The organism is Enterococcus lemanii, from assembly GCF_016909125.1.
Lineage (GTDB): Bacteria > Bacillota > Bacilli > Lactobacillales > Enterococcaceae > Enterococcus_I > Enterococcus_I lemanii.
In genome coordinates, this window is sequence record NZ_JAFBFD010000016.1 from 1 (window position 1) to 56,246 (window position 56,246).

Sequence of the window (56,246 nt, forward strand, 5' to 3'; positions counted from 1 at the left end):
ACCTAAGTTTTTCGTATTTTTTCCTTTCGGCTTTGAAGGCGTCAATTTGCGAGGACGCATCCGAGTCTTCATTGGTAAATCAATGTTTCGAAGGGGAAGATCACCGCTGTCTATAATTTTATAAACGGTTCGTGTACAAGGAACACGTTCAGCGGGATGGTTCTTTTTGTAAAAATGAACGAACGTATCCACACTAAAAATTCGTTCAATCTTTTTGACTTTTAAGGCAGCGACCAGTTCATCAAAAAAACGTGCGGAATATTTTTCAATCCCTTTTGCCTTTGAATGCAATCGATTTTCTTTGTACACACGAGCACCAGAGTCACCAATATAACAATCGTAATATTGATGTTTATAATCCATTTGGCGCGTTCTTCCTCTACGTAACTCACGAGAGATGGTCGATTGATTGACGCCTAAACGCAGCCCCATTTCTTTTTGGGTGTAAGTTCCTAATCGGGTCATTTCTTCTAGTTTCCCACGTTGCACGTCGGATAAATGTTTATATTCTCGTTTTTTTGTGGTAAAATTGTCTTTGGTCATGTCGATACACTCCTATACTTTGGTTTAGACGCTAATAAGTATAACGTATCGACATGACTTTTTTCTATTTATTTTGTATGCACTTCATTTTACAACTTACCTTATGAATATTTGGCAATTATTCAGTAGACATTCTTTAACATAAACAAAAGGAAGTAGAGCAAAAAAAGGACGATAACAGCTGTCATCGTCCTTTTTAAATATTTATTATTCAGCAACGGTTACTTCACCAGTAACTTTTGCTCCTTTGTCATCTTTATCTAAGTTTGCAGACTCTTTGTATTCTTCTTTAGTGAAAGTGATGTTACCATCAACTTGTGTACCAATTAAAGAAAAACCATTTGCATTTACTTCGATATCGCCTTTAATTGTTCCGTAGAAAACAGTGAAGTTTTCAGAGTTTACTACAATTTTTGGTACCGTTAAAGTGAATTGATCTAAGATGTTGTATTTGTCATCTTGTGTGTGTAAAGCTAATTTACGGTAGATTGGTTGAGCGGAATCATCTTTGTCATGGAATTCGCCATCAACAACTAAATCTTTGTCAAGAGTGATGTCTGCTGTTGCTGCAGCAATCCAAGTACCATCTGCGCTTAAAGATTTAACTAAATCTTCAGGGTTTGCTGTAACAGAAGCTGAAGCTACTGCATCTTTTGAATCTTCTGTTTTTTCTGATGCGACTGTTGAAGAAGCGGGTGTTGATGAATCTTCTTTTGGTTTATCTGGGCTACAAGCGGCTAATAAACCACTAGATAATAATACTGTTGTTGCTAATGTAACTAATTTTGTTTTTTTCATGTGAATCCCCCACATTTCATTTTTTTGTTTTATTTTACCCAAAAAGTACTCAGACTCTTTGTGAAAAATCAAACGGTAAGAAAAAGGTGTAAATCCTTTTACGTGCTATATTTTACACGCAAATCCAAAAAAAGTCTAATTAATTTGTGATATTTAAAAAAAAGCTATAAAAATCGTAGACGAATCTGTGAATAGAACAAATATTATCACAAACTTTAGTCTAAACTAAAGCCTTCTTTAACCTGAAAAAATCGAGCGAAACATAAAGGTCGCTCGATTTTTTTATTGTTTTTATTGAAGTAAATTAGCCATTTGGTAAAAACCAGGTGTTTGCTTAGCCAAAAAATCGGCAGCTTTAATGGCACCATTAGCAAAAATACGACGTGACAAAGCAGTATGTTTAAATTCAATGATCTCGTCTTCACCCGCAAATAAAATGGTGTGTTCACCAGGAATCGTGCCCCCACGAACCGCATGGATACCTATTTCATTTAATGGGTTGGTATTTTCTGTCCCACTTCGGCCATAAATATATTCTTTTTTTGTTGTTAAAACGTCATTGATTGAATCGGCAAGTAAAAGAGCCGTTCCACTTGGGGCATCTTTTTTACGGCTGTGGTGCTTTTCAATCACTTCAATTTGAAAATCGTCTTCTAAAAGAGGCGTAACTTTTTGAAGTGCTTGAATTAATGCATTGATTCCTAAAGAAAAGTTAGCAGAATAAAAAACGGGAATATCCTGGCTAGCTAGGGTTATTTCCTTATATAACGTTTCGGAAATTCCGGTAGTCGCAATGACAAGTGGGTATTTTTTTTCAAGACAAAAGTCAATCACTTTTTGAGTCAAAGAATGATGAGAAAAATCAATGACGACATCAATTTTTTCTTGAATTTGTTGTAAATCTTGGTAAATCGGAAAAGAAGCGTTTGCGTCGTTTGCACGATCAAATCCCGCAACTAATTCAAGGGTAGCATGATTGTTTAAGGCAAGTTGAATTTCTTTTCCCATATGACCATTCGCACCAATTAATAAAACATTCGTCATGGAATTCCTCCTTAAATTAACCCATAGGCATGCATTTCTTTACGAAGTCTTTCAACCGTTTCGTCTTCTGGCGGACCTAAAGGCAAGCGGTAATGTGCCTCAATCCCTTTAAGTAACTCGACGCCTTTTTTCACTGGAACGGGATTAACTTCAGAAAAAATCACATCAATTAGAGGCATTTGCTTGAGTTGAATTTTTTTCGCTTGTTCGAGTTCGCCATTTAAATAATGATGCACCATTGCAGAGGTATCTTTAGGCGTAATATTTGCAATCGTTGAAATAACGCCGCTACCACCAACCGATAAAACGGGTACTACTTGATCGTCATTTCCTGAATAAAGGGCAAAATTATCATCCACAAGTCGCGCGATCTCCACAATTTGTGAGATATCACTACTTGCTTCTTTAATTCCTTGGACGTTTGGAATCTCTTTTAAAGCTTTAACTAAACTAGGTGTTAAATTCAAGTTTGTTCGAGAAGCAACCGAGTATAAAATCACTGGCGTCTTTACTTGACTACAAATCGCTTCGTAATGAGCGATTAAGCTTTTTTTGGTCGCTTTATTATAGTAAGGAGTCACAATCAATAAGGCATCTGCTCCTAATTTTTCTGCCTCAACAGCAAGATAGATTCCATGCTTTGTATCATTTGAACCGGTACCAGCAATGACAGGAATTCGACCATTGACTTGTTTGATAACTGTTTCAATAACGGCCAAGTGTTCTTCGTCAATCAAAGTAGAAGCCTCTCCCGTTGTCCCACAAGCGATAATTGCATCCGTTCCTTCTGATACGTGCCATTCTGTTAGTTCTTTTAATTGATCAAAATTAACTGTTCCATCTTCATTCATCGGTGTGACTAATGCGACACCAGATCCTTCAAAAATTGCCATAAAAACACGTCCCTTCAGATTTCTATGTCAATAAATAAAAACACTTGCTAAATCATCTAAATTAACATAGATTATTAGAATAATATACTATAATATTAAGATAATTCAAGAGAATTCTAATATTTTGGTGATAAAACGATGAAAAGAGGAGTCAATATGGTAAAAACAATTCAAAATAACCATCTGTTTTGGGATGGGTGTGATACGACCGCTTTAGCAAAGGAGTATGGAACACCATTATACGTTTATTCTGAAACAGCCATTGTTAACGAATGTCGCGAATTACGCGAGCATTTTATTAATAAATATGAAAAAGTGCGTGTCGCCTATGCTTCCAAAGCGATGAATATTTTAGCTATTTTAAAAATAATTGAACGTGAAGGCTTGTGCCTAGATGTGGTGAGTGGGGGAGAATTATATACCGCAATGGTTGCTAATTTTCCAGCTGAAAAAATCGAATTTAATGGTAATAATAAATCGTTAGAAGAACTAGCAATGGCACTTGATTACGGTGTAGGCCGCATTATTGTTGATAGTTTACAAGAATTGGATTGGTTAATTCAGCTTTGCCAAGAAAAAAAGACGACCGCTAAAATCTTGTTCCGCATCACACCAGAAGTCCAAGTAGCGACTCATGCTTTTATATCGACTGGACAAACCGATTCGAAATTTGGGATTCCATTAAAACCTGAAATCTTATTCCCTTTAATTGAAAAAGCCATTCAAGCACCAGAAATTCAATTTTATGGCTTGCATTTTCACATTGGTAGCCAGTTAAAAGAAAACGAAACCCATCTAACGGCAGCTCAAACAGCACTGAATTATGTCCTTGAAATTAAAGAGCGTTTCCAGTATGAAGTACTTGAACTGAATTACGGTGGCGGTTTTGGTGTCCGTTATTTGTCTGAAGACACGCGGCCATCCTATGCTTATTTTTTAGATCCGTTAATGGCATTAACGCAAAAATTTTGTCAAACACATGGGTTGCAAATGCCTACGATTGTCATTGAACCTGGGCGTAGTATTGTAGCTGAAGCGGGGATTACATTGCATGAAATTGGCAGCATAAAAGAAATCCCGAATGTCCGTAAATACGTTGCCATTGATGGTGGGATGACGGATAATATTCGCCCAGGACTTTACGAAGCCCAGTACTCAGGGATGCTAGCCAATAAAGCCGAAGAAGAAAAAACTGAAAAAGTAACCATTGCAGGTAAGGCATGTGAAAGTACGGATATTTTAATTAAAGATATATTCTTGCCACCTGTTAAAACAGGAGATATTTTTGCCACTTTTTCAACGGGCGCCTACGGTTATGCAATGGCAAGTAATTACAATAAAATTCCCATTCCAGCCGTCGTCATAGCAAAAGAAGGACAAGCAAGTTTAGTTGTTAAAAGACAAACGTATCAACAAATAATACAAAACGAACAAATACCTGATTATTTAGCTTGATTTAGGTAAGAAGTTACTTATCCTTTCCAGCTGATGGTAAAATATTGGCTTAACGAATCACTTGACAACAAAATGAATTCTCGTTAAAATACCAGTTGTTAACATATTTGTTTCATGTGACTAGATTATACTAGGCATGGAAAATTCTAAAAAAAAGGGGTGAACTGTACCCTCATTTAGAATTTTCCATGCTTTTTTTGTTTTTGTAGGCCGCAAAAGCAAGGGGACATGGACCACTATTTCTCGAGAAAAGGAATGCATTCGATGAAAATCAAGAAAATTTTAAATCAAAACGCCGTATTAGTTGATGCTCACGGGGAAGAAAAAGTCGCGATTGGTAAAGGGATTGGCTTTGAAAAAAAGCGCAATGATCCGTTGTTTGCTCGTGAAATTGAGCGTTTGTTTGTGATGGAAGCAGAAGGGCAATTGAAACTACAATCGCTGTTAAATCAAATTGATGAGAAGTTTTTATTTGCTGCTGAAAAAATCGTTGAACGAGCAGAGACGGTTTTAATGGAAAAGCTAAATGCACATGTTTTGATCTCATTAACGGATCACTTAGCCTTTTCAGCGGAAAATATTCAAAATGGCATCCTGATTCGCAATCAGTTACTACCAGAAATTGAAGTATTGTACCGTGAAGAATTCACCGTTGCACAATGGGCGGTTGATTATTTAGTTCAAACGTTAGGGGTACCTTATACTTATGATGAAGCAGGTTACATTGCGATTCATTTGCATAGTGCGCGTCAAGGTGAACGGGACAAACACCAGAGTATTCGGGAAGTAACGATTGTTTCAGAAATTGTTCAATTAATTGAAGAAGAATTACAGCTTGACTTACATGCAAAAGAAATGGTTTTAAACTACACGCGTTTAGTCAATCATTTGCGTTTATTACTTCAACGGCACCATCAACAACGTTATGCGACGCTCGATGAAGAAATTGTTGAGATGGTCAAAACAAAATATCCAGAGAGCTTTTTTATTGCAAAGAAGATCCGTGTTTTATTATTAAAAAATTATCAATTATCAACAACAACAGAAGAATTAGGCTATTTAGCCATTCATATTGAACGCTTACGTCTAATTCAAGCAGATAAAAAATAGGAGGAAATCAAAAAATGAAAGCATATATGCAAAGAATGGGTCGTTCTTTAATGCTACCGGTGGCAATAATCTTTTAGCGGCCTTTTTAATTAAAGCAGGCGGTACGATTTTAGATAATCTTGGGGTATTATTTGCGGTAGGGCTAGCCATCGGTATGTCTAAAGACAAAGACGGTTCAGCGGCTTTAGCTGGCTTAATTGCCTTTTTAACACCGATTACATTAGTGAGTACGTCAGCGGTGAAATTATTTACCGGCTTGGATGAAGTAAACGTCGCTTTTGATGCAATCAACTTTAAAAACGTCTTTATCGGAATTTTAGCTGGTTTAGTGGCAGCGGCGATGTACAATCGTTTTTCTCAAGTGAAGTTACCGATGGCGTTATCCTTTTTTAGTGGCAAACGCGCGGTACCAATCATTACCGCAGCCGTTATGTCAGCGATTAGTGCGTTATTAATTTTTGTTTGGCCACCCGTTTATACGGCTTTAGTGACTTTTGGTGAAATGATTTCAGGCTTAGGGCCAGTTGGCGCGGGGCTGTATGGCTTCTTTAACCGACTATTAATTCCAACCGGGTTACACCATGCGTTAAATAATGTCTTTTGGTTTAACTTAGCTGGAATTGATGACATTGGTAAATTCTGGTCTTCTGAAGGAATTAAAGGAGTAACTGGGATGTACCAAGCCGGCTTTTTCCCAGTAATGATGTTTGGTTTACCAGCGGGTGCTTTAGCCATTTATCAATGTGCACGTCCTGAAAAGAAAAAAGAAGTGGCTTCTTTAATGATTGCGGCCGGTTTTGCTTCTTTCTTTACCGGGGTAACCGAACCACTTGAATTTTCATTCATGTTTGTGGCGTGGCCTTTATATGTAGTACACGCGATTTTAACCGGGATTTCAATGTTTATTGCAGCGACCTTCCAATGGACAGCTGGTTTTAACTTTAGTGCCGGACTAGTTGACTTCTTCTTAAGTTTACGTGTACCGATTGCAAATAAACCTTATATGTTATTGGTATTAGGCTTAGTAATGGCTGTTATTTACTACTTTACGTTCTTATTTGTCATTAAAAAATTCAATTTAATGACACCAGGTCGCGAAGAAACGAGTGAAGAAGAAGGCTCAACACCGATTGCCGTTAGTGGTGGGGATAAATTTGAAGCAATGGCTAGCCGCATTTATCAAGCACTAGGTGGGGCAGAAAATGTGGTCGCGATTGACAATTGTACGACTCGTTTGCGTTTACAAGTAAAAGATACGGCCAAAGTCGATCAAGCCAAAATTAAAGCAACGGGTGTTCCAGGCGTAAAAGTAATTGATGCGAAAAACATTCAAGTAATCGTTGGGACTGAAGTTCAGTTTGTGGCGGATGCGATGAATCGCTTGCACGGTGGTCAACCAGCAGCGACCGCTCATTCAACCAAAGCAGCAACACCTCAAGCCGTAAAAAAAGAACAAGCCGTTTACGCTGTAGCAACGGGTGAATTAATCCCAATTTCAGCTGTATCTGATGAAGTCTTCTCACAAAAAATGATGGGGGATGGTTATGCAGTTATTCCAACAAATGGTCAAATTTTTACGCCCGTTGACGGAAAAGTTTTAAATATCTTCCCAACAAAACATGCTTTAGGCATTCAAATGAGTAATGGCATTGAAGTTCTTTTACACATGGGCATTGATACGGTGAGCTTAAAAGGTGCGCCATTCACTCTTTATGTAGAAGAAGGGCAAACAATTCAACGGGGTCAATTAATTGCGGACGTTGATTTAGAAGCGCTAAAAGAAAGTAACTGTCCGACAGATATGATTGTCGTCTTTACCAACTCTGATCACGTAGCGAACTTTACACTAAATCCAGGCACGGTGAAAGCCAATGCGCTTTCTGGTGAAGTGACTAGTAAATAATAAAAAATAAGACGGTTCCAGTCGCGGAATCGTCTTATTTTTAATGTTTTTAAAAAGTTAAGCTAACATCTTCTGCCTTTTGAACTGCTTCAGCAATGATTTCATCTCTTCTTTCAGGATGATGATCCGCACCTTCAATGAAGATTTGTTGAACACTTTCAATACCGACAAAGTTTAAAATGCCTTTTACGTATTGAGAAGAGAATTCTTGTCCACCATAAACGCCACCGTTGGCTTGAATGTGGAGCGCTTTTTTACCAGAAGTTAAAGGAACGGGACCTGCTTCAGTGTATTTGAACGTTTTGCCTGCTACGTTAATCGTATCAATCCAAGCTTTCAGGCGCGTTGGAATGTTTAAGTTCCATAAGCCATTTCCAATCACAATTTTATCAGCCGCTAGAAATTGTTCCGTTGATTCGTTAAAACGAGCAATTTTCTTTTGTTGGCTAGGAGTTAAAGCACTGAAGTCTTTGCCACCTTGTAAGTCATTCCAACCCGTTAAGACATCTAAATCGATTTCAGGGAATTCTTCATTATATAAATCTAAAACAAGGATTTCATCTTCCGGGTGACTCTTTTGGTAGCTATCTAAAAAAGCATAAAAAACTTTCATTGATTTTGAATCTTCACCGGTTAAAGGGTGTGCTTTAACTGCTAATAATGTTGCCATAAGGGATTCTCCTTTATAAATAAGTTATTTTGTCAAAAGTCAGTATATAAAAAAAGAAACGGAACTTCAACAAATTAGCTTACAGTGAAGTTTCGTTTCTATTTTAGTTTGCTAGCGCTTAGGAAGCCATACTCATTGTACGTAGTGCTTTCATTCCGCCAGTGACAACCGTTGTTTGAAAACCATGTTTAGCTAAAAAGTGCGCGATGGTTTGAGCGCGACGACCGGCATGACTTAAGATATAGTAATGCGTATCTAAATCTAATTCGTTTAAACGGTTAGGAACACTTGTTAAAGGCATTGAGATTGCCCCTTCAAAATGATCTTCAAGGTAAGCTTCTTTGTCGCGGATATCTAAGATCGTGATTTTTTGATTTTTCGTTTCGGATAAAAAAGTTTGAATATTTACTGCATTCATGATTAAAATCTCCTTATTTCTTTGATGTCATTTGTTTCATTGGCATTTTATAAGCAAAATCAGATGTTTTCAACTATTTAACCTTCGAATGAAAACATAATTAAGTATATTTTACTTAATTTTAACAATTTAAATGGCTAAGTTTGTTGTTTTTGCCTTACAAAATCTAATATCGGCTAGTTTTTGCTTCTTTTTAAAGTTTGGCGAAAATTTGCGGTTTATTTAGGAAAAGAAACTTGCAATTCTAGGTAGAATCAAGTAAAGTATGTATGTGCAAAAAGCACGACCCGTTACTTGGTTTAGCGAATCACCAACGTTATACTCAGTGACTGGGGAATATATAGGAAGAGGTGGAGACACATGGCAATTTCAAAAGAACGTAAAAACGAAATCATGAACCAATTTGCTCGTCACGAAGGAGATACTGGTTCACCAGAAGTTCAAATCGCTGTTTTAACAGAAGAAATCAACACATTGAACGCTCATATCCGCGAACACAAAAAAGATCACCATTCATACCGTGGATTAATGAAAAAAATTGGTCACCGTCGTAACTTGTTAGCTTACTTACGTAACAAAGACGTGATTCGTTACCGTGACTTAATCCAAGCTTTAGGCTTGCGTCGTTAATCATCTTAAAAAGTAAAAGTGAGGTTCCTATGAATCTCACTTTTTTACTATGCAACGGCTAGAACGAACAAAAATAAAAAATATAAAAGCTGTCAGCATGTGTCCTGGTTTACTACTAACCAAAAGAAAGTAGAGAAAATTTCTCTTTTTTCTTTTGTTTAGTAGCAGCCACTGCTTGCAGCGAAAGAGGAGATTTATTTATGACAAAACAAGTATTTTCAACCACTTGGGGCGGACGTCCACTTTCTGTTGAAGTTGGACAGTTAGCCAAACAAGCAAACGGAGCGGTATTAGTCCGTTACGGGGACACGGTTGTTTTAACCGCGGTTGTTGCCTCAAAAGAAGCAAAAGACACCGATTTTTTCCCATTAACGATTAACTATGAAGAAAAAATGTACGCCGTTGGTAAAATTCCTGGTGGGTTTATCAAACGTGAAGGTCGTCCAAGTCTAGATGCGACGTTAACGGCACGTTTAATTGACCGTCCAATTCGTCCAATGTTTGCGGAAGGCTTCCGTAATGAAGTGCAAGTAACTAATATCGTGATGAGTGTTGAACAAGACTGCTCACCAGCAATGGCTGCAATGTTAGGTTCATCATTGGCTTTATCTATTTCAGATATTCCATTTGACGGCCCAATCGCAGGCGTTGAAGTAGGGTACGTTGATGGCGAATATGTGTTAAACCCAACTGTTGAACAACAAGAAAAAACGGCGATTGAATTATCCGTTGCGGGTACAAAAACAGCAATTAACATGGTTGAATCAGGTGCCAAAGAAGTTTCTGAAGAAGACATGCTAGGTGCTTTATTATTTGGTCACCAAGCAATTCAAGAAATGGTTGCTTTCCAAGAAGAAGTCGTTGCAGCAGTCGGCAAAGAAAAAATGGAAATTACTTTACTTCAAATTGATGAAGATTTGCGTAAAGAAGTTTATGCAGCTTACTATGAAACAATGAAAAAAGCAGTCTTAACAGAAGAAAAATTAGCTCGTGAAGACGAAATTGATCAAGTAAAAACTACTGTAAAAGAAGTTTACGCTCAAAAAGCTGCTGAACTTCCAGAAGAAGAAGCCGCACATTTAACAAAAGAAATTAAACAATTAGCGGAAGACTTAGAAAAAGATGTCGTACGTGAATTAATCACGATTGATAAAATTCGTCCGGATGGTCGTAAAATCGATGAAATTCGCTCTCTAGCTTCAGAAGTTGGTTTATTGCCACGTGTCCATGGTTCTGGTTTATTCACGCGTGGTCAAACCCAAGCATTATCGACTTGTACGTTAGCACCATTAGGCGAACACCAAATTATTGATGGTTTAGGAATTGAAGAGTCAAAACGTTTCATCCACCATTATAATTTCCCACAATTCTCAGTGGGTTCAACGGGGCGTTCGGGCGCTCCTGGTCGTCGTGAAATTGGTCATGGTGCTCTAGGTGAACGTGCGATGGCACAAGTGATTCCTTCAGAAGCAGACTTCCCATACACCATTCGAATTGTATCAGAAGTATTAGAATCAAATGGTTCTTCTTCTCAAGCAAGTATTTGTGGAGGAATCTTAGCGTTAATGGATGCTGGGGTGCCAATTAAAGCACCAGTCGCTGGGATTGCGATGGGGCTTGTGTCAGACGGTGAAAACTATACCATCTTAACCGATATTCAAGGCTTAGAAGACCACTTAGGCGACATGGACTTTAAAGTTGCTGGAACGAAAGACGGCATTACCGCTTTACAAATGGATATTAAAATCCAAGGAATCACCGAACAAATTTTACGTGAAGCGTTAGACCAAGCGAAAAAAGCGCGGATGGAAATCTTAGAAGAGTTAATTTCAACCATTGCAGAACCTCGTAAAGAGTTAAGCCCATATGCACCGAAAATCGAAATGATTCAAATCGATCCAGATAAAATCAAAGTGGTTATCGGTAAAGGTGGCGAAACGATTAACTCAATCATTGATGAAACGGGCGTGAAGATTGATATTGATCAAGATGGCAATGTATCAATCGCGTCATCCGATGCAGAAATGATTCAAAAAGCGATTAAAATTATTGAAGAATTGACCAAAGAAGTCAAAGTCGGCGAAGTTTACTTAGGAAAAGTTGTGCGCGTTGAAAAATTTGGTGCGTTTGTAAACTTAATTAAAGGCAAAGATGGTTTGGTTCACATTTCGCAATTAGCTCACGAACGCGTGAACAATGTCGAAGATGTCGTGAAAGAAGGCGATGAAATCTTAGTAAAAGTAACAGAGATTGACCGTCAAGGCCGCATCAACTTGTCTAGAAAAGCGATGTTAGATGAGCCGAAAAAAGACTAACGAACAATCATCATAAATTACAATTTTAGTAGCTCCTTGAAGAGAAATTCTTCGAGGAGCTTTTTTGAATAATTTTCGCTGTTCTCTTTGAAGAGGCATTCGACACTTTTTATGGTGTTAATTGAAGCGAGACAAGGGCTTACTCACTCTAAATTAAAAAATTATCATTATGTTGAAATTTTGTTAAAAAAAGCTAGAAAACACCCGATTTTAATAAGTGAAAGGGCTTTTTAACGAATGGCCCTTTTTAAAAAAAGAAAATTGTTAAGAATACGGGAGGTTGTCTTGTGAGAGGAAAGAAAGTTTTATCGACAGTGATTGGTTGTGGTTTAGGGTTAGGTATTTTATTTGCGAGTGGGATTCAAACGGTGAGTGATGCTCATCAAGTAGAAACACACACGGTTGCGACACGTTGGTTACCAGATACGAAAACAAGTATCAAAGTTTCGTCTTCCTCTTCTAGTAGTCAAGGAACGACTTCAACAGCAACAGTTAAAAATCAAATTACGATTGCCGGTAAAGTGATTCCTTTAATCGATAGTCAAGGAACAGCGAGTGCGCCAAGTGGCAACCGCGCGGGTTACTGGGCGGGGAATGGAAGTACAACCGATAGTTTGACAACGCATATTATCGGCCACAATCCGGGAGCCTTTGCGAATGTTTTAAGTTTGAAAAACGGCTCTGTGATAAAAGTGACAGACCGCAATGGCAAGAGCCGAAATTATACGGTTTATCAAATTTTAACGGTAAATGCGAGTGGTTACGGCAAAGATGGCAAGGACTATTGGGGAACAATCTTTGGTCAAAAAGGCGAATCGATTAGTTTACAAGCATGTATTGACAGCAAGTGGAACATGGTTGTTTTAGCAAAATAAGAGCACAAAGCGACAAAAAAGAGTAACATTTCTTTTTTGTCGCTTTTTTTTGAATTTTTTGTGAAGACCAACTTCTCTTTGAATGAGTATGCTAAGATAAAGAAAAGCTAAAATGAAGGGGAAATCCGTGATGTTAATGAAATTAAGAAAGAAAGCGCAAGAATGGATGCGCGGACGTTATGGCCATTTTGATGCACTTAATAAGACGTTATTGGTAATCAGTTTATTGTTATTGTTTTTCGCTAATTTTACAGCGAGTGTTGCTTGGCCGATGCGCCTACTTGCTTATGGTCTTTTTCTTTTGACGTATTATCGTATTTTTTCAAAAAGAATCTACATACGCTCAAATGAAAATCAAAAATTTTTACGCTGGAAAAATCGTTGGTTAAAAAAAGGCCAACAAGTAAAAAGTCAATTTAAACAAAGAAAAACCCATACCTTTTTCCATTGTCCAGAATGTAAACAAGCTCTGCGTGCACCCAAAGGACGGGGGCAAATCAAAATCACTTGTTCAAAATGCCAACACGTGTTTTTCAAGAAAGTTTAATTGAACCATCGAGGAAACCTGTTAAGATGATTCTAAAGGACTGTTGAAATGAATCTAGAAATTAAAAAGGGAGTGTTTGAATGGAGCAACCGATTGATTTATTGTTTACTTTAGACGAAGGATATCTAGAGCCGATGCAAGTGGCGTTAACATCGATTTACACTCATCATGCAAAGCAACCTTTTCGTATTTGGGTGATTCACGAAACGATTCGCGAAGAAAAACAAACGCAACTCCATGCTTTCGTCGAAAAGTTTGGTTGGCAATTGCAATTTTTAGAAGTAGATGGTGCTATTTTTGAAGGTGCACCAACCGTTGAACGTTATCCAAGAGAAATGTATTTTCGTTTGTTAGCTGGTCAAATCTTGCCAACGAGTATAACAAAAGTGTTGTATTTAGACCCAGATATTTTAGTCATTAATTCACTGCAACCATTGTGGGAAACCAGTTTAGAGGGGTATCTACTAGCTGCTGCGACCCATAGAAGAATCATCGATCTCACGACAAAGTTTAACCAAATTCGATTAGATACCGATCATGATTATTATAATTCAGGCGTGTTACTGATCAACTTGGAGAAAGCGCGCGAACTCGTTTCTTGGTCAGAAATACAGCAGACAATCGAAAAATACAACAAATTATTAATGTTGCCTGACCAAGACGTTTTGAATCATTTGTATGGAAAGTATACACTGGAAGTCCCCGAAGAAATATGGAATTACGACGCACGTTTATACACAAGTTATTTAGCAAGAAGCTTAGGAGAATACAATAGCCATTGGATTGCTCAAAACACAGCTATTTTACATTTTTGCGGCAAGCCTAAGCCATGGGATGCAAAAAACGATACTCGATTCACGGCCTTGTACTTAGATTATCAAAAATTAACGCGAAAATTCATGCCTCGACTTGAGCTAAAAAACCGGCCCTCGACAATTTGATTGTCTGACGGGTCGGTTTTTTTATGAGTGGACAAAATAAGCTAAGATTCGTTCACCATTACTAGGATCGTTTTTTGTCGTATTACTAAAGCCAAAAGACTGATAAAAAGGAAAAATTTTGACATTTTCTTCATGGGCATCTAAATAATGTCTACCGATTCAATAAAAAACATTGAAACAGCGGTATTTGAGCTCGATATTTTATATAACAAGTGCAAGACTTTTAACGGTGGAACACGGAAAACCATGCACTTTTATCAATATTGGAGGATGCTAATGTATAAACCACAAATTTAAACGCAACTTTTACGAATGGATTGGGTGCCTCACTAATTCAAAAAAATAAGGCTTCAGTGAATAAGAAACCGTTATGCAAATTCAAGAAAATCATTATTTGGCAATTATTCAGTAAGCATTAAATAAATGATTTTTAAAGAATTATTTTCAAGTAAGTAATTTAGAACGATTTTAAAGAATTGACGCTCATAACCTTTCCCTTGATAATTGGCATCAATCATAAAGCAATCGAGCCAAATCGTTTGTTTTTCAAAATCATGTGCCCCAATCATGGCAAAGCCAACCATCTGCTGATCAACGTATAGCCCTAGCGGGACCCATTGATAATCGCGTTCGTCATTTGGCTCAAGTAAGGAAAGCGTATTTGGTTCGATGAACGATTCTTGATTTGGCGCAACTTTTAACCCAATAGCTTAACGCCAGTTTTCTTTTGTAATTGGCTTTAAATGGTAATGCATGTGGGTACCTCCTTGCACTTCAAAGTTATTTTAACTGAAATCCAAACAATTCACTAAAAAAAATATTTTTTCGAACGCATGATTTGAGTTTCATTCTCAATTAGTCTACAATGAGTGAGAATGAATAAAAAACAATGGGGGTATCAGCATGTCTGTTTTAGAAATTAAAAACTTACACGTTTCAATTGAAGATAAAGAAATCTTAAAAGGAGTCAATTTGACTTTAAACACAAACGAAATCCATGCCATCATGGGACCAAACGGAACGGGGAAATCAACCTTGTCAGCAGCAATTATGGGGAACCCGAACTTTGAAGTGACAGAAGGAGAAGTCTTATTAGACGGCGTGAACGTTTTAGAATTAGAAGTCGACGAACGTGCCCGTTTAGGATTATTTTTAGCGATGCAATACCCAAGTGAAATTGCAGGAATTACGAACGCTGAATTTATGCGAGCAGCGATGAATGCGAAACGTGACGAAAACGACAAAATTTCAGTGATGAACTTTATTAAAAAATTAGATGAAAAAATGGCGCTTTTAAATATGCCGGAAGAAATGGCAGAGCGTTATTTAAATGAAGGTTTCTCTGGTGGGGAGAAAAAACGAAACGAAATCCTACAATTATTAATGTTAGAACCAACTTTTGCAATTTTAGACGAAATTGACTCTGGTCTTGACATTGATGCGCTAAAAGTGGTGGCAAAAGGTGTGAACGAAATGCGCAGTGAGAACTTTGGCGCGTTAATCATTACGCACTATCAACGCTTATTAAACTACATTACACCTGACTACGTGCATATTATGATGGAAGGCCGTGTCGTGATGAGCGGTGGCGCTGATTTAGCGAAACGTTTAGAAGCAGAAGGTTATGCAGGTATTAGTAAAGAATTAGGTATCGACTACAAAGAAGAAGAAGCTTAAAAGGAGGTTATCATTGATGAAAAAAAATTTACAAGACTATTTAGGCGCTGTAAAAGTTTTTTCTGCCATCAAAGAAGAACCGACTTGGATGTTAGAATTACGCGAAAAAGCTTTACAAAAAGCCGAAGAATTAGATTTTCCAGTAATTGAACGAGTAAAATACGAGCGTTGGCCACTGTTTAATATTAGCGAAGCCGCACTCGATGGGGAAACAGCGGAAATCAATTCTGTCCCTGCCTTTGATGAAATGCACAAACACCCATTACTTGTTCAACAAGATGATGTAACGATTTTTGAACAATTGCCGATTTCATTATCGATGCAAGGGGTCATTTTTACCGACTTGTTTACGGCGATGTTAAATCACTCTGATTTAGTGGAAGAGTATTTAATGAAAAAAGCCGTTCCGATGGATGAAGATAAATTAACCGCTGCGCACTTAGCGTTTTTAAATAGTGGTATGTTCTTATACGTGCCCAAAAATGTCGTAGTAGAAAATCCTTTTGAAGCGATTTTCCGTCACAATCAAGCGTTGAATCATCATTTCTTTAAACACATTTTAATTGTCGCCGAAGAAAATAGTGCGTTTAGTTATTTAGAACGTTTTATCTCTGAAGGGGAAACAACTGAAAAATTATCAGCGAATATAGTCGTTGAAGTAATCGCAAAACCAGGTGCACAAGTAAAATACGCAGCCATCGACCAACTAGGTGACGCAGTAGCAACTTATATGAATCGCCGTGGGTACTTAATGAAAGACGCGTCGATTGATTGGGCACTTGGTGTAATGAATGAAGGAAACGTGATTGCCGACTTTGATTCCGATTTAGTTGGTACCGGTTCGCATGCTGAAGTGAAAGTTGTTGCCATTAGTGCCGGCCGTCAAGTTCAAGGAATTGATACCCGTGTGACGAATAAAGCTGCTCATTCGATTGGTCATATTTTACAGCATGGCGTAATTCTTGAAAAAGGGACCTTAACTTTTAACGGCATTGGTCACATCTTAAAAGGAGCAAAAGGGGCCGATGCACAACAAGAAAGTCGCGTCCTAATGCTATCAGATCAAGCTCGTGGCGATGCGAATCCGATTTTATTAATCGATGAAAATGAAGTGACTGCCGGACACGCAGCCAGTGTCGGTCGCGTTGATCCAGAAGAAATGTATTACTTAATGAGTCGTGGGTTAAGAAAAGAAGAAGCGGAACGTCTTGTGATTCGTGGTTTCTTAGGCTCTGTTTTAACCGCGATTCCAGTCAAACGTGTGCAACAAGAACTAGTGGATGTGATTGAAGGGAAGTTGAATGCTTAATGAATAACCAGACGCGTCGTCAAGATTTTCCGATTTTAGATCAGATTGTAAATGATGAGCCACTCGTTTATTTGGATAATGCAGCAACCACACAAAAACCAACCGTTGTTTTACAAGCAATGGACGACTATTACCAACAAAATAATGCGAACGTGCATCGTGGCGTTCATACACTTGCCGAACGAGCAACCGCTCAATACGAAGCGGCTCGTGAGACCACTCGTGCGTTTATTAATGCCAAAGAAACCGCTGAAGTCCTCTTTACGCGCGGGGCAACGACTAGTTTAAACTGGGTCGCACAAAGTTTAGGTGACTTAAGCGTGCAACCAGGCGATGAGATTGTGATTTCTTATATGGAACACCATGCCAATATTGTACCTTGGCAACAATTAGCCAAACGCAAGCAAGCCACCTTAAAATACATTGCCCTAACCGCCGATGGGGAACTTGACCTTGTCGATGCAAAAAAACAAATTACTGAAAAAACCGCCATCGTTGCGTTAACCCATGTTTCAAACGTGCTCGGCGTCGTGAATCCAATTAAAGATTTAAGTGCCTATGCGCATGAAAAAGGAGCCGTGATGGTGGTTGATGGCGCCCAAGCAGTGCCACATATGAAAGTCGACGTCCAAGACTTAGATTGTGATTTTTACGCCTTTAGCGGCCACAAAATGTGTGGACCAACAGGCATTGGCGTTTTATATGGCAAACGTGCCTGGTTAGAAAAGATGGAACCTGTTGAATTTGGTGGTGAAATGATCGGATTTGTGCACTTGCAAGAAAGCACTTGGGCATCACTGCCTTGGAAATTTGAAGCAGGCACACCAAATATGGCCGGCGCAATTGGCTTAGCTGCCGCCATCGATTACTTAGAAGCGATTGGTTTAGAAGAAATTCATGCGTACGAAACCGAATTAATGGCCTACTTGTTACCGAAAATGGCTGCCATTGAAGGCTTAACCATTTACGGACCAAAAGACCCAAGTAAACGCGCAGGGGTCGTTGCTTTTAACCTTGATGGGATTCACCCACATGATGTTGCGACCGCCTTAGATATGGAAGGTGTCGCTGTTCGTGCCGGCCATCATTGCGCGCAACCCTTATTAAAATATTTAGACGTTGCGGCAACCGCACGCGCAAGTTTTTATCTTTATAATACAAAAGAAGACGCGGACCGCCTCATTGCCGCGCTCTTAGCAACAAAGGAGTTTTTCAATCATGGCCCTCTCTAGATTAGACCAATTATACCGTCAAGTCATTTTAGATCATTCTAGCCATCCGCATCACCATGGCAATTTAGCAGATAGTAGCCAAAAAGTTGAATTACACAATCCAACTTGTGGCGATGTGGTAACGGTTGAAGTCAAATTAAAAGACGAAATCATCGAAGACATCGCTTTTTCTGGCCATGGTTGTTCCATTAGTACAGCAAGTGCGTCCATGATGACCGATGCTGTTATCGGTAAAACATTAGCCGAAGCCAGCCAACTATCTGAATTATTTTCAGATTTAGTGCAAGGAAAAGACGTCGATGCCACCGCGCTTGAAGATGGGGCGATGCTAAGCGGTGTCGCAAAATTCCCTGCACGCATCAAATGTGCAACTTTAGCTTGGAAAGCATTAGATCAAATTATTGCTCATCCCGATGTCAAAGAATATAAAGAAGAAATTGAAGAATAGGAGTGAGAAAACATGAGTGGAGTACCAGAGTTAGAAGAATACCAATATGGCTTCCATGATGATGTTGAGCCAATTTTTAGTACAGGAGTCGGCCTAACCGAAGAAGTCGTTCGTGAAATCTCACGAGTAAAAAATGAACCAGAGTGGATGCTTGATTTTCGTTTGAAATCACTCGAAGCTTATCACAAAATGCCGATGCAAAACTGGGGACCAGATTTGTCAGACCTTGATTTTGATAGCATCAAATATTACCAAAGACCAAGTGATAAACCCGCGCGTTCTTGGGAAGATGTACCAGACAAAATCAAAGAAACCTTTGAACGAATTGGAATCCCAGAAGCTGAACGTGCTTACTTAGCTGGTGCTTCTGCCCAATACGAATCAGAAGTGGTCTACCATAACATGAAAGAAGAATTCCAGAAATTAGGAATCATCTTTACCGACACCGATTCGGCTTTAAGAGAATACCCAGAATTATTCAAACAATACTTTTCAAAATTAGTTCCTCCAACCGACAACAAACTCGCTGCTTTAAACTCAGCTGTTTGGTCAGGTGGTACCTTTATTTATGTACCAAAAGGCGTTCGCGTCGATGTCCCACTGCAAACGTACTTCCGTATCAATAATGAAGGCACCGGTCAATTTGAACGGACCTTAATTATTGTGGACGAAGGAGCAAGCGTCCATTACGTAGAAGGCTGTACCGCACCAACTTATTCAAGTAACAGCTTGCATGCAGCCATCGTTGAAATCTTTACCTTAAAAGACGCGTACTGCCGTTATACAACCATCCAAAACTGGTCGGATAACGTGTACAACCTAGTAACCAAACGTGCCAAAGCCGAAGCCGGCGCAACCGTTGAATGGATCGATGGCAACCTAGGTGCTAAAACAACCATGAAATACCCAAGCGTTTACCTAGATGGAGAAGGCGCACGAGGCACAATGTTGTCGATCGCTTTTGCTAACGCCAACCAAATCCAAGATACCGGCGCGAAGATGATTCACAATGCACCAAACACATCTAGCTCCATCGTCTCAAAATCAATCGCTAAAAGTGGCGGTGAAGTAAACTATCGCGGCCAAGTAACTTTCGGCAAAAAGAGTCAAGGATCCATCTCACATATTGAATGTGACACCATCATTATGGACGACCTATCAAAATCAGATACCATTCCATTTAATGAGATCCACAATAGCCAAGTAGCCTTAGAGCACGAAGCCAAAGTATCCAAAATTTCAGAAGAACAACTGTACTACTTGATGAGCCGCGGCCTATCAGAAGTCGAAGCAACTGAAATGATTGTTATGGGCTTTGTCGAGCCATTTACGAAAGAATTACCGATGGAATATGCGGTAGAATTAAACCGACTCATCCAGTATGAGATGGAAGGCAGTGTTGGTTAACACTGATATATGGGCTAGAAACACTGTTAATTCAATGTTTCTAGCTTTTTTTGTTTACCTTCAAAAAGACACAAAAAAGGAACCTCCCCATCTCATTCTTTGATTCGAGTGTCAATCGGTCTGGGCCTGACACTTGAATTAAACAATGAGAAATTCCATGAATGAAATTATTCGACAAATCTCTCGTAAAAACTGTCTCAAATGTTGCCATTGATCCAGGCCATAATTAGAAGATATTCTGATCAATGTTTTTTATTTAACTTCATATTCATTGTGAATGTCGATTTATTTGAAGATAACTTCAAATTTTGGTAAAATATGATTTGAATTGAAGTTTAATAACAGGAGGAATAGTATGTTTGAAAGACCAGAATATCTCAATCAATTAATAAAATTTAAAGATACTGATTTTATTAAAGTTATTACAGGCGTTCGGCGTTCAGGTAAGTCAGTTCTTCTAATGCTCTTTCAAGAACATTTAATGCAAGAAGGTGTGCCAGACGATCATATTATTTACATGAACTTTGAAAGTTTTGAATATCAGACGATTACAACAGAGGAAAAGTTTCGCGAAAAATTAAATGATTTATTACCTAAGGATAGAAAAAAAGTCTATTTGTTATTTGATGAAATCCAAGTAGTTGAAGGTTGGCAACGTGTTATCAATGGACTTAGAGTTAGTTTTGATAGTGATATTGTTATTACAGGTTCTAATGCGAACATGCTTTCAGGAGAACTAGCCACTCTATTAAGCGGACGCTACATAGAAATTCCAATCTACCCGTTCTCATTTAAAGAATTTTTAAGTGTGAAAGGAATCGAACCAAGTTCACGAAAAGTAGATATAGCTTATAATGAATATGAAAAGTATGGAGGCTTCCCAAGTGTCACGATTGCGGAAGAATCAATTAAAGACACAATACTTTCAGGTATTTTTGATACAATTGTTTTAAATGATGTTGCATTAAGATCTGGCATTAAAGATCCGGCAGTTTTAAAAACAATTGTTAGCTTTCTAGCAGATAATGTTGGTCAATTAGTCAATACATCAAGAATTGTGAATACATTAAAAAGTGACGGAATTGAAACCACTAATCATACAGTTAATCGTTATTTAGATTTACTTGAAAGTGGCTACTTGTTTTATCGAACAAGGCAGTATGATATACGTGGACGGGAATATTTAAGAACAAATGGAAAATACTTTATTGTAGATACAGGGCTGCGACGGAATGCAGTCGGCAGAAAAGATGGTAATTACAGCAACCGTTTAGAAAATATAGTTTATATAGAATTACTTAGAAGAGGTTATACTGTTGATGTCGGGAAACTTGATACTAAAGAAATTGACTTTGTTGCAAGAAGACTAGATGAAACGCTATATGTTCAAGTAACATATGAGCTACCAAATAATTCTCATGAAACAGATAACCTATTGCACATAAAAGATAACTATAAAAAAATAGTTGTCACTGGAAAATATCATGATATTGAACAAATTGATGGTATACCGATTGTTTACATCGCTGATTGGTTATTAGAAAAGTAGAGTTGTAATCAAAGAAGACGTTCGTTGTCATAGTAATCTTCAAATATAGATTGAAAATCTAACATTTGAAGGTTGTTATGCACGAGAACGTATTTCTTGTATATTAGTTTTTTCTACTGAATAAATATTATAGCGAATCGCCCGAATGAAGTTTGGACCTGGGATATCACTTGGTTAAAAGGGCCGGTAAAAGGACTGTTTTACGATTGTATTTAATCATCGATTTATTTAGCCGGAAAATGGTAGTTGTGAAATTTGGGAAACAGAAGAAGCGCGGTATGCCAAACAATTGATTCAGCAAACGGTCATCGGTCATCAATCGGTGGCTTTTAATCCTTTAAAAGAAAGATACGACAACTATATTGACAAACACCGCACTTTAATTTATTCTCTTTAAGATATTCGTAATAAAAAACAAGAAACATAGCGTATTGTTTTACGTTGTTTTTACGCTATATTTTAATGAAAGCTATTATTCATGGTACCATATTTATGAAAGGTGGCGAATATTATGGCTGTGATTATTGAAAGAGCAATGGGGTTAGACAAAATAACTTCAACAGATATTAGTAGACAATACAGCAAGGTTTCAAAAATTGTGAAAAATGCTGTTAAGCCATTAGAGATTACTAAAAACGGTAAAGCAGATATAGTTGTTATGAATCCTGAAATGTTTATGGGAATCCTGGAATTATTAGAAGATTATCAAGACAAAATTGCCATCATGGAGTATCAATCCAATAAAGAAAACATTGAGTTTATATCAACAGAAGAAGCATTTAAAGACGTTGACTCGGGTGAGTATAGCAAAATGTCAATTGATGAGTTATTAAACCAGTAGTATGAGAAAAGTTAATATTGATAAAAAATAGTAAAGCAGTTTAAGAAGTTTGATGGAAATACGCTTGGATGGCAAAAAGCGATTATTGACTATCTTAAGGATGAAAGTAATACGATTGAGGAAATAAAAGAAAAGTTCGAATCAACTCAATGCGATTTGAAAGAGTATTACAAGGCAAAGAATAGTTCTTTAAAAGTTCGCATTATCTTTGAAATATTAGAGACAGACGAAGATATAAACATTTTTTTATTTGAACGTGATCTTGAAGATGACGGAGCTAGTGAGATTTTAAATATCTTTGCTGGCGGTTATCGTGATAAAATATATGATGAGGCAAATAGAAGAGCCGTACAAGTCCGAAAAGATAGAGAAAAATTAAAATTAGCTTTAAAAAAAGGAACTATTGAATCAAAAAGAAAAAAAGAATGATAGTAACATCGTTTTAACTAGTCAAATCAAATAAACTGACATCTTTAATTGCCCTCTATGGAAAAACAGAGGGCAATTTTTTATGTGTTCTTTTAGATCTGTATTTTGCAAGATTTTTTTACACAATAATGCACTAATAAATACACAACTTTGTAACCTGAAATTTGCCTTTAATTCTTTTGATTTTGATAATGAATTTTTCAATCGATATCTCTCGCCAGTGAAGCTAAGAATATGCACATGATGGATTAAACGGTCTACCAATGCAGCGGTTAGTCGAGGGTCCGAAAACACCTTATTCCACTGGCTAAACTCTAAATTGCTAGTGAGGATTACGCTTACCAATCACTAATCAATTGAAAGAGGAGTTCGGCGCCATCTTTTGAAAAAGGGACATAGCCCATCTCATCTAGGATAATCAGCTTTACCTTTCCAATTCAACTGAATTCAGACAGAACCTTCTCATACTACCTTCAAGCGACTCTCCAATCTAAACCAAATTACAAAAACCACCTTATCAACAACAACGAACTAAAAAACCCGGCTAATTCTTCTTAAAAAAAGAGTTTGCCGGGGTTTTTTTATCTTTAAACATATCACACTTACAATAAAAAAGCAAAATTCAAAATGACCAAAAACAGTAAAAAATGGTTAAAATTGTCTTTCTTTGTGAAGTTAAATATTTTGAAACGTGATGAATACAAGGTTTTTAAGTAGTTAGTGCGCAAAGAAATGTCAAAACGACCCCTCTCATGTCAATTTGGAATCTGACAATAATTTAAGGATTTAGTATGCTCAAAGCACCTCGAGGAATACAAATGAAGGACAAAGCAAATGACAAATGAAGAGTTGGATGAATTGATTCAAGATTATGAAGGATTGTTTCGAAAGGTTTTGCAAAGGTGTGGTCTGTTTCCAGGTCAAGCTGACTTTGAAGATTATTTACAAGAACTCCGTGTACTGTTTTATTTAAGAGCTAAGGAGTATGCAAGCCGTGGCCTTTTTGAGATGGACAATGAAGTCACGTATTTATTTAAATTCTTGCTATGGCGGATTGTAGATCAAAAAAGGAAAAAAATGATTCAAATTAAAGAAGTGGAAGAAGAAATTTTGGTCAATTTACAAATTCAAATTGAACCGAAATTCGAAGCGGTTGAAACAGCGACGACCTTTACAGCCTTTTATGAACGGCTAACAATAAAAGATCGCCAGAAGTGCCAAGCTTTACTTGAAGATGAAACAATTTCGAGGCAACAAAGAAGTCGCTATCGAGCATATTTTAAAAAGCAATTTCAAAATTTCTTTTCATAACAAAGGAGGAGCTTTTATGTTACCCAATCCAGTAATTATCGATATTAGTGAATGGCAAGTCCCTAGCAAAATCAATTATGATGTGCTCGCAAAACAAATTGCAGGAGTCATTGTTCGAGTACAGTACGGTTCTTTACATGAAGATAAACATTACCAAACCCATATCACTGAATTCCAAAAACGCCAAATCCCAGTCGCGGTCTATGCTTGGGTGCGTGGTACATCTCTTGCAGACATGCAGCAAGAAGCCCGTGATTTTTATCAAAGAGCCAGTCGGTTTTCGCCAGTGTTTTGGTGGTTAGACGTAGAGGAGCAATCGATGACAGATATGCGAAATGGCGTTGAAGCTTACCGACAAGAACTAAAAAAAATGGGCGCGAAAAAAGTCGGCGCGTACATTGCGAATCATCTTTATCAACAATTTCAATTAGCTACCGAAACTTTCGAGGCCATCTGGTTACCAACTTATGGAACCAATTCTGGTGTATACAATGGAAGCAATCCAACTGCGACAACGAATTATCACTTGCATCAATATACCGATAAAGGGCGATTAAGCGGCTATTCTGGTTACTTAGACTTAAACCGAATTGTACAAGGGAATCTAACTACTTATTTTGGTCAAAAAACCCCGCCACAACCAAATCAAAACCAAATACAAGACCAACAAGTCTATCAATTACAAACCGCGGTTTATCTAAGAAAAGAACCCAATTTAAATAGTCCTAGCCTAGCTTTATTGCCAAAAGATAGTCAAGTAGTGATTGATCGCCTTCTTTTTTCAGAAAAATACCTCTGGGGACGACAACCAAGAGCAGATGGTAGTGTTGCTTATCTAGCGTTAGGAATGTTACAGAGTTATGTCAAACGAGTTAAATAATTTTTACGAACGCTCATTTTGGGCGTTTTTTCTTATTTTTCAGTTAAAAGAAGAAAGGAAACTTCTTAAAAAGCTTCCTTTTTTGAATGAGTAAAAGTATACTATCTTTGTGCGTTAATCTACATTTAAGTTTTTATGAAAATAATATGAAATTATTATGTAACAAAACAAATCCAGTCGTAATGGAAAATGGAGGAAAGAAAATGTCAGGAATTCAAAAATTTTTTATCTGGTTCTTAGGAATTTTATTAGTATTAGTAACCGCTGTAACAGTCGTTGTGGCCAAAGTCTATCTAGATGTGAAAGGTAGCATGAACGAAACATTTGAACAAGTAGAAAATAAAAGGGTTGATACTGGGGTAAAACGTCAAGAAAAACTAAACTTAAGCGAACAACAACCTTTTTCAGTTTTACTATTAGGAGTTGATACAGGTGATTTGGGGCGTACAGAACAAGGGCGTTCAGACACAATGATGCTTGCGACAGTAAATCCCCAAAATAAAGAAACTGTTATTACAAGTATTCCTCGTGATACGTATATGGAAATTGTTGGATATGGCACAATTGATAAAATCAACCACGCGCATGCTTTTGGTGGACCAGCAATGTCAATGGATAGTTTAGAGAAATTTTTAAATGTCCCAATTGATCACTATGTTTCCATTAATATGCAAGGTGTAAAAGATTTAGTTGATGCTGTCGGTGGTGTAGACGTCAATAATGATTTGGAGTTTGATATAGAAGGACATCATTTTCCCTTAGGACCCATTCACTTAAATGGTGAAGAAGCATTAGCCTTTTCAAGAATGCGCTATGAAGACCCACGTGGGGATTACGGACGTCAAAAACGTCAACGTGATGTTGTAGCTGCTGTTGCGAAAAAAGCACTTTCTCTAGATGGAGTAACGCAATACCAAGCTGTTTTAGATGCCGTTTCAGCAAATATGTCAACCGATTTAGACTTTGGTGCGATGCAAAAAATCGCCTTAAATTATCGTGATGCATTTGGGAATATCTCAAATGATCAATTAAAAGGCGATGGTGATTTGATTAATGGAATCTCTTATCAGATTGTATCAGATGAAGAGTTAGTAAGAGTACAAGGGGAGTTACGGAGACAGTTGGGGTTGGAATAACATATCTTTTAGTTATACAAATAAATTGCTTCTTTACTGTTTCTAACAAAACATTAGTAAGGAGCAATTATTTTGTATGGTGGTAATCATATGTTTGAATAACAATTTTTTATAACATTATGCAAGAAACTTTATAAAAGAGGAATAATTATTTTAAAGGGGAAAGAAATGTGGACTAGAAAACAAAAAATAACTACTATAATATTAGTTGATACACTACTAACGGGATTCTCTGTACTCGCTTCGTATTACTTTATGAAGCCTTTTTTAACTTTGCCTAAAGAATTTATTATCTATGCGGTCTTAGTATCAATAGGGAGTTATTTAATATTTGGAGGTGTTTTCCGGGTATTTACGAGAATTAATCGCTATACAAATTTAAAGGAAATTATTGCAATATTTTCAGCGAACACAAGTGCATTTTTTGCAACTTTATTTTTAATAATGCTACCTAAAGGAAATTATAGTAGGCGCTTTGTACTATTTTCTTATATATTGTCGACGTTGCTAATCATTGCAAGTCGCTTATTTTGGCGGCTCTACATCGAACAAAAAAACCACCATTTAACAAAAAGTCAAAAACCGAAAAAAACATTGGTGATAGGAGCTGGCGAAGGTGGTCGTATTTTATATAATAGTTTAATTGGTTCTAAAACAGCAGGTGAGATTGAAATTATTGGGTTTATAGATGATGATCCAAATAAATTAGGAACATATCTGTCAGGAAAAAAAATACTAGGAAATTTGGAAGACTTACCAGAAATTATAAAAAAATTTCAGATTGAAATGCTGACATTAGCAATCCCTTCGCTACCCAAAAGTAAAATTCGTCAAATTTATCAAATAATAGAACCATTAAACGTTCAAATTAACATGATTCCTTCAATTGAAGAGCTAGCATCTGGTAAAATTAGTGCTTCTCGTTTAAAAACAATTGATGTTGTTGATTTACTAGGAAGAGAAGAAGTTCAATTGGATATGGAAAGTATTAGGGATCAACTTACCGGGAAAATAATTTTAGTAACTGGAGCAGGTGGTTCAATTGGTTCAGAAATTTGTCGTCAGGTCATGAAGTTTACACCTAAAAAAATAATTCTACTAGGTCATGGCGAAAATTCCATCTATTTAATTGAACGCGAGCTACGTAATACATATAAAAAGAAAATAACTGAAATTGTGCCTGTAATTGCTGATGTACAAGACGCGCACAAGATACAAGAAGTTATGGCGGAATTTAAACCAGATATTGTTTACCATGCAGCTGCGCATAAACACGTGCCGTTGATGGAGGCAAATCCTCGTGAATCGGTTAAAAATAATGTGTTTGGAACCTACAATGTAGCAATCGCTGCCAGAGATAATTGTGTGAAAAATTTTGTTATGGTTTCAACTGATAAAGCTAATAACCCACCAAATGTGATGGGGGCAACTAAACGGATGGCGGAGATGATTGTTACTGGTTTAAATGAATCTGGTCAAACCAAATTTTCAGCGGTACGATTTGGAAATGTCTTAGGTTCAAGAGGGAGTGTTATCCCAGTCTTTAAAGACCAAATTGAGAAAGGTGGGCCTATCACAGTTACTGATTTTCGAATGACTCGATATTTTATGACGATTCCAGAAGCTAGCCGATTGGTAATTCAATCGGGTGCACTTGCCAAAGGTGGTGAAATCTTTGTGCTTGATATGGGCGAACCTGTAAGAATTGTGGATCTTGCCAAGAATATGATTCGTTTAAGTGGTTACAAAGAAGATGAAATCGAAATTATAGAATCTGGCATTCGTCCGGGAGAAAAACTATATGAAGAATTATTACTTGATAAAGAACGCAACGATGAGCAAATTTTTGAAAAAATCTTTGTTGGTAATATAAAAGGTTTTTCGACACAAGAGGTCATGGATTTTGTGAAAAAATTATCGCTGGATAATAAAGAATTAGCAAAGCAAGTTGTTGGGTATGCAAATAAATCAAATCAATAGAATTAATTGAAAAATATGAAGTTTATTTGATTGTGTCTAATCTTATTGTCTAATCTTATTATGGATAATACAATTAGGGAATACCATTAAAATAAGTTTTAACAAGTCTGGTTTGATTTTTTATGTATGATTTTAGTATGAGAGGAATAACTATGGTGTATTTAAAAATAAAGCGGTTTTTGGATATTATATTATCTTTTGTAGGGCTAGTTATCTTATCCCCAATTTTTTTAATTTTAATTTTAGCTATAAAAATTGATTCGCCAGGACCAATATTGTTTAAACAAAAAAGAGTTGGAATTCATAAAAGTTATTTTAATATCTTAAAGTTTCGGACAATGCGAATTGATACCCCTAAAGATACACCGACTCATTTGTTAGAAAATCCAGACCAATGGATTACAAAAGTTGGAAAATTCTTGCGGAAAACATCCTTAGATGAGTTGCCTCAAATCGTTAATATATTAAAAGGTGAAATGAGTATTATTGGCCCACGACCAGCACTTTGGAATCAATATGATTTGATTGAAAAAAGAGATAAATATAACGCGAATGATATTCGGCCTGGTTTAACAGGGTGGGCACAAATTAATGGACGCGATGAATTGGAAATTCCAATTAAAGCAAAATTAGATGGTGACTATACTGAAAAGATGTCTTTGGGAATGGATATCAAATGTTTTGTTGGTACAATCGTTTCAGTTTTTAAAAGTGATGGTGTGGTTGAAGGTGGTACCGGGACAATCTCTAGTGATGAGGAGATGAGTAAGTGAAGAAAATTTTAATTACTGGTGCAAATAGTTTTATAGGAACTTCGTTTGAATCATACATGAAACAATTTGGTAGTGAGTATCAAATTGATACGTTGAATATGAGGGAGCCCTCATGGATTGAATATGATTTTTCAGAATATGATATGGTTTTTCATGTAGCAGGTATTGCTCATGCGGATGTCTCTAAAGTATCGGAAGACACAAAAAAACTTTATTACCAAGTAAATCGTGATTTAGCGATTGAAACAGCAAATAAATACAAAGAATCTCGTGCTGATAAAAAAAGTCAATTTATTTATATGAGCTCGATCATTATTTATGGAGAAGAAACCAATATTCATAAAAAAAGAATCATCACTCCAGCAACATTACCATCTCCATCAAATTTTTATGGAGATAGTAAACTTCAAGCAGAAAAAGGCCTGTTACCGTTGGAGTCAGAAGCATTTAAAATTGCAATTATTCGACCACCAATGATTTATGGAGAAGGTAGTAAAGGGAATTATCAACAATTAGTTAAACTAGCAAAGAAACTACCAGTCTTTCCTGACATTAAAAATGAACGATCAATGTTACATATAAATCGATTAAGTCAGTTTATTAAAGAACTAATTGATTTGCAAGATGGTGGAATTTATTTCCCGCAAGATCCTGAATATGTTAGAACGAGCCGAATGGTGAAAAAAATTGCAGAAGATAATGGGAAAAAAATTCATCTATTTTCCTCCTTGAATTGGGCGGTTTACTTGATGGGATATATACCTGGGAAATTTGGGAAATTGGTGAATAAAGCTTTTGGAAATTTAGTCTATGATGTAAAGGAAGATTAAATTTAATAGTGTGAGGTGAAATATATGAAAAGGGCATTAATATTTGCTTCTGTTGCATCTATGATTGATCAATTTAATATGAGAAATATTTCTATTTTACAAGAATTAGGTTATGAAGTTGATGTGGCTTGCAATTTTGAAACAGGGAGCTCGACATCAGAAAAACAAGTGAAAAGACTAATAGAAGAACTTAAAGAAAAAAATATAGGCATGTATCACATTCCTATACCAAGAAAATTAACAACTTTAAACGATTTAATTAAATCATTTAAAGAAACAAAAAAAGTTTCTAAAACTAAAAAATATGATATTGTTCATTGTCATTCTCCAATTGGCGGAGTTATTGCAAGACAAATTTTTAAGGATTTTAGAAAAAAAGGAACGAGAGTAATTTATACAGCTCATGGTTTTCATTTTTTCAAAGGTGCACCCTTGAAAAATTGGCTGATTTATTACCCTATTGAAAAATGGTATTCAAAATATACAGATACGTTAATTACGATTAATAAAGAAGATAAAAAAATAGCAAAAGAGAAGTTAAGTTCTAAAAACCTAGAATATATCCCTGGAATAGGTATTGAAACAAAAAAAAATATAGTGTTTGATAAAGAAAAAAAATTAAAGGAATTAAAAATATCGACTCAAGATATAGTTCTTTTATCTGTAGGAGAACTCAATAAGAATAAAAATCATGAGATTGTAATTAAAGCGATTAGTGAATTACAAATCAACAATATTCAATATATAGTTTGTGGAAAAGGAGAATTAGATGAAAAACTAAATAAATTAGTTGCTGACTTAAATGTATCAGGCAAAGTAAAATTTTTAGGTTTTAGAAATGATATTGATGAAATTTGTATGGTTTCTGATTTGTTCATTTTCCCATCATACAGAGAGGGACTTTCTGTAGCATTGATGGAAGCTATGTCTTTCGGATTACCTGTTATTTGTTCAAATATTAGAGGAAACATTGATTTAATCGATGAAGGAAAAGGCGGTTATTTACAACCCCCTTCAGATATATTAGAAATCACAAAAAATTTAAATAAGCTACTAAAAAATAAGCAATTGAGAAACAGAATGGGGGACTATAACAAGAATAAAATTAGAGAATTTGATAAAAAAATTGTGGATGATAAGATGAGAAAAATATATACTTACTAAGATTATTACTGTACAAATAGCCACTAGTTTTGTATAAATTATTTTAGAATGTTATTAAAGTTATTTTTTTGGAGACAGAACAAAAGAAGCAATACTGATACAGAGGGGCTATTTACAAGAAAGATTGACACTAAACTGAAACCTAAAAGTAATACTGTATTTTCTATTTTTTATATGGGAATCAACTTTTTTAACCAGAATTCAAACCACTAGTGGTGCAAAGATTATTTCGCACTAAAAACCTCATCTATCACTATCTAAACCAAAAAAAGTCCTTTATACTGAATCAAGGATGACTTATCCAAGACCAATAAAAAGGACCCACGTATGGATAAGTATAACAAAAAAACAGCCTTTAAGAAATGGGTTTCTGCGATAAATTTTAACGAATTATCAAAAGAAGCCCAAATAACCATTAAAAATTTTGATTATTATCACAAGAAACTCAATTTTGAAACAACGCTCAAGATTCTCTTGCATGCAGTTTACGAAGAATTACCGAGTTATCGTGAAATTGGACGTGCGTTCATGGACAAACGATTGTGCCAAGAAATGGGCATCGAATCCCTTTCTCATAGCTCTTTGTCTCGTAGGGGAGCTAAAATTCAAACCGAAGTCTTGATGGAAATCTTTGGCGTACTCGTACAAAAGATTTCACAACAACGTCCAAGTTCAAAAACCTCTAGCCTTCAATTGATTGATTCAACGACCATTCCCTTAAACAAAACATGGTTTCCTTGGGCAAAATTTCGTCAAACAAAAGCAGGAATTAAGTTGCATTTAAACCTCTGTTACTTGGATAAAGACAACCAATATCCCGAAAGTTTTACGATAACAAATGCGAAAGAGCAGGACCGAACGCAGCTTGAATATTTCGTGAATAAAGCGGAGGCAACGTATGTCGTTGATCGTGGTTACTTTGACTACAAGTTACTCGATCGCTTACATCATGATGGTTATTTCTTTGTCACAAGAACAAAGTCCAACACTCGAATCACTGTTTTAGACCAATTAAGCGTCGAACAACCAGAAACCGTTGATGGGCAAATCATCAGTGACCAGCAAGTTACTCTCGGTGGTGGTGTGGGCTATGTGACAGAGCGCTTTCGACTCGTCACTCTTTTGACAAAAGGAAAAAAAATCCTTCGAATCGTGACCAATCGCTTTGATGCTTCAGCCAGCGAAGTCGCCGATATGTATCAAGCAAGATGGCAAATTGAGTTGTTTTTTAAGCATTTAAAACAAAATCTGACTATTAAACGACTTTATTCGCAAAGTGAACAAGGCGCGATGAATCAAGTGATTCTGACTTTGATCGCGACGTTGCTTACGTATTTAGTCAAGATTGAATTAAACACGACTGCCACCCTCTTTCAATTAAAAAGAGCCTTTCACTATCTAAAGTTTGAGTCTGTGAATCAGTGGCTCGATCAATTTTGTTCGAGTAGTTGATCAGTTAGATGTCGTTGTCACTTCTGTTTTAGTTGAATAATGGATAAAAATTTCTGGAAAAAGGTCATCCTCTGCGCCAGCACTTGTTTTTTTTAAAAAATTAGGATTTATCATTTTCAGATAATTCTGTTAATTATAAAATATTTTCTGTGCACCACTAGTGAATTCAAACAGAGAAAACAGTAAATATCGAGAGAATAGTTTGATTTGAAAAATATATTATTTTTTGTTCATCTCTAATTCGGTAAGAAGGGTAAAAAGGTTGAAAATATCTTCTATTACCCTTGCTTCAAGTATATAAAAAAATAGGGGAAATAGGGCATGCCTGATGGGTGTCCTATCTATTTCTACTTGAAGTAATTCGATGATTAAATCGATGCCTAAAAACCACTTAAGCTTTCTTATTGATACTGCAAAGAAAGAGCTTGGGAACTAATTTAAAAGAGTTTTTTTGATGCGAGTTGTTGACCGTGAGATGGTTGGAATGAACAGAAAAAATTCTAAACCACTGGTAAAAAAATATTTATTAAATAATGAATTTTTTTACACTTATCCATATTTTGGTCTTTTGGCTGGTCTTGGATAATTTATCCAAGTGCCAATACAAAGATTTATTAAGGATTAAGCGAATCTTTTAATGGAATACTAGCAAAAAAATGTGAAAAATAATAATAATTTTATCGAATTAATTAGTAAAATTAATAAACAGGAGAAAAAAATGGTTAAAGCAAGCTTTATTATGGGGACGATGAATTCCAGTTCTCGAATCAGTAAGACAATTGATTCAATTATAGCTCAAACTGAGAAAGAATGGGAGTTAATTGTATTTGATGATGGATCAATAGATGGCACTTACGAAATATTAAAAAATTATGCTAATATTGATAACCGAATAAAAGTTTACCGAAATGAGAAAAATTTAAAGTTGCAAAAAACTTTAAATAAAGCAATTAGTCAATCATCATCACCTTACTTAGTTAGAATAGATGATGATGATTTATGTCTACCAAATAGATTAGAGAAGCAATTAAAATTTATGAACGAGAATCCAGATTATGTAATTTGTGGATCTAATGCTAATTTAATTGAGAATGGAGTAGTTTGGGGAGAAATAAAAAAAAATGAGAAACCAACAAAGTTAGACATTTATTCAGGTAGAAGTTTTATCCACCCGAGTGTAATTATGAGAACAGATATTATAAAGAAACTAGGAGGATATGATGAATCTCCTAAATACGAAAGATGTGAAGACTATGAGTTATGGTGTAGAATTTATAGTCATGGATATATAGGATATAATTTACAAGAATCATTAATTAATTACCACGAAAGTAAAAATGATTATTTAAAAAGAACAAATAAAAATAGAATTATTTTTATAAATGCTAGTTTAGTTCAAAAGAAAAAAATGAGAATAGGAATAATTGGATATAAGCATATATTTAATAATATTATAAAGCTTATGATCCCAAACTTTTTCATTTATCAATTTAAAAAAATAAAACTTATCAAGAAAAATTAGTCTATTTATCTATAAAACTAAAACTAAAAATAACTCCGTGTTAATTTAAAACAAAATAATTGAACTTTGTAGATAAATAACTTTCACTTGAAAATTTTATAGGAGAAAATAATGATTAATAACGTTAAGCAAAGGATACAACAATTGTATGAAAAACCTACTTTAAGAATTATAAAGATGCAAATTGCTTATATAATAATTTTAATATTTTCATTGATTACACCGATATACTTTTTCAATTCAGAGTCAACTTTATTACTTATTTCCTGGTTAGGTAACATAACTTTTGGAATTTCGTTGTGTCTCTATTATAAGCTTACTAAAACTTTTATTTCCCCATACATATTCTTTTATGTATCCTTTTATTTATTTCAATTTGGACAACTACTATTATTTTCGTTTAGAATTAATTATGACTATGTATTTACGGGGTTTTATAGCACCTATTGGGAAAATGATATAAATATAGTGATACAAGGTGCAAAGATAATTGTTTTATCATTAGCTTTTTTTAATTTAGGTAGTATCTTGTCTTTCCATAAAAAAAGTATAAGAAATATTAATTTTATTCCAAATAAAAAAGTATCTGAAATGAAAATTGTTGGTATATTTCTTTTCATTGTCTCAATAATTCCTTTTTTTTATAATAAAATAGGGGAAGTATTCGTATCTATAAAATATGGTTATCAGGGTTTGTATAATAATAATTTTGACTTTACTCCAATGCTAAAGCAATTGACAATTTTATTTATTCCTAGCTGTATTCTATTAATGATAGTTTGTAACAATAAAACATCAAAATATATCCAATTATTACTAGTAATAGTTGGATTATTGGGTCTTGTAGGTGGTGGAAGAACCGAAGCAATAGGCATATTTAGTATGTTAATTATATATAACTACGCAAAAAAAGTTGAGATATCAATTAGATTGATATTTAAATTAGTACTATTATCAATTATTTTCATGATATTAATTTCTAGTTTTTCAGAGTTTAGATTAATTGCGGATAAATCAATAATTAAGTTTTTAGATGTCTTAATTTATAATACTATTGAAAATAACGTGTTGTTTAAGCTAGTAGGTGAATTAGGATGGTCAATGGGAACTGTATTTATGACGATATATGTTGTTCCTAAACAAATTAATTTTGGATGGGGAAGTAGTTATTTAGCTTCGTTAAGTCGATTTATACCAACAAGTATTGACCCATCAGGAATAATTGCAAGACTTCATGAAATATCATATTATCCATCTAACCTACTTACAAATTATTACCAGGCTGAATTCGGCTTGGATACAACACTGATTGCTGAAAGTTATTTTAATTTTGGTGTTTTAGGTGTTTGTTTCATGATAGTTATTGGGTATTTTATTGGAAAATTACTTGGATATAAACAATGTTATAATATATTTAATAATAAATTTTCACTATATGTAAAATTAGTAGGTAGTTTTACATTATTTACATTACCCAGAAGACATTTTGGATATATGATTAACCAAATAGCGTATACCATAGTATATGTATATCTTCTGGTAATTATAGTGGTTATCGTAAAAAAGTATTTTGTAAACAAAAATATTACTAACAAAAAATAAAATTCTAGGTTATTTAACGTAAATAGAAAGTTGGTTTTTATGAGAACGAAGAATGCTGCATATAATTTAGGAACATCATTGTTATTAAGTTTAATCACTGCAATATCAGGCTTAATTTTACCTAAATTGTTTATAGTTAGCTACGGATCTACAATAAATGGCTTAATTTCATCGGTTAAACAATTTATTGTATATTTATCATTAGTGGAAGCAGGGATAGGATATGCATCTATTGCAATGCTATATTCTCCTGTAAGGCTAGATGATAAAAATAAAATAAATAGTATTTTATCAACTGCAAAAAAACACTATAGTGATTCTGGAAAATTATTCTTCCTACTAATAATATCATTGTCTATTATTTATCCTTTAATTGTTTTAAATCAAATTAGTTGGATAACAGGTTTTTTTATGGTATTAGTGTTAGGCTTAGGAAGTGTAGTAGAATTTTTTGTTATTGGAAAATATAGAGTATTTTTAACGGCGATTCAAAAGGGATATATCATATATTTAGTTCAAACAATTGGTGTTATAATTAATATTCTTGTAACAATAACTTTAGTTAATTTAAATATCAATCTTATTTTAGTTCAGCTAATTGCAACAAGTATATATTCTTTAAGATTTGTATTTCTAAAAGTATATATTCAGAAAAATTATAAATGGGTTGATTATACTACTAGTTCAAACGAAATATTAATTAAAGATAAGAAAGAAGTACTAATACATCAAGTAGTGAATTTAATTTTAGTAAATCTGCCAATAATCTTCATAACTATATTTTTAGGGTTAAAAGAAGTCAGTGTATTTACTATTTATTTATTAGTTCATAACATGATAGTTATGGTTTTATCTGTTTTTATGACTGGTTTTCAATCAATTTTTGGAGATATTATTGCAGAAAATAATGTAGACACTTTGAAAAAAAACTTTCATTTATTTGAATGGTTGTTTTACTCATTGACAAGTATAATATACGTATGTACGACATTGCTGTATATTCCATTTATAACAATTTATACTAGTGGGATTAGCGATGAGAACTATATTCGTCCAACGATAGCAATATTATTCATATTTATTGGAGTGCTACATAATTTGAGAGTACCATATATGTCTATATTAAATTCAGCGGGATTATTTAAAGAAACTAAAAATTCTGCTATTTTAGAAGCAATACTCAGTCTATTAATATCATTACTTTTAATTAATAGATTTCAAATAGAAGGGGTATTATTGGGGTGGTTAATTGCTCATTTGTATAGACTTATAAAATTAATAAAACAGATATCAATAGAATATATATATAAAAGCTGTGTCCCTACATTAAAATTAATAGTGATAAATTTTTGTTCATCACTTCTTTCATATTGTGTTTGTAAATTATTTGAAATGCCCAAAATTTTAAATTATTCGACTTTTTTCTATAATGGGATTATTTATTTTTGTGTGGTTAGTTTAATTTTCTTATTACTTAATTATTTTTTTTATAAAGAAGAGTTGTTATTATTATTTCAAAAAGTATTTTTATTAATTAAAAAAATAGGTTAAAAGGAGGCATTGTGTGAAAATAGCATTTGTAATAGATCAGATGAAGTATGGTGGTATTGAAAGAGTAGCCATTAATTATCTAAAAATCCTAGTTGATTTGGGATACGAGATAGACATTTTTATACTCGATTCTAATGTAGAAAGTATTGTTGAAGATATACCTGATAAATGTAATATTTATTACATAAACTATTCAAAATATTACAGTAAGTATTTTTATTGGCCTCTCATAGAAAGAAATAAATATGGCCTATATTTATTACCTGCATTATCATTACTTTTGTTTCTTTTTAATAAAATCTATAAAATCACTAAAATAAAAAAAACAAGATATGATTTAGCAATTGCTTTTTCTGGTCATATAAATGATTTAACATTTGTCGCTGAACTTATTAACGCAAAAACTAAGTTGTCTTGGTTACATGGTAGCTTAAGTAGCTACATGTTAATATCTAAAGCTTATGGAATTTTATACAATAAAATCAAAAAAATAGTAGTTCTTTCAACGGATGGACAAGAAGAAGTGCTAATCTATAATAAATGGCTGAATCTGGATATCTATAAATTATACAATCCAATTAGCTTTACTGAAAAAAAAGTTGATATAGAAAAAATTAAGTACTTAAAAGAAAAATATGGTTCTTTTTTTCTAGTTGTAAGTAGAATGTCACCTCAAAAAGATCCGTATACGATTATAGATTCAATGGAAATTTTATCAAAAAAATACGACATTAATAACAATGTATTATTTTTAGGTAATGGTCCCGAAATGAGCAAAGTTAAAGAATACGCAAGAAAGACGTCTATTTCACATTTAATTAATTTTTTAGGAAATGTATCCGATGTAGAGAACTATTATTCTAGCGCTCAATTATTTATTCATTCTAGTCCTCTAGAAGGATTACCTACAGTTTTATTGGAATCACTATATTTTGAAGTTCCTATAGTTGCAACCGATAGTAAACCTGGTGTTAGAGAAATTTTAGGAAATAATGAATATGGTCGAATCTGCCCAGTGGGGGACTCTAAAGCAATGGCAAGAGAGATTTCTTCTTTATTGTCAGATGAAAAAATATATAATAAGTATAAATCATTATCCAAAGATAGGGCAGATGATTTTTCGGAAATAAAAATAACTAAAGAATTGCTATATATAATAAAGAATAGTTCGTTATGATTTCATTGAAAAATATGCGGTAAGTTAGAAGAATTTAGCAATTCCCCCCTATGTGGAAATAGATATCGTATAAAAATCTTACTTTAGTATTACTAAAAAAATGATATATACTATGGGTTGTGAGCATTAAATTAGAGTGGAAAATAATTTGTTCTACCAAAATAATTGAGTAAATACTAGATAATAAATAGAAGGTTTATGAGGTTATCCTTTACAAATCGGGAGATTAAAACCTTAAGTATAATATATAAGGTGAAACTATGAGCAAAAAAAAACAATTGAATGTAGCTGTTACGGGATATGTGGGAACAGGATCTTCAGCAGTAATTGATTTATTGAAAGAGTTTGATAATATTGGAATAGCTACTAGCAGTGAGGGCCCCTATGAACATGTTCCATTTTATGTAGACAATGGGTTGTTTGATCTAGGTAATATATTGATGAATAATAATCATCCGTTACGCTCCGACACAGCTATTTCCTCATTTGTAGAAAGTATGGAGTGGTTAAATAATAATGACTTTGGGTGGTTTGGGTCTTATAAAAAGAAATACGGTGATTCATTTATGAATAACACCATGAAATTTATAGAGTCTATAAGTACTGAAATTACCGGAACAACATATAGTCATTATAAGAATGTTAGATTTTCTGTATTAAAATTATTTTTACAAGCCGGAGCAAAATTTTTTTATAAAAGACCCATCTATAAGTGGGGAAGGGAATATGTATACGACAAGAAAAAAATGTATTTCTCCATGCCCAATCAAAAAGAATTTTTAGCAGCAGCAAAACAATATACAAATAATTATTTTAAAATGTGTTCTGATGAAGAAAAAGAAATTATGGTTTATGATCATTTAATTTGGCCCCAACAAGCTGAATTGATTAATGATTATTTTGATAAAAATTTCAAAGTGATCATAGTTACAAGAGATGCTAGAGATTTATTTAATTTAAATAAAAACTATTGGTACGCACCGCCAATATCAAATGGAAGTCCTTTATTCCCTACAGATGTTCAAGATTTTATAGATTACTGGAAAAGAAATTTAAGCAAAAAAATAGAAAATGAAAACATTTTATATGTGAATTTTGAAGATTTAGTTTATAACTATGATTCCACTGTTGATACTATTATGGGATTTTTAGAGATTAATTCAAACAATCATGTCAATAAGAGATACTATTTTAAACCGGAAAAATCTGAAAAGAACACTCAAACTTATTATATAGATTCAAAATGGTATAGAGAATCTGAACTAATTTTATCAAGTATACCAGAATATACATATAATTTTCCTTATAGAAATGACACTTCAAAAAAAGAAATGTTTGATGTTATATAATACTCGCTGAATCTTTGGCAATTACTCAGTAGATATTATATAAAGTTTGAATTTGCGAATTAGTGGTTAGACCAATTTCGTTTGATTAGTTAGTTTTTTAAACGTCCCCTATGCTAGGATAGATGGAATATAGGAAAATAAGCTATAATAAAAAACTATACAGAGATGATAATTATAACAAAAGCCGTCTTCAACTTAATGTATTTAGGGGGCCTGAGTGGACGCAATTATGAATTAGTCTATCTCATCCAACAAGGGGTTATCCTCTTCTAGATAGTGAGTAATATGATTAAATTTTTTCATAATTTGATGGAAGGAATATTCCTAGGGGTGACTAAAGTTAATTACTTTTCAAAAATGGATTTAGCCGTTGTAAATAGACCAATAATAACTTGTCCTTGTTAAAAAGATAATAAAAAGTTATAGGAAAGCTATATTAATGAAAATAAATAATTTTACTCATCTTACCTAAGTCCATAACAAACAAGTTACATTTCGGTTAAAAAGCATCTACTTTTCGATGCTTTTTAATTTTTTTTTTAATTTCAAGTAAATTTATAGAAGAAAAGCTTCCTTTTGTTTCAAACAATCAGTATACTAAATCTGTATGTATTTTTGATAGCAAAGGAATTAAAAATCGTTTGCGTGTGGGGGAAGCCAATGACAAGAAAACAAAAATTCTATATATATGCTCTTTCTTTTTTAGTAATCCTTGTAACCGTAATTAGTATTGGCGTAGCACGGTTTTATCTGGACATTCGTAATTATACAAATGAAACGCATAAAAGTGTGGTAGAGGAAAGAAAAGAGACAGGGGTTTCTCGTGTTTCTGAAATTGATTTTGTTGACCGTACACCGTTTTCGGTATTATTACTAGGAATTGATACTGGTGGCGAGGGTAGAACAGAACAAGGACGTTCGGACACACTAATGCTAGCTACAATCAATCCGAATACAGAACAAACGGTATTAACAAGTATTCCCCGGGATAGCTACACTGAAATTGTTGGTTACTATGAAAATGATTATGATCACTTTTACGATAAAATCAATCATGCGTATGCATATGGTAGTGTAGCAATGGCTATGGATACGGTTGAAAAACTTTTAGATGTTCCAATTGACTACTATGTCGCAATCGACTTTAAAGGAATGGAAGACTTAATTGATGCACTAGGTGGAGTTGAAGCTTATAATGACTTTTCTTTTGTTGAAAAAGACATCGAGTTTAAACAAGGATTAGTTAAGTTTGATGGGCACGGTGCATTAACTTATGCGCGTATGCGTGACCAAGATCCTGAAGGAGATTACGGACGCCAAAAAAGACAAAGAAATATTGTGGAAGCAATTGCAAAAAAAGGACTACGCTTAGAAAGTGTAACGCAATACTCAAAGGTCTTAAAAGCTGTTTCTGATAATTTGTTAACTGACTTATGCTTTGATGAAATTGAACTTATTGCATTAAAATATCAAGATGCTTTTAAAAATATCAAGATGCAGCAATTGCAAGGCATAGATGACATGATTAACGATATATCTTATCAAATTATTCCTGAACAAGAATTACTTCGTGTTCAGGAATCAATTAAAGAACAATTGGAAATTCCTTTTGAAAGAAAAGGAAACTCAGATGAGATAGACAACGGCATTGATTCTTTGAACGAAAACTCTTTTTCTTTCGAGCAACAATGACGGTAGTTCTATGATTAGAAGGTGAAAATATGAATTATTTGAAAATAAAACGAATTTTGGACGTAATATTTGCATTGCTCGGATTGATTTTTTTATCGCCACTACTATTACTAATTACAATACTAATTAAGTTAGATTCCCAAGGCCCAGTAATTTTTCGTCAAAAGCGCTTTGGTCAACATCGTAAAGTATTTTACATTTTAAAATTTCGTACAATGAAATTAGAGACACCAAGTGAAGTGCCTACTTTTTTACTTGAGAATCCAGAAGAATGCATTACACGTACTGGGAAATATTTGCGGAAATCTAGTTTAGACGAGCTCCCTCAGTTAGTAAATATTTTAAAAGGTGAAATGAGTTTTGTTGGGCCAAGACCCGTTGTCTGTCAAGAAATATCGTTAATTGAAGAAAGAGATCGCTACCATGCAAATGAGGTGCCAGTAGGGTTAACTGGATGGGCTCAAATTAACGGACGAGACCAAGTTAAAACGAAAGAGAAGGCTAGGCTAGATGGTGAATACGTTGAAAAAATTGGGTTTTGGATGGACTTCAAATGTTTATTATTAACGGCGACATCTCTGTTTAATAAAGACGCCGTTGTTGAAGGAAAACAAGATGATTTTTTTGAAGAATAGTAAGAATAAAATATTTTAAATGAAAAATTAATCTAAAAAAAGAAAAAACTATGCTGAAATAATTTATAATATAAAACTCGCGTAGACTTCTTCGCGAGTTTTATATTATTACTTAGAATGAAAGTAGGAGACAATCAATGAATAAAATATTCTCTAACCTTATAAATATGAAAGGCGAAGACTTTTATAAGTTGTGCAGAGAGAATATTGCTGCCCAGAAGAAAATGTTTGTGATTACAGCTAATCCAGAAATTTTTATTAAAAGCTTATCTGAACAAGAAATTACTGAAATCTTAAATTCACCAGAAAGTAGCATCGTGGCTGATGGTATTGCGATTGTTCAAGGGGCGAGATTTTTAGGAATTCCCATTCCTAATCGCATTACAGGAATTGACTTAACGACTAATTTACTTGACGCCCTACATCAAAAAAAAGGGAAACTTTATTTGTTAGGTGCAGCATCTGACGTGATGGAAAAGTTAGTACAACGTATAGAGGAACAATATAGCGGCATTGAGTTAGTTGGGTTTCATGATGGTTATTCTTTTGATGAAGCAGCAGTGACTGCTGAGATTTTAAAAAAACAACCTGATTTATGCCTAGTTGCACTTGGTGTGCCACGACAAGAAAAATTAATTCATAAAATCTATCCACATGCCAAAAAAGGAGTCTTTATTGGCGTTGGCGGTACATTTGACGTTTTAAGTGGAACAAAGAAAAGAGCTCCTCAATTTTTTATCAAATTCCGCTTAGAGTGGTTGTATCGCATTACCAAAGAGCCTTGGCGTTTAAAACGTTTTGCTGATAATAATTTGCGCTTTGTTGGAGTTTTAGTGAAAACGCGAATTCAATCAAAGAAAGATCGTTAATGGAGGATGTTATGCCAAAAATTTATTTAACGAGTTTGCATCTAATGCACGGAGGGACAGAATTTGTTATTGTTCAATTAGCCAATGCATTTGTCGAAAGAGGCTTTGATGTTACCATTTTGTGTACTTATTATTTAGGTGAACCGGTTTATCCACTAGATAAGCGTGTGAAAATTGATTATTTGACACGTTTAAAACCTAATCGTGAGTCTTTGAAAACAGCTTTAGAACAAAAAAACATTTGGCAAATTGTCAAAGAAGGCCTATATGCTACCCGTGTGTTAATTACGAAAAAACTAGTATTGATTAAAGCCTTTCGACAAATTAAAGACGGAACGATTCTATCATCTAGAAATGAAGACACGATTTTGTTGTCGTTATTTGGTCATAAAGATGTCGTAAAAATTGGACATATTCACCATAATATTGAAAAAAATGATGCGGTTACTAAATCCCTAATGAAGAGGTATCGGCACATTGATGCAGTTGTTTTTTTAACAGAAGAGTTAAGAGATAAAGCGGAACAGTGGACTCAAAACCGAAAAAACCAAGCAAGATATGTCGCCATTGCCAATGCCATTACACCTTTAGAAAATCCAATTCAACTTAAAAGGGAAAAAGTAATCTTATCGGTGGGACGGCTACATCCCGAAAAAGGGTATACTCGTTTATTAAATGCGTTTAAAGGCATCCATACTCATGCACCTGAGTGGCAATTACAAATCATTGGAGAAGGGTCCTTATTACCCACGTTACAAGAACAGGTGGCACAATTGGAATTAACTGAGCATGTATCATTCTTAGGTTTTCTTGATAATCAAACAATACGTCAAAAAATGCTCGAAGCGTCGATTTATGCGATGACTTCAGAATCAGAAGGCTTTGGCATTGTTTTAGTCGAAGCGATGGATGCAGGCTTACCACTAATTGCTTATGACGTGCCGGTCGGACCAAGAGCTATTATTGCTAATTATCAAAATGGTTTTTTAATTGAAAACGACAACCAATCGGAATTTGTTCAAAAAACCTTGGCTTTAATTAAAGACGAAGCACTCAGAGAACAGTTTGGTAAATATTCTAAAAATATTGCTCAAAAGTATACCATGGATCAGGTGTTTTTTGAGTGGTTAGCGTTACTGGCCAGTATAAAAAAATAAAAAATTCAATAAAGTGGAGGAATCAATGAAAATTACTGTAATTATTCCAACATATAATGATGCAAAAAGTATTCGCCAATCATTACTTTCATTGTTTCATCAAACGGATAAGGATTGGGAATTAATTATTGTGGATGACGGATCGACCGATAATACGCAAGACGTGGTTCAGGACTTAATTGCTGAGTATGCATCGTTATCTGGACAAATTCATTACCTGAAACAAGCTAATCAAGATCAATTAACGGCTATTTTGACTGCCTTGCCCTACGTGACAGGAGATTATATTTACATTCTTCATTCCGATGATTATATCCCCGAAATAAACACATTTGAACAATTAAAAAGAGTTATTCAAACCGATCCAGAATATGATGCTTATATTGGCAATTGGTATATTATGGATGAGTTTTCCCAACGTCAAGGGGTGAAAAAAGTTATGCCTTATAAAAACAAAGATTCAAGGCTCGCATTACTTTATTTATGGTTAGGTCGCAACTTATACGTTGATGTCGGCTTGTTTAGAACCAGTACCTTTTTAAAGAACATTAAGGAATCTTATCTCACTTGGAACATGCCTTTTTGGGTAAACTTTCAAACCAACCAACTACTGAAAGTAAAGAATGTCGACTTTATCATGTATGAATATCGCGTATTTTCAGGGAATTATGCCAACACGGAGTTAGGCCAATTAAATGTGATTAATGGCGAACTCCGTACTCTAGTTGCATTGATGAAAACGAAATCAATTCCACTTTACAAATGGCAATTTATTTTATTTCGCTTGCTGAATAAATTGGGGTTGAGCCAATGGTATACACCAATTTATTTTAACCAAAAAGAAAAGCATCCAGGTAAGGTTATTGAATTCGCTGTGAGGAAGCGTTTTGGCGAAGGTTACAAGACAAACCTTTTTTTAAATAGTTTGGTGAGTTACTATAAACAACCGAATCAGCGAATACTAACAATCAAGGCACTCCCAACGGAACTGCCAATCTATTACGGTAAGGATATGCGTATTTTTAATCAGTTGTTAATTGAAGACAACTTGCCTGCGTTTTACCAAACCTTATTGCTTGAAATGTCTCAGGGGTTTTCGACAATTCAGTGTAAAGAAGAAGATTTGGATAAACTCCAAACTATTTGTCGTTTTTTTTGTATCCAACCTGAATTTAAAGTATTTTAAATTCAGCTACAACTATAACCAAAGACGCCAGATATAATTGTTGTAAAAAAAGAATATGAGGAATGAAGTAAATGAAAAAAATAATTATTTTTTTTGAAAACAATTTTGTAAAAAGTGCTCTTGCCTTACTTTTAAGTACCATTTTTAGTATAGGAATCTTAGTAGTGACATTAGTATTATCAAGTGCTAAATTCAATGAACTGTTATTTCAAAGTTATTTAGCCAGCCCTTTACTGTTATTAATGAATATTATCCCAATTATTTTAATTATGGTCCTCTTGTATTTTATTTTTAATACTTTATGGTTAAGTTATCTATTAACGGTTATTTTGTTTGTAGGTGGTGGCTTAGTCAATAAGTTTAAATTAACCTATCGAGATGACCCCTTTGTTTTTAGAGATTTGAAATTATTTGCCGAATCCTTACAAATGTCTAAGCAATATTCTTTGACGGTCGACCAAATGCTAGTCATCTCAATTATTATCTTATTATTATTCACGATTGTTATTAAATTATTTATAAATATAAAAATTAAGTCAAAAAAAACCAGAGTAATTAATATTGTTTTGATGGGGATCCTTGCTGGTGTTTTCGGCAATAGCTATTTTGATGAAGACGTCTATGCACTTATAGGCGATGAAACGCTTATCAATCGTTGGATAGGTTCACAACAATTTCAATCAAAAGGTTTTGTCTATCCTTTTTTATATAGCGCTAAAGGAGCCAAAGAAATTGCACCGGAGCATTATGATGAAGACCAAGCCATTGAAACTTTAGCAACTTTTAATTATCAAAATATTGCAGAAGATCAAAAGGTCAATGTTATATCCATCATGCTGGAAGCTTACAATGATTTTTCTAAATTTGATACCGTCGAAATTCGCGAAGACGTCTACCAAGACTTTCATGACCTTCAGGAACAGGCTATTTCGGGTGATTTAGTGACCAATATTTTCGCTGGTGGGACAATTAACACGGAACGCGCGTTTTTGACGGGATATTATAGTTACACAGATTTTTATAAAAACACGAACTCGCATGTTTGGTATATGAAAGAACAGGGCTATACGACTGAAACTATGCATCCAATTACTGGCTCTTTTTATAACCGCCGTAATGTCAATGAATTTTTAGGTTTTGACCATTTCGATCATTATGACAATCGTTTTCGATACGTCCAAGAACCGTATTTATCAGACTGGGCTTTTTTTGATGTTATTACTGAAAGTTTTGAAAATAGCATCACATCTGGTAAGCCTTACTTTCATTTTTCAACTACTTATCAAAATCACGGCCCGTATGACACCGAAGCCATTACGACTGAAGAGTATTTAGTCAACCAAGAAGGATACAATATAGAAGATTATAATATTGCTAATAATTACCTTTCAGGTATTAAAGCGACGAATGAAGCAATCAAAAAGTTAATTACGTATTTTGAGCAAAGAGAGGAACCTGTCGTTGTCGTTTTATTCGGTGATCATAACCCTTGGCTTGGTGTAGGTAATTCCGTTTACGAAATGTTAGGTATTGATTTAGACGTCAGTGAAGTCACTGGTTTTAAAAACTACTACACCACGCCATATGTTATTTGGGGAAATGCCGCCGCCACCGAAGTTACTCGTAATGGTTTTATTGCAGAGGGCCAAGATCTAAGCCCTAATCATTTGATGACTGAAGTTTTCGAGCAAATTGGTTGGGCTGGTAATGAATTTATGCAATACTTAAAAGGATTAAAAGAAGAAATACCAGTTAATCATACCGTCTTCTTTGAAGAACAAGGTGTTTACATACAATCAGAAGAAATCGCACCAGCAAGCGTCAGTAAATGGGAAGAATATTTAAACATCGAATATTATTTAGCCAGTACAAAACCAAAGAAATAAATACATTATACAAGGAGCAAGTTATGAAAAAGATAATGGTTGTTTTCGGAACAAGACCAGAAGCAATAAAAATGTGTCCACTAGTCAAAGAATTAAAGACAAGAAAAAACTTAGAAACAATAGTCTGTGTCACGGGGCAACACCGACAAATGCTAGATCAAGTTTTAAAAACATTTGAGATTACACCAGATTATGATTTATCCATTATGAAAAGTAATCAGACATTATTTGACGTAACAATTAATATTTTGGACCGTATGAAAGATGTTTTAGAAACCGTTAAACCAGATGTTGTGCTTGTTCATGGGGATACCTCAACAACTTTTGTGACGTCATTGGCTTCTTTTTATTTGCAAATTCCAATTGGACATGTTGAAGCAGGATTACGTACACATAATATCTATTCTCCTTATCCAGAGGAGTTTAACCGACAAGCCGTGGGTCTCGTAGCCAAGTATCATTTTTCTCCAACAGGACAAGCTAAAGAGAATCTTTTGGCTGAAGGGAAGAATCCAGTAGATGTTTATGTGACTGGCAATACCGTTATTGACGCCTTAAAAACAACTGTTAGTAAAGACTATACTCATCCACATATTGAATGGGCAAAAGATAGCCGTCTCATCCTGATCACTGCACATCGTCGTGAGAACTTAGGAGAACCAATGCGTCACATGTTTAAAGCAATCAAGCGGATTGTTGATGAAACACCAGATTTAAAAGTGATTTACCCGATTCATATGAATCCGGTGGTGCGTGATGCTGCTAACGAGATTTTAGGGAATGACGATCGTATCAGAATCATTGAACCATTAGAAGTTTTAGATTTTCATAACTTTATGGCGAAATCTTATCTTATTTTAACTGATAGTGGTGGCGTGCAAGAAGAAGCACCAAGCTTGGGTAAGCCCGTTTTAGTGATGCGTGATACCACTGAGCGTCCTGAAGGGGTGGCGGCAGGCACGCTGAAGCTCGTTGGCACGGATGAAACTGTGATTTACGACTCATTTAAAGAACTGCTTGAAGATGAAGAAGAGTACAAGAAAATGAGTTACGCAAGCAACCCTTATGGTGATGGGACAGCTTGTCAACAAATCGTTGATATTCTAAGCGAACGTTTAGGCGAATAATTAATGACAGAAAAATGGATTTAGCAAATAAACTAACTTTATTTTAAAAGTTAGTTTATTTATTTTTTTAAATCCATTTTCCTCAAGTTAATTTGCTGACCATTCTATACATTGTTTTTGATGAAAATAAGAAGGACCGATTTTTTTTTATAGATAACCAAAGAGCAAAAAAGAATCCGTTAATCGTAACTAGCTTTTTTCAGTAATAAACGAAAATAAAAAATGATTTAAATGAGTATTTTGAAAGTTAAGAAATTTTCGCAAAATTGAACATCAATAAAAATTATGCTACAATTGCTGAGAATTATTTTATTAGGAGCGGAAGGTATAGTATGTCTAATATAAAGAAAATAGCTTCAAAAATTTTGTCTCTCACTTCAAAACTAGTACCTGTTGATCAACGACTCCTACTATTTGAAACGGGATTAGAAAAAGCAGATGACAACCCAAGGGCAGTTTACGATTATTTATTAAAGATAAACGAATACAACTTCAAACACAAGTTTGTCATTTCGAAGAAAACCGACACCACTGGGATTCTCCCAGAAGATATCGTTTACCGAAACAGCCTTAAATTCTACTGGTACATGATGCGCAGTAAAGTTTGGGTAAGGGCACAAAGTCTAGGATCTTTAGTTAAGAAAAAAGACAATCAAATTTATTTGCAATTGTGGCATGGAAGTGAATTTAAGAAAGAAGGTTACAATATTAAAGACCTACCGATGGAACAAAGGATTCAACAAGGACATACTAAGGAGTGGGACACTTTTGTTGCCACTAACGAACGCGATATCGAGTACTTCCGGAGCTCTGTCGGTTGGTATACAGGGGATGCACATGCACTTGGTCTCCCTCGCTATGACCACTTGCTATCAAAAGAGTACTTATCAAAAAAAGCGAGCATCTTTGAAACTTATTGTATTCCGCAAACGTACCAAAAATATATTTTATACGCCCCAACATTTCGTGATTGGGAACTAAATGAAAGTGTTGATGTGATTTCCAAAGGACTCAATGATGTAATTGCTGTCATGCCAAAAGAGTATGCATTGTTAATTCGCTTGCATCCTTTGTTACTAAAACAAAGTAAGTCTCTATTATCTTTACCTAAAAATTGTTTTCCCGTCACACACGTCAACCAAGTTACGGATTTATTTTTGATTGCCGATACTATCATTAGTGATTATTCATCAATTGTTTATGATTATATGTTAGTCAACGATTCGATTGTTTGGTATTTATACGATAAAGAACGGTACTTTGCAGATCGGGGGGGGGTCTATTATGATTATGACACTGAGCTACCAGGTATTACTTGTGAAACAATTGAAGAACTAAAAGAAATTTTGATTTCCTTGGATTCCATAGAAATACGCCGAAAAATGAAAGAAAAACACGAGAAATCCATGAAAGTTATTCATGAGTATACGGATGGAGAAGCGTGTAAGCGAGTTGTTGAATTAATCGCCAGAAAGACGAGAGTGAAATCCAAATGAAGAAAAATATCGTATTATTAGTTCTGTCCATGCTGTTTATTAAACTATTTGGTATCGGACGCGAACTAGCATTAGCTTATTTTTATGGAGCAACGGCTTATGCGGATGTGTACCTAATTGCGAGTAGTATTCCAACCACAGTTTTAGGCTTAGTTACGGCAGGATTAACCACCAGTTTTATCCCAGTTTATAACAAAATTAAAAATGATTATAGTGAAGAAGAAGCCAACCGTTATACTAGCAACTTGCTAAATATTTTACTTGCTCTGTCTTTAATCTTATCTTTGATTTCTACGGTCTTTATTGAAGACGTGGTAAAAATATTTGCGAGCGGATTTAAAGGAGAAACATTGGCAATTGCAGTGCAGTTTACTCGCTACACAATTTGGGCGATGGTATTTACCGCTTTAATTTCTGTTATGACCGGATTTTTACAAATGCGTCAACGTTTTTTAGTCCCCACGTATTTAGGTTTAATCATGAATCTTGTCGTGATTGCTTCAATTTTTCTAAGTGATCATTTTAAAAATCCAGAATTAATGGCAATAGGAGTTGTCGTTAGTGGAGCGATTCAGTTTTTAGTTTTATACGTTTCCCAACGCCTGCTTGGCTATCGTCACAAAGTGGTATTTAAGCCGACCGATAAACACATCAAATACATGTTATACATTTCTCTCCCTATTATTATTGGTACATCCGTCGATCAATTAAATTCAATCGTTGATAAATCAATTGCTTCATCGGTAGCCGTAGGGGGGGTTGCGATTTTGAACTATGCTTCTAAAATTAGTGATTCGATTTTAAATATTTTTGTCACGTCGATTGCGACTGTCTTGTTCCCGAGTCTTTCTGAAGTAGCTGCCTCAGGGGATATTCCGAAACTGCGACGTTTATCAACAGAAGCGGTTCGCTACGTGTCGATTTTAATTATTCCAGCGATTGTTGGGATTATGATTTATGCAGAAGAAATTGTGACAATTTTTTATGGTCGCGGACAGTTTACCCAAAGCGCCTTGGAACTAACAACCTGGTCTTTAGTATTTTATGCCTTTGGTAGCTTTGCCTTTGGTTTACGTCAAATTATCATCCGAATGTTTTATGCATTACATGATACAAAAACGCCAGTTTACAGTTCAATAATTGCAGTCATCCTAAATATCACTTTGAATTTAATCTTATCAAAAATTATTGGCATTCCGGGTCTAGCTTTAGCGACCTCGATTTCAGCTTATGTATCGGTTTTTATCTTGTTTTATTTTGCTTCAAAAAAAGTGGGTGACTTAGGTTTGAAATCGGCGCTCACTGTCATTTTAAAATGTACCGCGGCAGCAATTGCGATGGCAGTTGTATCGTTAATTTTCTATGAGTTTATGGCTGGCTATATCCCAAGAGTTGCGGCCCTATCGGTGTCGATTCTACTTGCTGTTCTACTTTATGCTGGTATCATGTTGCAGATGAGAATCGAAGAAGTAGATACAATCAAAGAAAAAATTTTCAGCAAGCTGAAACGACCAAAAGTGAAGTGAAACACGAAAGCATGTGATTGACAAATTTTAGGTGCATGCTTTCATAAAAGTAATAACAATTAATTTGGAGGAACTGATGAGCTCACAAGAATACCAACCGAAATACCAACGACAAGTACAATTGTTTTTAGTGTTTTTTTTAATGTTTCAACCGTTACTTGATTTAAATATCTTTTTCTTAAATTCTAAATTAGTTTTCTTCGGCCTAACCATTCCATCTTTGGTTCGTATGGGAGTGGTAGGAGGATTGTGTTTATTTGAAATTGTCGGATTTCTAAGACGGCCAAAAATTAATCGTGATCTTTCTAAAAAATGGCTACTTTTAGCCTTAATCTATGTGATTTATTTCGTCATTCATCACCTCGTATCATCGAAGTATTACACGCCCTTTGTTTCTCAGTTTCCTTATTCGGTTAAATCGGATACGATTTATTTTTTTAAATCCTTGATTCCAATAGTACTGATTTTTTTGTTTATCAAATACCGTATAAGCAATTATTTTAAAGAAATTATCTACGGTTGGATTCTTTTAATTGCCGGTAGCATTGTGCTGACCAACTTACTTGGGATCTCTTTATCATCTTATACGAATGAACCGATTGTTGGTAATATCTTTACTTGGTTTACCGGAATTTATAATGAATGGTCCTTCCTGCAAGTCGCATCCAAAGGCTTTTTTAGATATGCCAATGAGATTTCAGCGATTTTAGCAATCTTAACACCATTTATTACGTACTATGCCTTTATTGAACGTAAGGTATTACCGATTGTCCTTCTTTTTCTCACGCAATTATCAATGATGATGATTGGGACCAAAGTTGCGCTGTACTCTTTCATTGTGATGTTTGCGGCGACCTTAATTTTAATTGTTTTCTACGATATTCTTTTAGGGCGTCAAAAAATCAAACTATACCAAGTCTTACTTCTTATTGTTGTTCCTATAACTTATGTTGCGATTTTTCCGCATTCCCCTTCAGTGGCTCGTTCCACGTCGATGAGTACCGTGGTAAAAGCAGCCGATGAAAAAGAAATGGAAGAACAACCTGATGAAAATCTAAAGATAGAAGACGAATCTAACCTGAAACGTATTCAAAAACCAATTGTGCCTGTGACAGACGACAATCAAATTGACGCTATATACGACAATATCGAGAAAAAATATCCAGAGAAACGGATTAGTCATTACTTCTTGTTAAAAGCGTATCCTTATAATGTCGATCCGGTTTTTTGGGTAGGAATTTTAAATCAAAAAAACGAGAAAACTATGAATAATCGCTTTGTGGAGCAACAAATTCTAAAACGGGTAAAAGCTGTGAATGATAATCCATTGGAGTCCTTTTTTGGTATGGGTTATTCAAGAATGAATCATTTATACCCCTTAGAACAAGATTTTGTTGCACATTTTTATACGATTGGGATTATTGGTATTCTATTATTCTTCGGCCAGTATTTTCTTGTCTTTGGTATTGGCTTGGCGATTCTCTTTAAAGGGAAAATTTTTAAGTTGCAAGCCTATGAAGCGATTACGTTAATGTCCCTAGTCTATTTGGTAGCAGTGGCGATTAATAGCGGGAATGTGATTGATAGTTTATTCACACCGATTATTGCGGCAGCCTTAATTAGTAAAATGATATTTGATTACAAGAAGATCATTATGCGAAAAGGAGAAAAACAAAAATGATCCCTAAAAAAATTCATTATGCCTGGTTTGGTGGGAAAGAAAAGCCGAAAAAAATTAGAGACTGTATGGCAACTTGGGAAAAACATTTAGCCGACTATGAAATCATAGAGTGGAATGAAAGCAATTTTGATGTTTATTCGCATCCATATGTTAAAGAGGCTTACCAAAATAAAAAATGGGCCTATGTCAGTGATTACGTTCGTGCTAAAGTTTTGTTTGATCAAGGTGGCATCTATTTGGATACTGATGTTTTAGTTTTAGATAATCTAGATGAATTTCGTAAAAATCGTGCATTTGTAGGATTTGAAAATCCAGACTATCCATTTACAGCTGTTTGGGGCTGTGAAAAACATCATCCACTAGCCAAATCAATCTTAGAAATGTATGATCAAGTTGAATTTCAATATGATATAAATGACGAAATGAAGTTTGTGAATACAAAGACTGTTTCTGACATATTGATTAATCAATATAGTTGTCTAGTAAATAACAAATATCAAGTATTAAAAGAAGATATTATTGTATATCCAGACAATATATTGTGTAATCCAAGTGCCGAATCGAGTACTATTCATGTATTTACTGGGACTTGGATTGAGGCTAGAAAAACCTTTAAAGTCAGATTAAGTCAATATTTAAGAACCAAGCTAACGTCGAAAGGCCGAGCCAAGCTTTATGCGAAGTACTTTGGGAATGATTAAGAGAATAAAATGAAATTTTCTAGTCGATGATGGAATAGATAGATATAATCCCGTTAAATAAATACCTTTAAAAACATCTAAATAAACCTGAATTATTCATGAAAATGTGAAACATAACAAAATCGGATAAAAATGAAACAATACACTCATTCAATTTGAATCAGAAAATAAACGAAGGATAATTTTCGAGTGATTGATAAAAAATCGTTGAACGAAACCTAAAAAAGAGCAAACGAACCCCTTGGCCGTTCAATCAAAATTTTTTTTAGAAAGAACGGAGCTGTTTGGTGACCGAAAAATAATCATTCAAATAAACAAAGGTTTCATCTAGTTTGAAATGGATTTTTCCAGCATGCGAAACAATCTTAGTTGCGACTTTAATGAGGCGTTGCCGGATCGTGCCAATCGTCAATTTCTTCATGGAAGGAGGAAAGACCCAACTTTTCATCAGCTGAATGATATTGTAAGACAAGATATCTAGCCACATACGTGCTTCATTGATTACAAATTTTGAACTGTCTGTCTTGTCCATGAAAAAACCAAGTTTCGCTTCCTTAATGAAGTTTTCCATCAATCCGCGATTTTTGTATCGTTTGACGATAATTTCTGGAATGATTCCTTCCATATTCGTCACAATAAATAGAGGTGTAAACAATAGTTTCCCAGCAGGTCGTTCGTTTTGTAGAACGACCGTCCGCTCCTTCTTCCAAGAATTCGCGCGATAATCGAACGCGTCAAATTGACGTTCAAGCTCAACGATTGGATAGGATTCGTTACGGAAAATAAAAGATTCCGCGGTTCGATTTAATCGATCATTTGATTTTAAACGGATGACATATTTCACTTCGTAAGTTTCACACAATTCGTACAAAGCAGGAACGGCAAAACCCGAATCTCCACGAATAAGAATATGACTGACGTTTAAATCTTCAATCAAATGTTTCAAAAGTGGCTCTAAAAATGGCACGACTTCCGTTGACGTATAGACATTGCCTTTACGAAGTTGCGCTTTCAAAAAAAGACCGGTGACGGCATCAAACGCCACGAGTGGATGCTAACCAAATGTTCGGTAATGGTTATTAAAATCGGAACTTTCTTGTTTTCCAAAGGTATCGCAATGAGTGGAATCTAAATCAATCACGACGGTATCGATGGACTCTTGCCCGTAATATTGATCTAAATAACGTTGATTTAAACAATTGAACGCCTCAATATTTTCAGGCGTGATGGATTGGAACATGCGAGACATCGTTGGTTGAGAAGCAAGCTGTTTCTTTTGAAGTGTTTGGGTAAATAATTGATTATGGGTAAGCGAATCAGAAGCGTCATCGGTATCATAGCATAGCCCACAATTTGTTGGAGAAGCGCTTGTTCAAAGACAGATTGACTCGTATGGGTGAGTCGTTTGCGATCGTCCTTAAATTGAACCGTTTGAGCAAACAACGGATAAAAATTCGATTTCACCATAAATTCTTTCACTAATGGCGAGCCACCATCGACCGAAAGTGCACCGCCATCCGCAGAAATTTTAATATTCGTATTGAATGTTAGCGTATAAGATTTTAAAGTAGACATATAGACATCCTTCTTTCTATTTGTTTTGGGTAGTAACTTTACAATAACGGAAGGATGTCTATTTTTGTATACCAAATGGGTTGAAAGTCAAGATTCTTTCAATCCTTGATTTATAAGGGATAATCATTTAGTTTGTTTTGTTCATGAATAATTCAGGATAAAATAAGAAAATAATAGATATTTTGAATCATCTTTATCACAACAACACTCGATTTAATATTAATTTTTTCAAAGTCTTTATATGAGAATTGTTAAGGTTGATTTTGTTGAATTATAAGGGAAACTAGCCGATATTAATAATATCAAGCATTGGGTAACTCAAAAAAATCTATGAGAACTTCTGTAAAAAAATAACCAGTACACTTTACAACGAGCCTCCATCGTTGAGCATTCTGACGTTAAGAATGACAATAAAGGAGCGTGGTAGAACGAGATGTTATAGCCCAACAACTCTCATTGTCAAGTTTACGCTACACCACTTCAAATAACAAAAAATTTAATGTGATTGAAGGGGACGTTTGTTTTCTAAAACCTTTGTATAGCAATGTTCACAGTGGATTTTGATAAAAACTATCTGAATTAACAAGTATGGAAAAGAGGGGAGAAAATGAAAAAAATAATTTTAGGGATGATTTCATTTTTTTTAATCACAACTCAAGGTAGCTTAATGGCTGAGGCCGCTACTAAGAGATGGGAATTAAATGAGAGTCAGCAATGGAATTATTATATCGATAATAAGAAAAAAGTGGTTGGTTGGCAGTATATTAATCAAAAATGGTACTATTTTGATAATAACGGCGAAATGTTAGTTGGTTGGCAATATATCAATCACAAGTGGTATTACTTAAATGTTAGTGGTGAAATGTTAGTTGGTTGGCAATATATCAATCACAAGTGGTATTACTTAAATGTTAGTGGTGAAATGTTAGTTGGTTGGCAATATATCAATCACAA

The 56,246-nt window shown here is 34.7% G+C and carries 47 protein-coding genes and 5 pseudogenes; 42 read left to right on the forward strand and 10 right to left on the reverse strand.

Translation table 11 applies throughout. From position 1 onward, the window contains the following. The 4 genes from JOD14_RS05935 to dapA form a co-directional block, all read right to left on the reverse strand. Positions 1-543, reverse strand: a 543-nt coding sequence (locus JOD14_RS05935) for a helix-turn-helix domain-containing protein (RefSeq protein ID WP_239576111.1), incomplete at its 3' end; no start/stop codon positions are given. 207 nt (positions 544-750) lie between these two features. Further along, positions 751-1,341 (reverse strand): polymer-forming cytoskeletal protein, encoded by a 591-nt coding sequence (locus JOD14_RS05940; RefSeq protein ID WP_204653926.1) that lies wholly within the window; start codon positions 1,339-1,341, stop codon positions 751-753. Positions 1,342-1,632: 291 nt separating this feature from the next. After that, positions 1,633-2,385 carry a 4-hydroxy-tetrahydrodipicolinate reductase gene (gene dapB / locus JOD14_RS05945; RefSeq protein ID WP_204653927.1) on the reverse strand — a complete coding sequence of 251 codons (753 nt, stop codon included), beginning with the start codon at positions 2,383-2,385 and terminating at the stop codon, positions 1,633-1,635. An 11-nt stretch (positions 2,386-2,396) separates the two neighbouring features. Next, complete coding sequence (dapA, locus tag JOD14_RS05950; RefSeq protein WP_204653928.1) at positions 2,397-3,278, reverse strand: 4-hydroxy-tetrahydrodipicolinate synthase; 882 nt, start codon at positions 3,276-3,278, stop codon at positions 2,397-2,399. A gap of 156 nt (positions 3,279-3,434) precedes the next feature. Here dapA and lysA point away from each other — a divergent pair, with 156 nt between their 5' ends. The 3 genes and pseudogenes from lysA to nagE all read left to right on the forward strand — a co-directional run bounded on the left by lysA (position 3,435) and on the right by nagE (position 7,746). Next, entirely contained in the window at positions 3,435-4,733 is a 1,299-nt protein-coding gene (gene lysA / locus JOD14_RS05955; protein ID WP_204653929.1) for a diaminopimelate decarboxylase, read from the forward strand. Positions 4,734-4,997: 264 nt separating this feature from the next. Further along, positions 4,998-5,843 carry a PRD domain-containing protein gene (locus JOD14_RS05960; protein ID WP_204653930.1) on the forward strand — a complete coding sequence of 282 codons (846 nt, stop codon included), beginning with the start codon at positions 4,998-5,000 and terminating at the stop codon, positions 5,841-5,843. 14 nt (positions 5,844-5,857) lie between these two features. Beyond that, a pseudogene (gene nagE, locus JOD14_RS05965) lies at positions 5,858-7,746 on the forward strand (N-acetylglucosamine-specific PTS transporter subunit IIBC). A gap of 49 nt (positions 7,747-7,795) precedes the next feature. Here nagE and JOD14_RS05970 read toward each other — a convergent pair. Further along, positions 7,796-8,416, reverse strand: coding sequence for an FMN-dependent NADH-azoreductase (locus JOD14_RS05970; RefSeq protein WP_204653931.1), 621 nt, complete (start codon positions 8,414-8,416; stop codon positions 7,796-7,798). 118 nt (positions 8,417-8,534) lie between these two features. Further along, positions 8,535-8,834: a rhodanese-like domain-containing protein gene (locus JOD14_RS05975; protein WP_204653932.1), complete on the reverse strand. Its 300-nt coding sequence runs from the start codon at positions 8,832-8,834 to the stop codon at positions 8,535-8,537. A gap of 360 nt (positions 8,835-9,194) precedes the next feature. Between JOD14_RS05975 and rpsO the strand changes: the two genes are divergently transcribed. The 5 genes from rpsO to JOD14_RS06000 all read left to right on the forward strand — a co-directional run bounded on the left by rpsO (position 9,195) and on the right by JOD14_RS06000 (position 14,142). Beyond that, positions 9,195-9,464 (forward strand): 30S ribosomal protein S15, encoded by a 270-nt coding sequence (rpsO, locus tag JOD14_RS05980; RefSeq protein WP_204653933.1) that lies wholly within the window; start codon positions 9,195-9,197, stop codon positions 9,462-9,464. Positions 9,465-9,664: 200 nt separating this feature from the next. Further along, a complete protein-coding gene (pnp, locus tag JOD14_RS05985; protein WP_204653934.1) occupies positions 9,665-11,779 on the forward strand; it encodes a polyribonucleotide nucleotidyltransferase in 2,115 nt (704 codons plus the stop codon). A gap of 287 nt (positions 11,780-12,066) precedes the next feature. Then, positions 12,067-12,654 (forward strand): sortase domain-containing protein, encoded by a 588-nt coding sequence (locus JOD14_RS13510; protein WP_204653935.1) that lies wholly within the window; start codon positions 12,067-12,069, stop codon positions 12,652-12,654. 130 nt (positions 12,655-12,784) lie between these two features. Further along, positions 12,785-13,201: a zinc ribbon domain-containing protein gene (locus tag JOD14_RS05995; protein ID WP_204653936.1), complete on the forward strand. Its 417-nt coding sequence runs from the start codon at positions 12,785-12,787 to the stop codon at positions 13,199-13,201. 80 nt (positions 13,202-13,281) lie between these two features. Next, positions 13,282-14,142 (forward strand): glycosyltransferase family 8 protein, encoded by an 861-nt coding sequence (locus tag JOD14_RS06000; protein WP_204653937.1) that lies wholly within the window; start codon positions 13,282-13,284, stop codon positions 14,140-14,142. Between the two features lie 401 nt (positions 14,143-14,543). Here the strand turns inward: JOD14_RS06000 and JOD14_RS06005 are convergent, their stop codons facing one another. Continuing rightward, the gene (locus JOD14_RS06005) at positions 14,544-14,849 is read right to left on the reverse strand and encodes a GNAT family N-acetyltransferase (RefSeq protein ID WP_338031672.1); all 306 of its coding nucleotides are present in this window, start codon (positions 14,847-14,849) and stop codon (positions 14,544-14,546) included. A 196-nt stretch (positions 14,850-15,045) separates the two neighbouring features. Here JOD14_RS06005 and sufC point away from each other — a divergent pair, with 196 nt between their 5' ends. From sufC to JOD14_RS06045, 8 genes are all read left to right on the forward strand, one after another. Then, on the forward strand, positions 15,046-15,819 hold the full coding sequence (gene sufC, locus JOD14_RS06010; RefSeq protein WP_204653938.1) for a Fe-S cluster assembly ATPase SufC: 774 nt from the start codon (positions 15,046-15,048) through the stop codon (positions 15,817-15,819). A 16-nt stretch (positions 15,820-15,835) separates the two neighbouring features. Further along, positions 15,836-17,128: a Fe-S cluster assembly protein SufD gene (gene sufD, locus JOD14_RS06015; RefSeq protein WP_204653939.1), complete on the forward strand. Its 1,293-nt coding sequence runs from the start codon at positions 15,836-15,838 to the stop codon at positions 17,126-17,128. Next, complete coding sequence (locus JOD14_RS06020; protein ID WP_204653940.1) at positions 17,128-18,360, forward strand: cysteine desulfurase; 1,233 nt, start codon at positions 17,128-17,130, stop codon at positions 18,358-18,360. The genes sufD and JOD14_RS06020 overlap by 1 nt, the downstream gene beginning before the upstream one ends. Then, complete coding sequence (gene sufU / locus JOD14_RS06025) at positions 18,347-18,808, forward strand: Fe-S cluster assembly sulfur transfer protein SufU (RefSeq protein ID WP_204653941.1); 462 nt, start codon at positions 18,347-18,349, stop codon at positions 18,806-18,808. Before JOD14_RS06020 ends, sufU begins: the two co-directional genes overlap by 14 nt. 12 nt (positions 18,809-18,820) lie before the next feature. Then, positions 18,821-20,215, forward strand: coding sequence for a Fe-S cluster assembly protein SufB (gene sufB, locus JOD14_RS06030; protein WP_204653942.1), 1,395 nt, complete (start codon positions 18,821-18,823; stop codon positions 20,213-20,215). Between the two features lie 355 nt (positions 20,216-20,570). Continuing rightward, entirely contained in the window at positions 20,571-21,764 is a 1,194-nt protein-coding gene (locus JOD14_RS06035; protein ID WP_204653943.1) for an ATP-binding protein, read from the forward strand. A gap of 511 nt (positions 21,765-22,275) precedes the next feature. After that, complete coding sequence (locus JOD14_RS06040) at positions 22,276-22,605, forward strand: type II toxin-antitoxin system Phd/YefM family antitoxin (RefSeq protein ID WP_204653944.1); 330 nt, start codon at positions 22,276-22,278, stop codon at positions 22,603-22,605. A 156-nt stretch (positions 22,606-22,761) separates the two neighbouring features. Next, positions 22,762-23,034 carry a hypothetical protein gene (locus JOD14_RS06045; protein WP_204653945.1) on the forward strand — a complete coding sequence of 91 codons (273 nt, stop codon included), beginning with the start codon at positions 22,762-22,764 and terminating at the stop codon, positions 23,032-23,034. Between the two features lie 180 nt (positions 23,035-23,214). Here JOD14_RS06045 and JOD14_RS13515 read toward each other — a convergent pair. After that, positions 23,215-23,459: pseudogene (locus JOD14_RS13515) on the reverse strand (ATP-binding protein); the annotation flags it as partial. A 409-nt stretch (positions 23,460-23,868) separates the two neighbouring features. On the opposite strand from JOD14_RS13515, the gene JOD14_RS06055 reads away from it, so the two are divergent. From JOD14_RS06055 to JOD14_RS06170, 25 genes are all read left to right on the forward strand, one after another. Next, positions 23,869-24,345, forward strand: coding sequence for a sigma-70 family RNA polymerase sigma factor (locus JOD14_RS06055; RefSeq protein ID WP_204653946.1), 477 nt, complete (start codon positions 23,869-23,871; stop codon positions 24,343-24,345). A gap of 16 nt (positions 24,346-24,361) precedes the next feature. Continuing rightward, positions 24,362-25,225 (forward strand): glycoside hydrolase family 25 protein, encoded by an 864-nt coding sequence (locus tag JOD14_RS06060; protein ID WP_204653947.1) that lies wholly within the window; start codon positions 24,362-24,364, stop codon positions 25,223-25,225. A 203-nt stretch (positions 25,226-25,428) separates the two neighbouring features. Next, a complete protein-coding gene (locus JOD14_RS06065) occupies positions 25,429-26,361 on the forward strand; it encodes an LCP family glycopolymer transferase (protein WP_204653948.1) in 933 nt (310 codons plus the stop codon). Positions 26,362-26,529: 168 nt separating this feature from the next. Beyond that, the gene (locus JOD14_RS06070) at positions 26,530-28,341 is read left to right on the forward strand and encodes a polysaccharide biosynthesis protein (RefSeq protein WP_204653949.1); all 1,812 of its coding nucleotides are present in this window, start codon (positions 26,530-26,532) and stop codon (positions 28,339-28,341) included. Positions 28,342-28,496: 155 nt separating this feature from the next. After that, positions 28,497-29,114, forward strand: coding sequence for a sugar transferase (locus JOD14_RS06075; protein ID WP_338031671.1), 618 nt, complete (start codon positions 28,497-28,499; stop codon positions 29,112-29,114). Then, positions 29,111-29,944, forward strand: a complete 834-nt coding sequence (locus tag JOD14_RS06080; protein WP_204653951.1) for an NAD-dependent epimerase/dehydratase family protein — start codon at positions 29,111-29,113, stop codon at positions 29,942-29,944. The genes JOD14_RS06075 and JOD14_RS06080 overlap by 4 nt, the downstream gene beginning before the upstream one ends. A gap of 24 nt (positions 29,945-29,968) precedes the next feature. Beyond that, positions 29,969-31,108, forward strand: coding sequence for a glycosyltransferase family 4 protein (locus JOD14_RS06085; protein ID WP_204653952.1), 1,140 nt, complete (start codon positions 29,969-29,971; stop codon positions 31,106-31,108). 327 nt (positions 31,109-31,435) lie between these two features. Then, positions 31,436-32,560, forward strand: a complete 1,125-nt coding sequence (locus JOD14_RS06090; protein ID WP_204653953.1) for an IS4 family transposase — start codon at positions 31,436-31,438, stop codon at positions 32,558-32,560. Between the two features lie 454 nt (positions 32,561-33,014). Next, entirely contained in the window at positions 33,015-33,146 is a 132-nt protein-coding gene (locus JOD14_RS13375; protein WP_275581282.1) for a hypothetical protein, read from the forward strand. Between the two features lie 132 nt (positions 33,147-33,278). After that, on the forward strand, positions 33,279-34,082 hold the full coding sequence (locus tag JOD14_RS06095; RefSeq protein WP_204653954.1) for a glycosyltransferase family 2 protein: 804 nt from the start codon (positions 33,279-33,281) through the stop codon (positions 34,080-34,082). A 111-nt stretch (positions 34,083-34,193) separates the two neighbouring features. Continuing rightward, positions 34,194-35,684 carry an O-antigen polysaccharide polymerase Wzy gene (gene wzy, locus JOD14_RS06100; protein WP_204653955.1) on the forward strand — a complete coding sequence of 497 codons (1,491 nt, stop codon included), beginning with the start codon at positions 34,194-34,196 and terminating at the stop codon, positions 35,682-35,684. A gap of 39 nt (positions 35,685-35,723) precedes the next feature. Further along, positions 35,724-37,235, forward strand: a complete 1,512-nt coding sequence (locus tag JOD14_RS06105) for a polysaccharide biosynthesis protein (protein WP_204653956.1) — start codon at positions 35,724-35,726, stop codon at positions 37,233-37,235. 13 nt (positions 37,236-37,248) lie between these two features. Continuing rightward, positions 37,249-38,412, forward strand: a complete 1,164-nt coding sequence (locus JOD14_RS13520; protein WP_204653957.1) for a glycosyltransferase — start codon at positions 37,249-37,251, stop codon at positions 38,410-38,412. 260 nt (positions 38,413-38,672) lie between these two features. Further along, complete coding sequence (locus JOD14_RS06115) at positions 38,673-39,761, forward strand: sulfotransferase domain-containing protein (protein ID WP_204653958.1); 1,089 nt, start codon at positions 38,673-38,675, stop codon at positions 39,759-39,761. Positions 39,762-40,421: 660 nt separating this feature from the next. Next, a complete protein-coding gene (locus JOD14_RS06120; RefSeq protein ID WP_204653959.1) occupies positions 40,422-41,453 on the forward strand; it encodes an LCP family glycopolymer transferase in 1,032 nt (343 codons plus the stop codon). 29 nt (positions 41,454-41,482) lie between these two features. Further along, positions 41,483-42,088 carry a sugar transferase gene (locus JOD14_RS06125; protein ID WP_204653960.1) on the forward strand — a complete coding sequence of 202 codons (606 nt, stop codon included), beginning with the start codon at positions 41,483-41,485 and terminating at the stop codon, positions 42,086-42,088. A 137-nt stretch (positions 42,089-42,225) separates the two neighbouring features. Next, a complete protein-coding gene (locus JOD14_RS06130) occupies positions 42,226-42,957 on the forward strand; it encodes a WecB/TagA/CpsF family glycosyltransferase (protein ID WP_204653961.1) in 732 nt (243 codons plus the stop codon). A gap of 11 nt (positions 42,958-42,968) precedes the next feature. Then, complete coding sequence (locus JOD14_RS06135; protein ID WP_204653962.1) at positions 42,969-44,114, forward strand: glycosyltransferase; 1,146 nt, start codon at positions 42,969-42,971, stop codon at positions 44,112-44,114. A gap of 25 nt (positions 44,115-44,139) precedes the next feature. After that, the gene (locus tag JOD14_RS06140) at positions 44,140-45,300 is read left to right on the forward strand and encodes a glycosyltransferase family 2 protein (RefSeq protein ID WP_204653963.1); all 1,161 of its coding nucleotides are present in this window, start codon (positions 44,140-44,142) and stop codon (positions 45,298-45,300) included. Between the two features lie 71 nt (positions 45,301-45,371). Next, the gene (locus JOD14_RS06145; RefSeq protein ID WP_204653964.1) at positions 45,372-47,186 is read left to right on the forward strand and encodes an LTA synthase family protein; all 1,815 of its coding nucleotides are present in this window, start codon (positions 45,372-45,374) and stop codon (positions 47,184-47,186) included. Positions 47,187-47,209: 23 nt separating this feature from the next. Continuing rightward, complete coding sequence (gene wecB, locus JOD14_RS06150; RefSeq protein ID WP_204653965.1) at positions 47,210-48,313, forward strand: non-hydrolyzing UDP-N-acetylglucosamine 2-epimerase; 1,104 nt, start codon at positions 47,210-47,212, stop codon at positions 48,311-48,313. A gap of 332 nt (positions 48,314-48,645) precedes the next feature. Continuing rightward, complete coding sequence (locus JOD14_RS06155) at positions 48,646-49,809, forward strand: CDP-glycerol glycerophosphotransferase family protein (protein WP_204653966.1); 1,164 nt, start codon at positions 48,646-48,648, stop codon at positions 49,807-49,809. Continuing rightward, positions 49,806-51,335, forward strand: a complete 1,530-nt coding sequence (gene murJ / locus JOD14_RS06160) for a murein biosynthesis integral membrane protein MurJ (RefSeq protein ID WP_204653967.1) — start codon at positions 49,806-49,808, stop codon at positions 51,333-51,335. The genes JOD14_RS06155 and murJ overlap by 4 nt, the downstream gene beginning before the upstream one ends. Positions 51,336-51,411: 76 nt before the next feature. Next, positions 51,412-53,016 carry an O-antigen ligase family protein gene (locus JOD14_RS06165; RefSeq protein ID WP_204653968.1) on the forward strand — a complete coding sequence of 535 codons (1,605 nt, stop codon included), beginning with the start codon at positions 51,412-51,414 and terminating at the stop codon, positions 53,014-53,016. After that, entirely contained in the window at positions 53,013-53,717 is a 705-nt protein-coding gene (locus JOD14_RS06170; protein ID WP_204653969.1) for a glycosyltransferase family 32 protein, read from the forward strand. The genes JOD14_RS06165 and JOD14_RS06170 overlap by 4 nt, the downstream gene beginning before the upstream one ends. A 265-nt stretch (positions 53,718-53,982) precedes the next feature. Here the strand turns inward: JOD14_RS06170 and JOD14_RS06175 are convergent. Beyond that, positions 53,983-55,038 (reverse strand): annotated as a pseudogene (locus JOD14_RS06175) (IS1380 family transposase); the annotation flags it as partial. 29 nt (positions 55,039-55,067) lie between these two features. Next, positions 55,068-55,292 (reverse strand): annotated as a pseudogene (locus JOD14_RS13615) (transposase); the annotation flags it as partial. A gap of 607 nt (positions 55,293-55,899) precedes the next feature. Between JOD14_RS13615 and JOD14_RS06190 the strand changes: the two are divergent. After that, a pseudogene (locus tag JOD14_RS06190) lies at positions 55,900-56,246 on the forward strand (hypothetical protein); the annotation flags it as partial.

What these genes read in the sequence shown, in the direction of transcription:
- JOD14_RS05940 (WP_204653926.1), bottom strand. Translation starts at nt 1,341, where the DNA reads ATGAAAAAAACAAAATTAGTTACATTAGCAACAACAGTATTATTATCT.
- dapB (WP_204653927.1), bottom strand. Translation starts at nt 2,385, where the DNA reads ATGACGAATGTTTTATTAATTGGTGCGAATGGTCATATGGGAAAAGAA.
- dapA (WP_204653928.1), bottom strand. Translation starts at nt 3,278, where the DNA reads ATGGCAATTTTTGAAGGATCTGGTGTCGCATTAGTCACACCGATGAAT.
- lysA (WP_204653929.1), top strand. Translation starts at nt 3,435, where the DNA reads ATGGTAAAAACAATTCAAAATAACCATCTGTTTTGGGATGGGTGTGAT.
- JOD14_RS05960 (WP_204653930.1), top strand. Translation starts at nt 4,998, where the DNA reads ATGAAAATCAAGAAAATTTTAAATCAAAACGCCGTATTAGTTGATGCT.
- JOD14_RS05970 (WP_204653931.1), bottom strand. Translation starts at nt 8,416, where the DNA reads ATGGCAACATTATTAGCAGTTAAAGCACACCCTTTAACCGGTGAAGAT.
- JOD14_RS05975 (WP_204653932.1), bottom strand. Translation starts at nt 8,834, where the DNA reads ATGAATGCAGTAAATATTCAAACTTTTTTATCCGAAACGAAAAATCAA.
- rpsO (WP_204653933.1), top strand. Translation starts at nt 9,195, where the DNA reads ATGGCAATTTCAAAAGAACGTAAAAACGAAATCATGAACCAATTTGCT.
- pnp (WP_204653934.1), top strand. Translation starts at nt 9,665, where the DNA reads ATGACAAAACAAGTATTTTCAACCACTTGGGGCGGACGTCCACTTTCT.
- JOD14_RS05995 (WP_204653936.1), top strand. Translation starts at nt 12,785, where the DNA reads ATGTTAATGAAATTAAGAAAGAAAGCGCAAGAATGGATGCGCGGACGT.
- JOD14_RS06000 (WP_204653937.1), top strand. Translation starts at nt 13,282, where the DNA reads ATGGAGCAACCGATTGATTTATTGTTTACTTTAGACGAAGGATATCTA.
- sufC (WP_204653938.1), top strand. Translation starts at nt 15,046, where the DNA reads ATGTCTGTTTTAGAAATTAAAAACTTACACGTTTCAATTGAAGATAAA.
- sufD (WP_204653939.1), top strand. Translation starts at nt 15,836, where the DNA reads ATGAAAAAAAATTTACAAGACTATTTAGGCGCTGTAAAAGTTTTTTCT.
- JOD14_RS06020 (WP_204653940.1), top strand. Translation starts at nt 17,128, where the DNA reads ATGAATAACCAGACGCGTCGTCAAGATTTTCCGATTTTAGATCAGATT.
- sufU (WP_204653941.1), top strand. Translation starts at nt 18,347, where the DNA reads ATGGCCCTCTCTAGATTAGACCAATTATACCGTCAAGTCATTTTAGAT.
- sufB (WP_204653942.1), top strand. Translation starts at nt 18,821, where the DNA reads ATGAGTGGAGTACCAGAGTTAGAAGAATACCAATATGGCTTCCATGAT.
- JOD14_RS06035 (WP_204653943.1), top strand. Translation starts at nt 20,571, where the DNA reads ATGTTTGAAAGACCAGAATATCTCAATCAATTAATAAAATTTAAAGAT.
- JOD14_RS06040 (WP_204653944.1), top strand. Translation starts at nt 22,276, where the DNA reads ATGGCTGTGATTATTGAAAGAGCAATGGGGTTAGACAAAATAACTTCA.
- JOD14_RS06055 (WP_204653946.1), top strand. Translation starts at nt 23,869, where the DNA reads ATGACAAATGAAGAGTTGGATGAATTGATTCAAGATTATGAAGGATTG.
- JOD14_RS06060 (WP_204653947.1), top strand. Translation starts at nt 24,362, where the DNA reads ATGTTACCCAATCCAGTAATTATCGATATTAGTGAATGGCAAGTCCCT.
- JOD14_RS06065 (WP_204653948.1), top strand. Translation starts at nt 25,429, where the DNA reads ATGTCAGGAATTCAAAAATTTTTTATCTGGTTCTTAGGAATTTTATTA.
- JOD14_RS06070 (WP_204653949.1), top strand. Translation starts at nt 26,530, where the DNA reads ATGTGGACTAGAAAACAAAAAATAACTACTATAATATTAGTTGATACA.
- JOD14_RS06085 (WP_204653952.1), top strand. Translation starts at nt 29,969, where the DNA reads ATGAAAAGGGCATTAATATTTGCTTCTGTTGCATCTATGATTGATCAA.
- JOD14_RS06090 (WP_204653953.1), top strand. Translation starts at nt 31,436, where the DNA reads ATGGATAAGTATAACAAAAAAACAGCCTTTAAGAAATGGGTTTCTGCG.
- JOD14_RS13375 (WP_275581282.1), top strand. Translation starts at nt 33,015, where the DNA reads ATGCGAGTTGTTGACCGTGAGATGGTTGGAATGAACAGAAAAAATTCT.
- JOD14_RS06095 (WP_204653954.1), top strand. Translation starts at nt 33,279, where the DNA reads ATGGTTAAAGCAAGCTTTATTATGGGGACGATGAATTCCAGTTCTCGA.
- wzy (WP_204653955.1), top strand. Translation starts at nt 34,194, where the DNA reads ATGATTAATAACGTTAAGCAAAGGATACAACAATTGTATGAAAAACCT.
- JOD14_RS06105 (WP_204653956.1), top strand. Translation starts at nt 35,724, where the DNA reads ATGAGAACGAAGAATGCTGCATATAATTTAGGAACATCATTGTTATTA.
- JOD14_RS06115 (WP_204653958.1), top strand. Translation starts at nt 38,673, where the DNA reads ATGAGCAAAAAAAAACAATTGAATGTAGCTGTTACGGGATATGTGGGA.
- JOD14_RS06120 (WP_204653959.1), top strand. Translation starts at nt 40,422, where the DNA reads ATGACAAGAAAACAAAAATTCTATATATATGCTCTTTCTTTTTTAGTA.
- JOD14_RS06125 (WP_204653960.1), top strand. Translation starts at nt 41,483, where the DNA reads ATGAATTATTTGAAAATAAAACGAATTTTGGACGTAATATTTGCATTG.
- JOD14_RS06130 (WP_204653961.1), top strand. Translation starts at nt 42,226, where the DNA reads ATGAATAAAATATTCTCTAACCTTATAAATATGAAAGGCGAAGACTTT.
- JOD14_RS06135 (WP_204653962.1), top strand. Translation starts at nt 42,969, where the DNA reads ATGCCAAAAATTTATTTAACGAGTTTGCATCTAATGCACGGAGGGACA.
- JOD14_RS06140 (WP_204653963.1), top strand. Translation starts at nt 44,140, where the DNA reads ATGAAAATTACTGTAATTATTCCAACATATAATGATGCAAAAAGTATT.
- JOD14_RS06145 (WP_204653964.1), top strand. Translation starts at nt 45,372, where the DNA reads ATGAAAAAAATAATTATTTTTTTTGAAAACAATTTTGTAAAAAGTGCT.
- wecB (WP_204653965.1), top strand. Translation starts at nt 47,210, where the DNA reads ATGAAAAAGATAATGGTTGTTTTCGGAACAAGACCAGAAGCAATAAAA.
- JOD14_RS06155 (WP_204653966.1), top strand. Translation starts at nt 48,646, where the DNA reads ATGTCTAATATAAAGAAAATAGCTTCAAAAATTTTGTCTCTCACTTCA.
- murJ (WP_204653967.1), top strand. Translation starts at nt 49,806, where the DNA reads ATGAAGAAAAATATCGTATTATTAGTTCTGTCCATGCTGTTTATTAAA.
- JOD14_RS06165 (WP_204653968.1), top strand. Translation starts at nt 51,412, where the DNA reads ATGAGCTCACAAGAATACCAACCGAAATACCAACGACAAGTACAATTG.
- JOD14_RS06170 (WP_204653969.1), top strand. Translation starts at nt 53,013, where the DNA reads ATGATCCCTAAAAAAATTCATTATGCCTGGTTTGGTGGGAAAGAAAAG.